The 56,073-nt window shown below is 68.0% G+C and carries 55 protein-coding genes, 2 tRNA genes and 1 rRNA gene (1 of these 58 only partly in view); 35 read left to right on the top strand and 23 right to left on the bottom strand.

Translation table 11 applies throughout. The annotated features are described in order from the left end of the window. On the bottom strand, positions 1-565 hold the 5' portion of the coding sequence (locus AB0I19_RS10045; protein WP_357146853.1) for an NAD(P)H-binding protein. It extends 278 nt beyond the left edge of the window; 565 of the gene's 843 nt are visible here — the first part of the coding sequence; it begins with the start codon at positions 563-565; its stop codon lies beyond the left edge, outside the window. Between the two features lie 81 nt (positions 566-646). Between AB0I19_RS10045 and AB0I19_RS10040 the strand changes: the two genes are divergently transcribed. Beyond that, entirely contained in the window at positions 647-1,597 is a 951-nt protein-coding gene (locus tag AB0I19_RS10040) for an AraC family transcriptional regulator (RefSeq protein ID WP_357146851.1), read from the top strand. Positions 1,598-1,620: 23 nt separating this feature from the next. Continuing rightward, entirely contained in the window at positions 1,621-2,037 is a 417-nt protein-coding gene (locus AB0I19_RS10035) for a thioesterase family protein (RefSeq protein ID WP_357146848.1), read from the top strand. A 5-nt stretch (positions 2,038-2,042) separates the two neighbouring features. Here AB0I19_RS10035 and AB0I19_RS10030 read toward each other — a convergent pair whose 3' ends face one another. The 5 genes from AB0I19_RS10030 to pdhA form a co-directional block, all read right to left on the bottom strand. After that, positions 2,043-2,846, bottom strand: coding sequence for an SDR family oxidoreductase (locus AB0I19_RS10030; protein WP_357146845.1), 804 nt, complete (start codon positions 2,844-2,846; stop codon positions 2,043-2,045). A 51-nt stretch (positions 2,847-2,897) separates the two neighbouring features. Further along, the gene (locus tag AB0I19_RS10025) at positions 2,898-4,256 is read right to left on the bottom strand and encodes a nucleobase:cation symporter-2 family protein (RefSeq protein WP_357146842.1); all 1,359 of its coding nucleotides are present in this window, start codon (positions 4,254-4,256) and stop codon (positions 2,898-2,900) included. A gap of 107 nt (positions 4,257-4,363) precedes the next feature. Beyond that, positions 4,364-5,692, bottom strand: a complete 1,329-nt coding sequence (locus AB0I19_RS10020) for a dihydrolipoamide acetyltransferase family protein (protein ID WP_357146839.1) — start codon at positions 5,690-5,692, stop codon at positions 4,364-4,366. Next, a complete protein-coding gene (locus AB0I19_RS10015; RefSeq protein WP_357146836.1) occupies positions 5,689-6,663 on the bottom strand; it encodes an alpha-ketoacid dehydrogenase subunit beta in 975 nt (324 codons plus the stop codon). Before AB0I19_RS10015 ends, AB0I19_RS10020 begins: the two co-directional genes overlap by 4 nt. After that, positions 6,660-7,742 (bottom strand): pyruvate dehydrogenase (acetyl-transferring) E1 component subunit alpha, encoded by a 1,083-nt coding sequence (gene pdhA / locus AB0I19_RS10010; protein ID WP_357146833.1) that lies wholly within the window; start codon positions 7,740-7,742, stop codon positions 6,660-6,662. The genes AB0I19_RS10015 and pdhA overlap by 4 nt, the downstream gene beginning before the upstream one ends. Positions 7,743-7,913: 171 nt before the next feature. Here pdhA and AB0I19_RS10005 point away from each other — a divergent pair, with 171 nt between their 5' ends. Further along, positions 7,914-8,405 carry an Lrp/AsnC family transcriptional regulator gene (locus AB0I19_RS10005; protein WP_067641500.1) on the top strand — a complete coding sequence of 164 codons (492 nt, stop codon included), beginning with the start codon at positions 7,914-7,916 and terminating at the stop codon, positions 8,403-8,405. Between the two features lie 105 nt (positions 8,406-8,510). Here AB0I19_RS10005 and AB0I19_RS10000 read toward each other — a convergent pair whose 3' ends face one another. Then, entirely contained in the window at positions 8,511-9,716 is a 1,206-nt protein-coding gene (locus AB0I19_RS10000) for a benzoate/H(+) symporter BenE family transporter (RefSeq protein ID WP_357146830.1), read from the bottom strand. A gap of 264 nt (positions 9,717-9,980) precedes the next feature. Between AB0I19_RS10000 and AB0I19_RS09995 the strand changes: the two genes are divergently transcribed. Continuing rightward, on the top strand, positions 9,981-10,787 hold the full coding sequence (locus AB0I19_RS09995; protein WP_357147711.1) for a sulfurtransferase: 807 nt from the start codon (positions 9,981-9,983) through the stop codon (positions 10,785-10,787). A gap of 12 nt (positions 10,788-10,799) precedes the next feature. Here AB0I19_RS09995 and AB0I19_RS09990 read toward each other — a convergent pair whose 3' ends face one another. Together AB0I19_RS09990 and AB0I19_RS09985 are read right to left on the bottom strand one after the other, a co-directional pair. Continuing rightward, complete coding sequence (locus tag AB0I19_RS09990; RefSeq protein WP_357146827.1) at positions 10,800-11,483, bottom strand: HNH endonuclease family protein; 684 nt, start codon at positions 11,481-11,483, stop codon at positions 10,800-10,802. 50 nt (positions 11,484-11,533) lie between these two features. Continuing rightward, a complete protein-coding gene (locus AB0I19_RS09985; RefSeq protein ID WP_067490527.1) occupies positions 11,534-11,896 on the bottom strand; it encodes a hypothetical protein in 363 nt (120 codons plus the stop codon). A 187-nt stretch (positions 11,897-12,083) separates the two neighbouring features. On the opposite strand from AB0I19_RS09985, the gene AB0I19_RS09980 reads away from it, so the two are divergent. Both AB0I19_RS09980 and AB0I19_RS09975 read left to right on the top strand, forming a co-directional pair. Continuing rightward, complete coding sequence (locus AB0I19_RS09980) at positions 12,084-14,888, top strand: DEAD/DEAH box helicase (protein WP_357146824.1); 2,805 nt, start codon at positions 12,084-12,086, stop codon at positions 14,886-14,888. After that, entirely contained in the window at positions 14,888-15,637 is a 750-nt protein-coding gene (locus AB0I19_RS09975; RefSeq protein ID WP_357146822.1) for an SWIM zinc finger family protein, read from the top strand. Before AB0I19_RS09980 ends, AB0I19_RS09975 begins: the two co-directional genes overlap by 1 nt. Before the next feature lie 45 nt (positions 15,638-15,682). On the opposite strand, the gene AB0I19_RS09970 is transcribed toward AB0I19_RS09975, so the two are convergent. From AB0I19_RS09970 to icmF, 3 genes are all read right to left on the bottom strand, one after another. Then, positions 15,683-16,090 (bottom strand): DUF3224 domain-containing protein, encoded by a 408-nt coding sequence (locus tag AB0I19_RS09970; protein ID WP_357146819.1) that lies wholly within the window; start codon positions 16,088-16,090, stop codon positions 15,683-15,685. Between the two features lie 35 nt (positions 16,091-16,125). Next, positions 16,126-17,190 (bottom strand): amidohydrolase family protein, encoded by a 1,065-nt coding sequence (locus tag AB0I19_RS09965; RefSeq protein ID WP_357146817.1) that lies wholly within the window; start codon positions 17,188-17,190, stop codon positions 16,126-16,128. A 77-nt stretch (positions 17,191-17,267) separates the two neighbouring features. Next, on the bottom strand, positions 17,268-20,498 hold the full coding sequence (gene icmF / locus AB0I19_RS09960; protein WP_357146814.1) for a fused isobutyryl-CoA mutase/GTPase IcmF: 3,231 nt from the start codon (positions 20,496-20,498) through the stop codon (positions 17,268-17,270). Positions 20,499-20,598: 100 nt separating this feature from the next. Here icmF and AB0I19_RS09955 point away from each other — a divergent pair, with 100 nt between their 5' ends. Further along, on the top strand, positions 20,599-21,558 hold the full coding sequence (locus tag AB0I19_RS09955) for a DUF2157 domain-containing protein (protein ID WP_357146811.1): 960 nt from the start codon (positions 20,599-20,601) through the stop codon (positions 21,556-21,558). Position 21,559: 1 nt separating this feature from the next. On the opposite strand, the gene AB0I19_RS09950 is transcribed toward AB0I19_RS09955, so the two are convergent. Further along, entirely contained in the window at positions 21,560-21,928 is a 369-nt protein-coding gene (locus AB0I19_RS09950; protein ID WP_357146809.1) for a MerR family transcriptional regulator, read from the bottom strand. Between the two features lie 85 nt (positions 21,929-22,013). Between AB0I19_RS09950 and AB0I19_RS09945 the strand changes: the two genes are divergently transcribed. Further along, positions 22,014-22,757, top strand: coding sequence for an SDR family oxidoreductase (locus AB0I19_RS09945; RefSeq protein ID WP_357146806.1), 744 nt, complete (start codon positions 22,014-22,016; stop codon positions 22,755-22,757). Here the strand turns inward: AB0I19_RS09945 and AB0I19_RS09940 are convergent. Both AB0I19_RS09940 and AB0I19_RS09935 read right to left on the bottom strand, forming a co-directional pair. Next, the gene (locus AB0I19_RS09940; protein ID WP_357146803.1) at positions 22,754-23,107 is read right to left on the bottom strand and encodes a hypothetical protein; all 354 of its coding nucleotides are present in this window, start codon (positions 23,105-23,107) and stop codon (positions 22,754-22,756) included. The genes AB0I19_RS09945 and AB0I19_RS09940 overlap by 4 nt on opposite strands. Then, on the bottom strand, positions 22,996-23,550 hold the full coding sequence (locus AB0I19_RS09935) for an NAD(P)H-dependent oxidoreductase (protein ID WP_357146800.1): 555 nt from the start codon (positions 23,548-23,550) through the stop codon (positions 22,996-22,998). Before AB0I19_RS09935 ends, AB0I19_RS09940 begins: the two co-directional genes overlap by 112 nt. Before the next feature lie 101 nt (positions 23,551-23,651). Here AB0I19_RS09935 and AB0I19_RS09930 point away from each other — a divergent pair, with 101 nt between their 5' ends. After that, on the top strand, positions 23,652-24,611 hold the full coding sequence (locus AB0I19_RS09930; protein ID WP_357146797.1) for a helix-turn-helix domain-containing protein: 960 nt from the start codon (positions 23,652-23,654) through the stop codon (positions 24,609-24,611). Here the strand turns inward: AB0I19_RS09930 and AB0I19_RS09925 are convergent, their stop codons facing one another. Beyond that, a complete protein-coding gene (locus tag AB0I19_RS09925; protein ID WP_357146794.1) occupies positions 24,612-25,157 on the bottom strand; it encodes a hypothetical protein in 546 nt (181 codons plus the stop codon). A gap of 94 nt (positions 25,158-25,251) precedes the next feature. On the opposite strand from AB0I19_RS09925, the gene AB0I19_RS09920 reads away from it, so the two are divergent. Both AB0I19_RS09920 and AB0I19_RS09915 read left to right on the top strand, forming a co-directional pair. Beyond that, positions 25,252-26,322, top strand: coding sequence for an enoyl-CoA hydratase/isomerase family protein (locus AB0I19_RS09920; protein ID WP_357146792.1), 1,071 nt, complete (start codon positions 25,252-25,254; stop codon positions 26,320-26,322). A 36-nt stretch (positions 26,323-26,358) separates the two neighbouring features. Beyond that, positions 26,359-27,153 carry an enoyl-CoA hydratase gene (locus tag AB0I19_RS09915; protein WP_067490487.1) on the top strand — a complete coding sequence of 265 codons (795 nt, stop codon included), beginning with the start codon at positions 26,359-26,361 and terminating at the stop codon, positions 27,151-27,153. Here the strand turns inward: AB0I19_RS09915 and AB0I19_RS09910 are convergent, their stop codons facing one another. From AB0I19_RS09910 to AB0I19_RS09880, 7 genes are all read right to left on the bottom strand, one after another. Beyond that, the gene (locus AB0I19_RS09910) at positions 27,154-28,191 is read right to left on the bottom strand and encodes a hypothetical protein (protein ID WP_357146789.1); all 1,038 of its coding nucleotides are present in this window, start codon (positions 28,189-28,191) and stop codon (positions 27,154-27,156) included. Positions 28,192-28,259: 68 nt separating this feature from the next. Then, positions 28,260-28,799: a MarR family transcriptional regulator gene (locus AB0I19_RS09905; protein WP_357146787.1), complete on the bottom strand. Its 540-nt coding sequence runs from the start codon at positions 28,797-28,799 to the stop codon at positions 28,260-28,262. A gap of 40 nt (positions 28,800-28,839) precedes the next feature. Beyond that, positions 28,840-28,911, bottom strand: a tRNA-Cys gene (locus AB0I19_RS09900). A 65-nt stretch (positions 28,912-28,976) separates the two neighbouring features. Beyond that, positions 28,977-29,582 carry a hypothetical protein gene (locus AB0I19_RS09895; RefSeq protein WP_357146785.1) on the bottom strand — a complete coding sequence of 202 codons (606 nt, stop codon included), beginning with the start codon at positions 29,580-29,582 and terminating at the stop codon, positions 28,977-28,979. A 122-nt stretch (positions 29,583-29,704) separates the two neighbouring features. Beyond that, positions 29,705-29,777, bottom strand: a tRNA-Arg gene (locus AB0I19_RS09890). A gap of 114 nt (positions 29,778-29,891) precedes the next feature. Then, positions 29,892-30,581 carry a DUF305 domain-containing protein gene (locus AB0I19_RS09885; RefSeq protein WP_357146782.1) on the bottom strand — a complete coding sequence of 230 codons (690 nt, stop codon included), beginning with the start codon at positions 30,579-30,581 and terminating at the stop codon, positions 29,892-29,894. Further along, a complete protein-coding gene (locus tag AB0I19_RS09880) occupies positions 30,581-31,459 on the bottom strand; it encodes a DUF3105 domain-containing protein (protein WP_357146780.1) in 879 nt (292 codons plus the stop codon). The genes AB0I19_RS09885 and AB0I19_RS09880 overlap by 1 nt, the downstream gene beginning before the upstream one ends. A gap of 89 nt (positions 31,460-31,548) precedes the next feature. Here AB0I19_RS09880 and argS point away from each other — a divergent pair, with 89 nt between their 5' ends. The 24 genes from argS to AB0I19_RS09760 form a co-directional block, all read left to right on the top strand. Then, positions 31,549-33,210, top strand: a complete 1,662-nt coding sequence (argS, locus tag AB0I19_RS09875) for an arginine--tRNA ligase (protein WP_357146777.1) — start codon at positions 31,549-31,551, stop codon at positions 33,208-33,210. 31 nt (positions 33,211-33,241) lie between these two features. Then, positions 33,242-34,663 carry a diaminopimelate decarboxylase gene (gene lysA / locus AB0I19_RS09870; protein ID WP_357146774.1) on the top strand — a complete coding sequence of 474 codons (1,422 nt, stop codon included), beginning with the start codon at positions 33,242-33,244 and terminating at the stop codon, positions 34,661-34,663. After that, positions 34,660-35,994 carry a homoserine dehydrogenase gene (locus AB0I19_RS09865; RefSeq protein WP_067641542.1) on the top strand — a complete coding sequence of 445 codons (1,335 nt, stop codon included), beginning with the start codon at positions 34,660-34,662 and terminating at the stop codon, positions 35,992-35,994. Before lysA ends, AB0I19_RS09865 begins: the two co-directional genes overlap by 4 nt. Beyond that, entirely contained in the window at positions 35,991-37,085 is a 1,095-nt protein-coding gene (gene thrC, locus AB0I19_RS09860; protein ID WP_357146771.1) for a threonine synthase, read from the top strand. The genes AB0I19_RS09865 and thrC overlap by 4 nt, the downstream gene beginning before the upstream one ends. A gap of 25 nt (positions 37,086-37,110) precedes the next feature. Beyond that, the gene (gene thrB / locus AB0I19_RS09855; protein ID WP_357147708.1) at positions 37,111-38,034 is read left to right on the top strand and encodes a homoserine kinase; all 924 of its coding nucleotides are present in this window, start codon (positions 37,111-37,113) and stop codon (positions 38,032-38,034) included. Positions 38,035-38,391: 357 nt separating this feature from the next. Beyond that, on the top strand, positions 38,392-40,392 hold the full coding sequence (gene rho, locus AB0I19_RS09850) for a transcription termination factor Rho (RefSeq protein ID WP_357146769.1): 2,001 nt from the start codon (positions 38,392-38,394) through the stop codon (positions 40,390-40,392). Between the two features lie 208 nt (positions 40,393-40,600). Then, positions 40,601-40,834 (top strand): 50S ribosomal protein L31, encoded by a 234-nt coding sequence (gene rpmE / locus AB0I19_RS09845; protein WP_067490466.1) that lies wholly within the window; start codon positions 40,601-40,603, stop codon positions 40,832-40,834. A 95-nt stretch (positions 40,835-40,929) separates the two neighbouring features. Further along, on the top strand, positions 40,930-42,000 hold the full coding sequence (prfA, locus tag AB0I19_RS09840; RefSeq protein WP_181697479.1) for a peptide chain release factor 1: 1,071 nt from the start codon (positions 40,930-40,932) through the stop codon (positions 41,998-42,000). 135 nt (positions 42,001-42,135) lie between these two features. Further along, on the top strand, positions 42,136-43,029 hold the full coding sequence (gene prmC / locus AB0I19_RS09835) for a peptide chain release factor N(5)-glutamine methyltransferase (protein WP_357146766.1): 894 nt from the start codon (positions 42,136-42,138) through the stop codon (positions 43,027-43,029). A 169-nt stretch (positions 43,030-43,198) separates the two neighbouring features. After that, positions 43,199-43,864, top strand: a complete 666-nt coding sequence (locus AB0I19_RS09830) for an L-threonylcarbamoyladenylate synthase (RefSeq protein WP_357146763.1) — start codon at positions 43,199-43,201, stop codon at positions 43,862-43,864. A 13-nt stretch (positions 43,865-43,877) separates the two neighbouring features. Beyond that, on the top strand, positions 43,878-45,008 hold the full coding sequence (locus tag AB0I19_RS09825; protein WP_067641551.1) for an MraY family glycosyltransferase: 1,131 nt from the start codon (positions 43,878-43,880) through the stop codon (positions 45,006-45,008). A 19-nt stretch (positions 45,009-45,027) separates the two neighbouring features. After that, positions 45,028-45,495 carry a hypothetical protein gene (locus AB0I19_RS09820; protein WP_174550346.1) on the top strand — a complete coding sequence of 156 codons (468 nt, stop codon included), beginning with the start codon at positions 45,028-45,030 and terminating at the stop codon, positions 45,493-45,495. 308 nt (positions 45,496-45,803) lie between these two features. After that, positions 45,804-46,637, top strand: a complete 834-nt coding sequence (atpB, locus tag AB0I19_RS09815; RefSeq protein ID WP_225282119.1) for a F0F1 ATP synthase subunit A — start codon at positions 45,804-45,806, stop codon at positions 46,635-46,637. A gap of 82 nt (positions 46,638-46,719) precedes the next feature. Next, positions 46,720-46,968 (top strand): ATP synthase F0 subunit C, encoded by a 249-nt coding sequence (locus tag AB0I19_RS09810; protein WP_357146760.1) that lies wholly within the window; start codon positions 46,720-46,722, stop codon positions 46,966-46,968. A gap of 5 nt (positions 46,969-46,973) precedes the next feature. After that, positions 46,974-47,531: a F0F1 ATP synthase subunit B gene (locus tag AB0I19_RS09805; RefSeq protein ID WP_067490448.1), complete on the top strand. Its 558-nt coding sequence runs from the start codon at positions 46,974-46,976 to the stop codon at positions 47,529-47,531. Between the two features lie 19 nt (positions 47,532-47,550). Then, positions 47,551-48,363 carry a F0F1 ATP synthase subunit delta gene (locus tag AB0I19_RS09800; RefSeq protein ID WP_357146758.1) on the top strand — a complete coding sequence of 271 codons (813 nt, stop codon included), beginning with the start codon at positions 47,551-47,553 and terminating at the stop codon, positions 48,361-48,363. 69 nt (positions 48,364-48,432) lie between these two features. Beyond that, positions 48,433-50,073 carry a F0F1 ATP synthase subunit alpha gene (atpA, locus tag AB0I19_RS09795; RefSeq protein WP_357146755.1) on the top strand — a complete coding sequence of 547 codons (1,641 nt, stop codon included), beginning with the start codon at positions 48,433-48,435 and terminating at the stop codon, positions 50,071-50,073. A gap of 59 nt (positions 50,074-50,132) precedes the next feature. Further along, positions 50,133-51,101 (top strand): F0F1 ATP synthase subunit gamma, encoded by a 969-nt coding sequence (locus AB0I19_RS09790; protein WP_357146752.1) that lies wholly within the window; start codon positions 50,133-50,135, stop codon positions 51,099-51,101. Positions 51,102-51,125: 24 nt separating this feature from the next. Beyond that, positions 51,126-52,574, top strand: a complete 1,449-nt coding sequence (gene atpD, locus AB0I19_RS09785) for a F0F1 ATP synthase subunit beta (RefSeq protein WP_067490436.1) — start codon at positions 51,126-51,128, stop codon at positions 52,572-52,574. A gap of 6 nt (positions 52,575-52,580) precedes the next feature. Further along, complete coding sequence (locus AB0I19_RS09780; protein ID WP_067490434.1) at positions 52,581-52,973, top strand: F0F1 ATP synthase subunit epsilon; 393 nt, start codon at positions 52,581-52,583, stop codon at positions 52,971-52,973. 177 nt (positions 52,974-53,150) lie between these two features. Continuing rightward, positions 53,151-53,573, top strand: coding sequence for a DUF2550 domain-containing protein (locus AB0I19_RS09775; protein WP_357146750.1), 423 nt, complete (start codon positions 53,151-53,153; stop codon positions 53,571-53,573). 1 nt (position 53,574) lies between these two features. Beyond that, positions 53,575-54,171, top strand: coding sequence for a cob(I)yrinic acid a,c-diamide adenosyltransferase (locus tag AB0I19_RS09770; protein ID WP_357146747.1), 597 nt, complete (start codon positions 53,575-53,577; stop codon positions 54,169-54,171). A 96-nt stretch (positions 54,172-54,267) separates the two neighbouring features. After that, complete coding sequence (gene murA / locus AB0I19_RS09765) at positions 54,268-55,548, top strand: UDP-N-acetylglucosamine 1-carboxyvinyltransferase (protein WP_067490426.1); 1,281 nt, start codon at positions 54,268-54,270, stop codon at positions 55,546-55,548. A gap of 436 nt (positions 55,549-55,984) precedes the next feature. Next, positions 55,985-56,073 (top strand): 16S ribosomal RNA (locus AB0I19_RS09760); the annotation flags it as partial.

Raw genomic sequence — 56,073 nt, 5'->3', positions numbered from 1 at the left:
CCCGGGGTCCGGTGAGTTCGTAGACCTCGCCAGCGTGGCGCGCATCGGTGAGGGCGGCGACGGCCACCTCGGCGATGTCGTCGGCGTGCACGAACGGCTCGGGCACATCGCCGTTGGGCAGTGCGACCACACCGGCGAGGACATCGCCGACGAAGGCGCTCTCACTGAAGTTCTGGGCGAAGAAGCTGCAGCGCACCACGGTCCAGGCCAGCCCGGACTCACGAACTGCCGCTTCGCATTCCAGGGCTTCGGGCTCGCCGCGGCCGGACAGCAACACCACCGAGCCGACGCCGGCCGCGCGGGCGGCGGCGGTGAACGCGCGGATGGTGTCCGGTGCACCGGGGACGGCCAGGTCTGGCTGGAAGGCGAGGTAGATCGCGGTGACCCCGGCCAGCGCGGGGCCCCAGGTGTCGCGGTCGGTCCAGTCGAAGGGGATCGCGGCGGTGCGCGAACCGCGTCGCACCGGGTGACCCGCCGCGTCCAGGAGGGCGGCGACGCGGCTGCCGGTCTTGCCGTTGGCGCCGGTGACGAGGAAAAGAGGCTGGTGAGCAGCGGTTTTTGTCATGAGATAAGTACACCGTCCACAGCTGTGCGTCACCATCGTCGGAACGCTCGCCGACATGCGCGGTCGTCTACTGTGAAAGATGTGGATGCGTTAGCCGGTCTGCTCGAGGGCCCACGTGCACGCGGTGCGTTTCTCATGTGCTCGCTGCTCGACCCGCCGTGGTCGCTGCGGGTCCAGGATCAGGCGCCGTTGACGGTGCTCGCCATGATTCGCGGAAAGGGTTGGGTGAGTACCGAATCCGGTTCGCCGCAGCAGGTCGGCGCCGGTGATGTGGTGATCTTCCGTGGGCCGCAACCGTATACGGTGTCCGACGACCCGGCGACCGAGCCGCAGATCATCGTCCAGCCGGGGCAGGTGACGACTACGCCCGACGGTGAAATCCTCTGCGAGACATTGACTCTCGGCGTGCGGCAGTGGGGGACCGACCCCGACGGGGAGACGCTGATGGTCACCGGGACCTACGAGTCCGCCGGTGCCGTGAGCACCCGGTTGCTGCGCGCCCTGCCACAAGTCGCGGTCCTACCGCGTGGCGACCTCGATTCGCGGCTGCTCGACCTGCTCGTCGACGAGGCGACCAGAGACCGCCCCGCCCAGGGCGCCGTCCTCGACCGCCTCCTCGACCTGCTGCTCATCGCCGCCCTGCGGGCCTGGTTCGCCCGCGACGACGCGCCCGCCTGGTACCACGCCTACAGCGACCCGCTGGTCGGCAAGGCGCTGCGACTGTTGCAACACAACCCGGCGCACCCGTGGACCGTGATCGCGCTGGCCGACGCGGTCGGCATGTCGCGGGCCGCGCTGGCGCGCCGGTTCACCGAACTGGTCGGCGAACCGCCGATGACGTTCCTGACCGAATGGCGGTTGTCGCTGGCCGCCGACCTGCTCGCCGAGACCGATTCGACCGTGGAATCCATCGCCCGCCAGGTCGGCTACGGCAGTGCGTTCGCCCTGAGCACCGCCTTCAAACGGCACTTCGGGGTGAGTCCACGCGATCACCGGCAGGGTGCGGGAGCGGCTTTGTCGTCTTCGGCCTGAACCGGGACTGGCATCATGACGGCATGGATTACCCCGTGCTGTGGCCGATGCCGACCCGCTGGGCCGACAACGACCAGTACGGTCACGTCAACAACGTGACCTACTACTCCTACTTCGACACCGCGGTCAATGCCTGGCTCATGCGGGCCACCGGCACCGACATCACGGCGCTGCCCGCGCTCGGTGTGGTCGCCCAGACCTCGTGCCGGTTCCACGGCTCGGTCAGCTTCCCCGACCAGCTCCAGGTGGGTTTGCGCATCTCCCGGCTCGGCAAGTCGAGCATCACCTACGACCTGGCGATCTTCCGGGAAACCGACGGAGGTCTCGAACTGGCGGCCACCGGCGATTTCGTGCACGTCTACGTGGACACCGAAACACGCAAGCCGGTGCCGATCCCCGAAGTGGTGCGTACGGCCGCGGCGGAACTCGTGACCGAGTAACAGCCCTATCCGCGCAACGCTTCCTGGAAACGGCGCATGCCCGCGATCCATCGGTCGTAGTCGGCGCCCTTGTTGCGATACATCTGCAGCACCTCGGGATGCGGCAGGATCAGGAAGTGTTCGGCGGCCATCGCCTCGATGACGGTGTCGGCGACCTCCTCGGCCGACAGCACCGCGCCCGCGGTCTTCACCGCCTTGATCGCGAAGGCCGCCGCGTCGGGGTTCTCCGGGATGAGGTCACCGCTGAGCAGCCGGGTGTCCACGCCCATCGGGCACAGGCAGCTCACGCGAACGCCCTTGTCGCCGTAGGTGATCGACAGCCACTCGGCGAACGCGACCGCCGCGTGCTTGGTCACCGAGTACGGTGCCGAACCCAGCTGGGTGAGCAGGCCCGCCGCCGACGCGGTGGAGACGAAATACCCTTCGCCTCGTTCGACCCAGCCCGGCACGAGCAGCTTCGCCGCCCGCACATGCGCCATCACATTCACATCGATCGCAGCGGCCCACTGGTCCTCGGTGCTGTCGAGGCCGGGTCCACCGCCGATTCCGGCATTCGCGAAATACATGTCCACCGGGCCGAATTCGCGTTCGGCGGTGGCGATGAGCTGCGCGACCACCTGTTCGTCGGCCACGTCACCACCGACTGCTGTCGCCTTGTCGCCGAGTTCGGCGGCCACCTTCGCCGCGCTGTCACCGTCGAGATCGGCGACGACGACCTGTGCGTCACCGGCGACGAGCCGGGCGGCGAGTGCGGCACCGATGCCCGCACCCGCGCCGGTGACGATCGCGACCTTGCCTGCTGTCTCCATGCTGGCACCCTAACGGCGGTGCCGCCGGTCCCGCATCGGATCGCGGACGGTTCAGGTGGCGGCCACCGGCTCGCGCACCGGTTCGACGGGTGCCTTCGCGGCGCGGGCGAGGGTGCCGAGGACGGTGTGGTTGAAGGCCAGGTTCAGCAGGAAGGCGGTGGCCGCGCCGAGGGTGACACCGCTGTCGAGCAGGATTTGCGCCGAGGTGGGGAACTTGTCGAACATGTCCTTGGTGAAGACCGGCAGCAGACCGATGCCGATGGCGGTGGCCGCGATGGTGGCGTTCACCCGGTCGGTGAGGTCGGCTTGCAGCAAGGTCCGCACACCGACCACGGCGACCGTCGCGAACAGGACCAGACCCACGCCGCCGACCACCGGTTTCGGGATCACCGCCACTACTTCACCGATGCGGGGGACGAGGCCGAGCAGCACCAGGATCGCCCCGCTCACCGCGGTCACGTACCGGCTGTAGATCCTTGTCGTCGAGACCGCGCCGACGTTCTGGTTGAAGATGGTGTCGATGAACGCGGTGAAGATGCCGCCGAGCACACCGGAGAGGCCGTCACCGACCAGGCCGCGCGCGAGATCGCCTCTGCCGAGCGGTTTTCCGGTGATCTCGCTGATCGCCAGCATGCTCGCGGTCGACTCGGCGAACACCACCGCCATCACGATGCTCATCGCCACCACGGCGGTCACCGGGAACTGCGGTGACCCGAAGTGGAAGGGTTGCGGAATGCCGATCCAGTCGGCGGCACCGACGCCCGCCGTCGAGATCAGCCCCATCGGCAGCGCGATCACGATGCCCGCGACCAGCGCGATGAGCACGCCGAGCTGCGACCACACGCCACGACCGAGACAGACGAACCCGACCGCGATCAGCACCACCACCGCCGCCAACCCGATAGTGGACGGCGATGCGAAGCTCGGCGCCTTCGGATCGTTCCCGATGATCAAGCCACCGGCCACCCCGATCAGTGACACACCCACCACGGTCAGCACCGTCCCGGTGACCAGCGGCGGAAAGAACCGAACCACCCGCGCGAACGGCCATGCCAACGCCACACCGACCACGCCACCGATCAGCATCGACCCGTACACCGCGTCGAGCCCGTACTCCTTCGCGATCAGAATCATCGGATTGAGCCCGACGAACGTGGCCCCACACACGATCGGCAGCCGCGCCCCGGCCAGCTTCCCGACGCCGAGACTCTGCACCAGCGTGATGATGCCCGCCACCAGCAGATCAGCACTGATCAACAACCCGATCGTCGCTCTGTCCAGCCCCGCCGCCGCCCCGAAGACCAGGGGCACGGTGATACATCCGGTGTACATGATCAGGACGTGCTGCAGGCCGAAGGCCAGTTGCCGACCCAACGGCAACCGGGCGTCGACAGGATGTGCCTCGCTCATACACAGGTTGTAGCCCCCGATTTTTACAGCGGAAGCGCACCGTGTTTCGCCTGCGTTGCGGGACTCGTATATTCCCCGATCCGGTCAGAAGGGGCGGTCTGGCCAGGTCAGACGCGGCTGAGGAGGGTTAGGGGGTCCTCGAGGAAGGTTGCGGTGGTGGCGAGGAAGCGGGCGCCCAGTTCACCGTCGATCATGCGGTGGTCGAAGCTGAGGCCGAGGGTGGTTGTCCAGCGGACGGCTAGTTCGTCGCGGAATACCCAGGGGCGCTTGCGGATCGAGCCGAGGCAGAGGATGGCGGCTTCGCCGGGGTTGACCAGGGGGACACCGGTGTCGACGCCGAAGACGCCGACATTGGTGATGGTGAAGGTGCCGCCGAGGAGGTCGGCGGGGGTGGCGTTGCCGGAGCGGGCGGTGTCGGCGGCCCAGCTGATCTCGCGGCACAGTTCGCGCAGGCTCAGGGTTTGCGCGTCTTTGAGGTTCGGGACGAGCAGCCCACGGTCGGAGGCGACCGCGATGCCCAGGTTCACGTAGTGCTTGGTGACGATCTGCTGATTCTGCTCGTCCCATGCGGCATTGATGCCGGGATGTTCGGCGATGGCGGCCAGGGCGGCGCGCGCGACCAAGGCCAGCGGGGTGAGCGTGAGTCCTTCGAACGACTTCGTGGTGCGCAGGTGGTCGAGCAGTTCCAGCGAGGCCGTGCAGTCGACGGTGACGAATGTGCTCGCCTGCGGAATGGTGCGGGCGCTGGCCAGCATCGCGGCGGCGGTGCGCTTGCGGATTCCGGTGACGGGCGTGCGTTCCTCGCGGGCCCTCGACTCGATGAGACCCGCGTCGTGCCCGTTCTGCTGGGCGACGGCGGCGAGCTCGGCACCGGGCTTGGCGCGCGGCCCGGTGACCGGCACGGCCGAGCGCACGTCCTCGACGGTGACCGCGCCTTCGGGTCCCGAACCCGCGACGTACCACAGGTCTATCCCGAGTTCCTTGGCCAGTTTCCGGGCCGCGGGCGTGGCGGCGGCCCGGTGCGTGCTCGGCGTAGTGGATGCCATCGACGGTGTCGGCTTGCGTCGTCGCGAGGTGGCTTCGGCCTCGGGCCCGTACCCGACCAGCACGTCCCTGCGGTCCTCGGCGGTGGGCGGGTCGGTGACCTCGAGATCGTTGCGCACCCGGATCAGCGGGGCGCCAACCGGCACCGTATCGCCGGGCGAGGCGAGCAATTCGACGACCGTCCCGGAGAACGGCGACGGCAGCGCGACCACCGCCTTGGCGGTCTCCACCTCGGCGATGGTCTGGTTCAGTTCCACCGTGTCGCCCACGTCGACGGCCCACGACACCAGGTCGCCGTCGGCGAGGCCCTCACCCAGGTCGGGGAGACGGAATTCCAGCACGTGTCCGTCGTCGCCAGCTGGTTGCGGCACGGGCGCACCTTTCGTCGTCATGCGGCTAGGCATCGGTCGACCGCGGCGAGGATGCGGTCGGGATCAGGCAGATGGTGCTTTTCGAGCTTAGCCGGGGGATAGGGGATGTCGTAGCCGCCAACGCGGAGCACGGGCGCCTCGAGGTGATAGAAGCAGCGCTCGGTGATCCGCGCCGCGATCTCGGCGCCGAGCCCGGCGAACACCGGCGCCTCGTGGACGATCACCAGCCGTCCGGTCTTGTCGACGGATTCGGCGATGGTGTCGACATCAAGTGGCGACAGGCTGCGCAGATCGATCACCTCGAGCGAGTTTCCTTCCTCACCAGCGATTTTCGCGGCGGTGAGCGCGGTGGCGACGGTGCCGCCGTAGGCGAGGACGGTGGCATCGGTGCCCTCGGTGAGCACACGCGCCTTGTGCAGCGGCAGGTCGGGTTCGCTGTGGAAGTCCACGTCCGCCTTGTCCCAGTACCGGCGCTTCGGCTCGAAGAAGACCACCGGATCGTCGAGCGAAATGGCCTGCCGGATCATGTGATACGCGTCGAAAGGCGTGCTCGGTGACACCACACGCAGACCGGCGGTATGCGCGAAATACACCTCCGGTGACTCCGAATGGTGTTCGACGGCACCGATACCGCCGCCGAACGGAATGCGGATCGTCAACGGCGCCTTCACCTTTCCGCCCGTCCGGTAGTGGATTTTGGCGACCTGGGACACGATCTGGTCGAACGCGGGGTAGACGAAACCGTCGAACTGGATCTCCACCACCGGCCGGTAGCCGCGCAAAGCCATACCGAAAGCCGTTCCCACGATGCCGGATTCGGCCAGGGGCGTATCGATGACGCGATTGTCGCCGAAATCCTTCTGGAGCGTGTCGGTCACCCGGAACACACCGCCCAGCTTGCCGATGTCCTCGCCGAGCAACACCACCTTCGGCTCGTCCTCCATGGCGCGGCGCAGACCGGTGTTGAGAGCGGCGGCGAAGGTGGTGATCATGACTGCGCTCCTTCGGCGAGGTAAGCCGAGAACTGGTGTGCCTCTTCGGTGATCAGTGGGTGCTCGGTCGCGTAGACGTGGTCGAACATGTGGAGTGGGTCGGGGTCGGGCATCTGCAGTGTCGCGGTGCGTACCCGGTCGGCGACCTCGTCGGCCGCGCGTGCGACCGAGCGGGCGAACTCGTCGTCGAGCAGGCCCTCGCGTTCGAGCAGCAGCCGCACCCGCTCGATCGGATCGCGCCGCTCCCAGTACTCGATATCGGCGGCGGTGCGGTACCTGCTCGGATCGTCGGCGGTGGTGTGCGGGCCCATCCGGTAGGTGATCGCCTCGATGAAGGTGGGGCCGCCGCCGCTGCGGGCGCGTTCGACCGCCTGGCGGGTGACGGCGAGCACGGCCAGCACATCGTTGCCGTCCACCTGCACACCGGGAATGCCGTACCCGTCGGCCCGGCGCACCAGCGGCACGTGACTCTGCACGGTGACCGGTTCGCTGATCGCCCACTGGTTGTTCTGGCAGAAGAACACCACCGGTGCGCTCCAGGTCGCGGCGAAGCCGAGCGCCTCGGCGATATCGCCCTGACTGGTCGCGCCGTCGCCGAAGTAGGTGATGGTGGCGATATCGGCGCCGTCGAGGTGGGCGGCGTAGGCGTAACCGGTGGCGTGCAGGCCCTGTGAGCCGACGACGATATTGGCGTTGGTCATGTTCACCGCGTCGGGATCCCAGCAGTGGTGGGCCACTCCGCGCCACAGCCGCGTCAGCTGCTCGGGCGGTACGCCACGGCAGTACGCCACCGCGGTCTCGCGGTACGAGCAGAAGATGTAGTCGTCGGGGTGCAGTGCGTGCACCGAACCGACCTGCGCCGCTTCCTGGCCGAGCATGGGAGGCCACAGGCCGAGCTGACCCTGGCGTTGCAGTGCGGTCGCCTCGAGATCGATCCGGCGGGTCACGACGAGGTCCCGGTAGAGGCCCCGCAATCGTTCGGCATCGATATCGGCGACCAGCGCGCCGTGTTCACGATCGAATACGCGACGTCCGTCCGGCTGGATCAACTGGACCGGGTAGGTCTGCTTCTCCGGCATCGAGATCGCCTCCTCTCCACCGCGCCTTGTGGGCCGATGCGGGTACGACTGATCGCTGAGTGCGATGTGTATCACACAGCATCCACGATACCGCCGCCTGCGCAAGTGAACGACACGTGACTGAGCAGAATGCACGTTGTGCTGGGGTGACGCGCTGTCATACTGCGTTGTATGACCAGTCGCGAACCCGCCGTGACCCTCGACGCGACCGACGCGCGATTGCTGCGCGAACTGATCGCCAGCCCCCGGGCCACCGGGGTGGAACTGGCCGCCCGCCTCGGGCTGTCACGCAATACGGTGCAGGCGCGACTCGCGCGTTGGGACAGCGGTGGGGTGCTCGGCAGTTTCGAGCGCCGCGTGGAACCGCGTGCTCTCGGCTATCCGCTGGCAGCCTTCGTCGCGGTGGTCGTCGACCAGCACCAGCTGGATGCGGTGGTCGACGAGCTAGCCGATGTTCCCGAGGTCACCGAGGTCTGCGGCATGACCGGCGAAACCGACCTCACCGTCCGCATCGTGGCCCGCGACGCCGACGACCTCTACCGCATCGCGGGCGCCATCCTGAAGATCCCCGGCGTCGAACGCACGAACATGGCGCTCGTCATGCGCGAACTCGTCGGACCACGCACCGCACCCCTCCTCGACCGCCTCGCCGACCCGGACTGAGATCGACCGAACCTTGTGGGTCAGGCCCCGGATTTCCTGACCCGGACTGACGGCTCGGCGGAGCGCGCGGGTCAGGCGGTGAGGTCCGGATCGACCTCAGCGCACCTACTTCTGAGCTGGGAGTATGCGGCGGACGATGAGGCCGGCGAGCAGCGCCCAGAAGGCGCCGCCGATCCCGAGCAGGGTGGTGCCGGAGGCGGCCACCAGGAAGGTGACCAGGCCGGGGAGACGGTCGCCCGGATCGGTGAGGGCGGCGGAGAGGGAAGCGGCGAGCGTGGCGAGCAGAGCCAGGCCCGCGACGGTTTCGAGGGTGCCCGCGGGGGCGGCGGCGATGAGAGTGACGAGGGCGGCGGATGCCAAGCCGAGGACCAGGTAGGAGGCGCCCGCGGTGGCCGCGGCGATCCAGCGGCGCTTCGGGTCCGGGCTCGCGCTCGGGGCGGCGGCTAGGGCGGCGCTGATGGCGGCGAGGTTGATGGCGTGACCGCCCGCAGGCGCGCCGAGGACGGTGCCGATGCCGGTGACGAGCATGGCAGGCCGCCACGGCACCTGGTAGTCGAAGGAGCGCATCACCGCCACACCGGGGATGTTCTGCGAGGCCATCGTCACGATGTAGAGCGGAACGGCGATACCGACGATCGCCTGCCAATGCCAGTGTGGCGCGGTCCATTCCAGTGCCGGAACCATGGCGGACAGGTCGAGGTGGCGGTCGGCGACCACGATGTCGATGCCGGTGCCGACGGCCGCCGTCGCGAAGGCCACGAGCACCGCCCACTTCGGTGCGTACCGTTGCAGAACCAGCCACACCACGATCACCGGAACCACCACGGCGGGCGAGGTACGCAGCGCCTGTACCGGAGCCAGGCACAGCGGAACGAGCACGCCGGCGAGCATGGCCTGGGCGATCGGCACGGGAATCGCCGCGACCAGGGAACCGAGACGCTGCCACAGGCCGGTGACGACGATCAGCACGCCCGTCACAGCGAACGCGGCGACAGCGCCCGGCCACCCACCGGCCACCAGACCGGTGCTCACCAGCAACGCGGCGCCGGGCGTCGACCAGGCAAGGGTGATCGGAATCCGGTACCGGAAACTCAGCAGCAGAATGCCGATGCCCTGCGTGAAACACAGCACGAGCAGCCCCGACGCGGCCTGCGCCGGGCTCGCCCCCACCGCCCGCAACCCGCTCAGCACCACCGCGAAGGAACTGGTGAACCCGACCAGCGCGGTCACCGCGCCCGCACCGAGCGGCTGACCTATCCCGGCCGGCTTCTCGGTGACATCGGCCGACGAACTGGTGGAGACCTGCGACATTCGGCAAATCCTGCCCGACGGGTCTGGGAGCGTCACCTGCCAGTGGCCCGAAACTGGCCTGATCCGCCCCGCGGTCCTGGACGCTTGATCACCACGCGCTGGTGGCGTGCAGCTCTCGGCCGTTGCCGCCACCGGAGCGTGGTGATCATCTGTCCAGCTTCCGTCTGGTGTGTGGGGGTGGCGTTTCGGGTGTGGGTGGTCGGGGAGTGCGTAGGGTGGCGGCGGGGGATGGACCGGGAGTGAGGAGTTGGCGTGGGTGCGGTGCTGATTTCGGCGGCCGAGCTTCGGGAGGAGCTGGCGGCGAACAAGATTCATCTGTTGGACGTGCGGTGGGCGCTCGGGGATCCGGACGGTCCGCAGCACTATCTCGACGGGCACATTCCCGGCGCGGTGTTCGTCGATCTGGAGACCGAACTGGCCGCCGCACCGTCGCCGGCCCGTGGCAGACACCCTTTGCCCGACCCCGGAACCTTCGAGAAATGCGCGCGCAGCTGGGGGCTCGGCGCCGATGAGCCCGTGGTCGTCTACGACGCGACCGGCAGCATGGCGGCGGCCCGCGCGTGGTGGCTGTTGCGCTGGGCCGGGGTCGACAATGTGCGCATTCTCGACGGTGGGCTGCCCGCCTGGACCGCGTCCGGCGGGGAACTCGCGACCGGCGCCGAACCCGACCCGACCCCCGGTGAACTGGTCGTTCGCCCCGGCGCGCTGCCAGTGATCGATGCGGACGGCGCCGCGAAATGGTCGGGTGTCTTGCTCGATGCCCGCGCGGGCGAACGTTTCCGAGGCGAGGTGGAACCGGTCGATCCGCAGGCCGGTCACATTCCCGGCGCTGTCAGCGCACCGACTGCTGAAAACCTCTACCCCACAGGTCATTTCCGCACCGCCGAGGAATTGCGCGAGCGCTTCGCCGAGTTCGGCGACGGGCCGGTCGCGGTCTACTGCGGCTCCGGCGTCACCGCTGCGCACGAAATCGCGGCCCTGGCCATCGCCGGGATCGACGCGGCCCTCTACCCGGGGTCCTGGTCGCAGTGGTCCAACGACCCGAAGCGTCCGGTGGCGACGGGCGCCTGACGACGAGGTCCATCAAGGGCATGTTCGGGCGACGTCGTGGAGGGCGGCGTTGTCGGTGGCGGTGATCGGTAAGTCGTAGGCCACGGCGACGGTGAGGTACTTCGCCGCATAGAAGCAGTGATTGGGCTTCGCGGGCGGCAGCCATTCGCCAGGCGTGTCGTCGCCCTTGGACTGATTAGTTGCCTTGCTGGTGGCCAGCAGATTGACCGAGAGGTCGTTGGCGAAGCGCAGACGGCGTTCCGATGGCCACGCGTGTGCGCCCATGTCCCAGGCGGCGGCGAGCGGATAGACGTGGTCGATCTGGATGTCGCCGCCGTCGGACTTGCGGAAAGCGATGTCGGTGCCGGTATAGGGGTCGGTGAGCACGCCCTCCACGACCACGCAGCGACCCCGGCGAACCACATCGCGTAGCTGGGCGGCCAGCACGTTGTTGCGGGTGTCGCAGCCGTCGTGACCGCCGGGCGCGTCGGTGTCGTCGGACCAGGCCGGACCGAACACACAACCCTGCCCGGCCTTGCAGCCGCGTTCGTATCCGCCGGGGTGCGGTCGCGCATCGATCACGCGCACCTGATCGAGCAGCGCGTTCACCTCTGCCCGCGTCGGACTACCCGGCGCGGGCGCGACCGGTTCGGGCGCAAGCACCCCGCAACCCGCGCACGCGAGCACCAGCACGACCAGCCACGCGAGTCTCCCCATGCACAGGTTGTAGCCGACCCCACCGACAACTTCGCCGACTTACCCGTGCGCTACAACCAGGCGCGCGCCAGGATGTCGTCGGCCGCGAGTTCGGCGGCATGTGGCGGGAACCGGGTGGCCGCGATCGAGGAGATGTGGGTGCCGTCGTGGCCGATCAACCACGAACCACCCCGGTCCTCGCACTCGGCGATCTTGGCGAACACGGTGAGCAGGAAGGTGATGGAATCGCGCGGGTCGGCCGTGTGGGCCAACCGCTGGGATTCACCGGGCCGGGACAGATCGATCCATACGCCGGACTGACCGTCCAGGCGCATGCCGACGATCTTCCCGGCATCGACGAACGTGAACTTGCGCCGCTCCCACGGGGTAGTGGGGGTGTAGCTCTGCTCGAGAACCTGGAGCAGAATCGTCATCGCTGCCCTCCGCACGCATTCAGGGGGTTCATCGGCCGAGCCGGTTCGTGGCCGGTTCGCCTGGGTGAGTATGCAGTTGTCGCCGGTGATCTTCCGGCCGTGACCAGGGAATATCCAAGTATGTTCCGTGGGAGCCCAGAAATCCAGAGCGATGGCGAAGCACGCGGTGTCGGTGGCTCCTGCTTGGATGGCAACCATGCTGCACGGTCTGTGGTCCCCCGGTTCGGGCCTGCTGCTGTGGCACGACGGGCAACCCGTTGCGGTGGGTTCGGTGCTCGGTGACATTCTCGAGCGCGCGCGGTTCCGGCACCGCGCCGAGGTGCTCGTCGTCGACGCGGCGGGCGCACCGGGTCGAGCGGAGGTCCGCGCGCACGCGCTCGCGCCGCCGACGGCCGCCGTCGTGCTGCGCAGCAGGCTGCCCCGCGAGCACATCTCCGGCGACCTGCGATTCCTCGCGCACGTCGCCCGTGGCATCGAGCGCTGGGTGCGGGCCGGTCGGGTGGTGCCGCAGGTGGATCGCGCCGACGGGCAGTGGTGGGTGCGGTGGCGGCTGGTCGGCGGGCAACGGCAGCGGGCGTGGCTCGCCGAGCTGGCCACGGCCATGCCCGCCGCGCTGCGGGTGGCCGGGTCGCCCGCCGGAGTGCTCGAGGACCTGGTCACCGAACTCACCGACCCGATCGCCCGCGAATACCTGAGTCACCGTTCGATGACGCACCCGCTGCTCGCGGCGCTGATGAGCGACACCCCGCTCGACGAGGGCTCCTACCGGCTGGCCGAAACACTGTCGCAGTGGCGCGAGGGCTACGCCGCCGACGAACCCGAGCTGGTCCTTCGCCTGTGCGAACCCGACGGCGAATTCGGCACCGACGACGACTCGGTGGCGCTGTGGCGGCTGCAGGTGTGCCTGCGTCCGGTCGACGACGCACCGAAACCTGTTGTCCTCGACGACGATCCGGTCCTGGTTCGAACCGCCGCCGAGAAGCTGGGCCAGGCTCGCAAGGCCTACCCGCGTCTGCGTGATCTGCCGACCGACCCGCGCGGCCTCGACCTCCTGCTGCCGACCCAGGTGGTCGCCGACCTGGTCGCCCACGGCGCGCACGCGCTGCAGGAGGCGGGGATTCGCCTGTTGTTGCCGCGCGCCTGGAACATCGCCGAACCGAGCATGCGCCTGCGGGTGAGCAGCCCGGCTGCCGCCGAATCCACCGTCGGTCTGAGCGGATTGCTCTCCTACCGTTGGGAATTGGCGCTCGGGGACATGGTGCTCACCCCGGCCGAGATGGAACGGCTGGTGCGCAGCAAATCCGATCTCGTCCAGCTGCGCGGCGAATGGGTGCAGGCCGACCATCGCGCGCTGGCGGCCGCCGCCCGGTACGTGGCGCTGCACGCCGACGACACCCCGATCACCCTGGCCGACATGATCGGCGAACTCGCGGCCGAACGGGTCGACAATGTGCCGGTCACCGAGGTCACCGCCGACGGCTGGGCGGCCGAACTGTTCACCGGACACGGCAACCCCGAGCCGGTTCCGGTGCCGATCGGCCTGAAAGCCCAGCTCCGCCCCTACCAGGAGCGCGGCCTGAGCTGGCTGGCCACCATGAGCCGGCTCGATTGCGGCGCGATCCTGGCCGACGACATGGGTCTCGGCAAGACCGTGCAGGTACTCGCGCTCCTGGTGCACGAACGCGAGGCCGTCGGTCCGGTAGGGCCGACGCTGCTGGTGTGCCCCATGTCGGTGGTCGGCAACTGGCAGCGCGAGACCGAACGTTTCGCACCGGACCTGCGTGTCCTCGTGCACCACGGCACCGATCGGCGCAAAGGCGCGGATTTCGCCGCCGCGGTCGCGGACGCGGATCTGGTCGTCACCACCTATGCCCTGCTCGCGCGCGATGCCACGTTGCTGAGCGAACAGCACTGGGAGCGGGTGGTTCTCGACGAGGCCCAGCACATCAAGAACGCGACCACCAGGCAGTCACGGGCCGCTCGCGCCTTGCGGGCCCGGCATCGGCTGGCGCTCACCGGAACTCCGGTGGAGAACCGGCTGGAAGAACTGCGTGCCCTGTTCGATTTCGCCATGCCCAAGCTGCTCGGCAGCCCGCAGTCCTTCCGCGCCCGCTTCGCGGTCCCCATCGAACGCGAACGCGACCAGCAGGCCATCGACCGGTTGCGGCTCATCACCGAACCGTTCGTGCTGCGCAGGCTCAAAACCGATCCGGCGGTCATCAGCGATCTGCCCGAGAAGCTCGAGATGACGGTGCGCGCCAATCTCACCGTCGAGCAGGCCGCGCTGTATCAGGCCGTGGTCGACGACATGCTGGAGAAGCTCAAAGATGCCAAGGGCATGGCGCGCAAGGGTGCGGTGCTCGGCGCGCTGACCAGGCTCAAGCAGGTCTGTAACCATCCCGCGCATTTCCTCGGCGACGCCTCGCCCATCATGCGCCGCGGCGGGCATCGCTCGGGCAAGCTCGCCCTGGTGGAGGACATCCTCGACGCCGTCCTCGCCGACGGCGAGAAGGCCCTGCTGTTCACCCAGTTCCGTGAGTTCGGCGACCTGATCCTGCCGTTCCTCACCGAACGGTTCGGGACACCCATCCCGTTCCTGCACGGTGGAGTGGCCAAGCAGCGTCGCGACGACATGGTCACCGGATTCCAAGCCGAGGGCGGCCCGCCGTTGATGCTGCTCTCGCTCAAAGCGGGCGGGACAGGGCTGAACCTGACCGCCGCCAATCACGTGATCCACCTGGACCGCTGGTGGAACCCGGCCGTGGAGAACCAGGCCACCGACCGCGCGTTCCGCATCGGCCAGCAGCGCGCGGTGCAGGTGCGCAAACTCGTCTGCGTCGACACCATCGAGGAGCGCATCGACGAAATGATCAGCGGCAAAAAGGCGTTGGCCGACCTGGCCGTCGGGGCGGGGGAGAACTGGATCACCGAACTCGGCACCGACGAGTTGCGTGAACTGTTCACCCTCGGGGCCGAGGCGGTGGGTGACTGATGGCCGATTTCAGTCAGTTCGGTCCGCGCAAACCGGTGCGTGGCGGTGCGCAGGCGCGCGGCGGTTTCGGTCGCACCTGGTGGGGAAAGTCGCTGCTCGAGGCGGTGGAGAGGGTGGCCGACGCGGGCAGGCTCTCGCGCGGGCGCACCTACGCGCGGGTCGGGCAGGTGGTGAACTATCGCGTGGAGCGCGGTGCGGTCACCGCCGAGGTGCAGGGCAGCCAGCCGAGCCCGTTCACCTCCGTGTTGTCGGTGCGACCGCTGCGCGAGGAGGAGATCGAGCTGTTGCTGGCCGAGATCCGCGAAGCGCCCGGGATGCTCGCCGAAATCGCTTCGGGCGCACTACCACCCGCGCTCGGACCGCACCTGCTGCCGACCACCGCCGCCGAACTGGACTTCTCCTGCACCTGCCCGGACATGGGCTGGCCGTGTAAGCATGTGGCCGCCGTCTGCTACCTGCTCGCCGAACGCCTCGACGAGCAGCCGGGCGAAATCCTCACCTTGCGCGGACTGGACCTCGACACCCTCATCGGAGGCGTCGAAAGATCAACCCGCACCACCGATTCCGACGATCCGTACGGTGACCACCTCACCCTCCCCGACCTGCCACGCATCGAATTCCACCCCGTCATCGAGGACCTCGACGCCATGGCCTTGCGCCGGGCCCTTCGCATGTCGGCCGAAGACGAGCAGACCGCCGCCACCGGCCTGCGCGAACTACGTTCCCTCTACGCCGAATTCGACAGCTGAGTTCAGCGGGTGCTACGGCGAGAGACGCGACCGGAACCACCGTCCTCAGGGCAGGTCGTACTCGAACCAGATGTGGTGGCCGCCGGTGGGGTCGACGTAGAGGGCGCCGGTGCCGGTGATGCCGGTGAGTTCGCCGGTGCCGCTACCGGGGACGATGTGGAAGAACTCGTCGGTCCGATCGGTGCCGCCGGTGGTGGCGGAATGGACGAAGTTGAACGCGCCGGACCTGCCAGCCAGGGTGCCCTCGAAGGACTCCATGGCGATGTAGGTGCCCGCACCCGTCGACATGTCGAATGCCGAGGTGAACAGCGTGGCCGAGGTGCCCGTGATATCGCCCGCGTAGACCTTGGTCATGTGGGCGATGCCGACCGGCAGGCCGGTGCTGATCGGCGGTTGCGGCCGCAGATCGGTCGGGTCGAAGGCGGTGAGTTCGAACGTGCCGGTCGTCTTCATTCCGTGATGCTAAACCGGGGCACTGACAAAACCCGTCATCCCAGGTCGATGCGGTAAACGCGAACCGCGTTACCGCCGAATATCTTCCGCAGGTCCTCGGTCGACGCACCGGCCTTGGTGAGTGCGGTCGCGACGGCGTCGACGGCCACGGGGAGGCTGGTGATCGGCTTGTCGACGGGGAAGTTCGAGCCCCAGATGAGCCGGTCGGGGCCGAACACCGACAGGGCGTGGGCGAGCATCGGACCCAACCGGTCGACGAGCACCGACACCTGGGTCGACAATCCGCGCGGCGGGACCGGGTGGCCGAGGACCGGCATCATCAGGCCGCTCACCTTGGCGACCACATTGGGCTGGGCGGCCAGATCGGTGATGTCGTCGCGCCAGCGGTCGAAGATGTCGCGACGCTCGCCCGCCGTCCTGCCGGTGTGTTTGCCGACCGGCCCGAAGACCCCTGCGGGGGTGGCGAGGTGGTCGAGGACGATCGTCACCTCGGGAAAGCGTTCGGCCAGCGCCGTCACCTCCGGCAGCTGACCCGAGTACAGCCAGGCGTCGAAACTGAGCCCGCGCTCGGCGAGCTGACCGAAACCGTCGAGGAAGGCGGGCGCGGTGAGCAGGCCGTCGTGCGCGGCGAACGACTTCACGCCCGCATCGGGATGGTGGGCCACGTTGGCCCGGATCCCGCGCAGCAGCGGCGAGGCCGACTGATGCGCGTCGAGCGTGGGGCCCAGATCAGCGGCGGCGGGATCGGCCGCACCGACGATCGCGGTGAGCGCGGGCGTATCGACCCCGAACGGCAGGCTGGCCACCCAGCGCGTCTCGTCGGGCGCCGAACCGGTCCACTCGGCCTCCACGTGCACGAGCCCGCGCACGCCGACCCCACCCTGGTCGGTGCGATAGTCGGCGGGCAGATACGGGCCGAGGTAGGCCGTGGGATCGCCGACGAACTGGAGGTCGCGGCGCGGGGTCAGTTTCGCGGCCAGGTCGACCGGCAGCGGCACATACCGCAGCAGCTTGGCGTGCTTGCTGAACAGCCGAGGTGTCGTATGCGGATCCCACTGGTGGATATGCGCATCGATGATGTCGAGCCCGGTCAGATCCATGTACGTCCCATCGCCGCGCCGGCATTGCTCCGGGAATTGTCACACGTCGGGTGCGGCGATGGTCGCATTCGGTCGCCTCAGACGGTCCGCCGATACTGTCCGCCGACGGCGAAGAAGGTATCGGTGACCTGCTGCAAAGTGCATACCCGTGCCGCATCCATCAGTACCTCGAAAATATTGCCGTCGGTGTGGGCGACCTCGGCCAGGCGGGTGAGCGCGCGATGTGATTCCTCGGCGTGCTCGGCGCGGAACTGTTGCACCCGCTCGAGCTGGGAGCGTTTCTCGTCCTCGGTGGCGCGGGCCAATTCCACCGTCGGCGCCGCGGCCTCGTTTTCGGGGCCGCGGAAGGTGTTCACCCCGATGATCGGCAGCGTTCCGTCGTGTTTGCGCTGCTCGTAGCGCATCGACTCGTCCTGGATGCGGCCGCGCTGGTAACCGGTCTCCATGGCGCCCAGCACGCCGCCGCGTTCACTGATCCGCTCGAATTCCAGCAGCACCGCCTCTTCGACCAGGTCGGTGAGCTCGTCGATGATGAAACTGCCCTGCAGCGGATTCTCGTTCACCGCCAGCCCCCATTCCTTGGCGATGATGAGCTGAATCGCCAGCGCCCGGCGCACCGATTCCTCGGTGGGTGTGGTGACGGCTTCGTCGAAAGCGTTGGTGTGCAGGCTGTTGCAATTGTCGTAGACCGCGATCAGCGCCTGCAGGGTGGTGCGGATGTCGTTGAACTGCATTTCCTGGGCGTGCAGCGAACGACCGGAGGTCTGGATGTGGTACTTCAGTTTCTGGGCGCGTTCCCCTGCGCCGTACCGGTCGCGCATGGCGACGGCCCAGATGCGCCGTGCCACCCGTCCGATGACCGAATACTCCGGGTCCATCCCGTTGGAGAAGAAGAACGACAGGTTCGGGGCGAATTCGTCGATCGCCAGTCCGCGCGCCAAATACGTTTCCACGTAGGTGAATCCGTTGGCCAGGGTGAAGGCGAGCTGGCTGATCGGATTGGCCCCGGCCTCGGCGATGTGATAGCCGGAGATGGAGACCGAATAGAAATTGCGCACATTGTTGCGGACGAACCACTCCTGCACATCGGCCATCATCCGCAGGCTGAACTCGGTGGAGAACAGGCAGGTGTTCTGGCCCTGGTCCTCCTTGAGGATGTCGGCCTGCACGGTGCCGCGCACGGTGGACAGCGTGCGCGCCCTGATCTCGGCGGCCTCCTGCTCCGTCGGCTCCCGGCCTTCGGATTCGGTGAAGCGTCGCACCGCCTGGTCGATCGCCGCGTTGAGGAAGAAGGCGAGGATCGTCGGGGCCGGGCCGTTGATGGTCATCGACACCGACGTCGTCGGTTCACACAGGTCGAAACCGTCGAACAGGGTGCGCATGTCGTCGATCGTCGCCACCGAGACACCCGAGGTGCCGACCTTGCCGTAGATATCGGGCCGTTGCGCCGGTTCGTGGCCGTAGAGGGTCACCGAGTCGAAGGCCGTCGAGAGGCGAGTGGCCTCGGTGTGGGCGCTGAGTGCTTTGAATCGCCGGTTCGTGCGCGCCGGATCGCCCTCGCCCGCGAACATGCGGGTGGGGTCCTCGTTGTCGCGCTTGAACGGGAAAACGCCCGCGGTGAAGGGGAATCGGCCCGGCAAGTTCTCCTCGCGCAGGAACCGCAACAGTTCTCCCGCGTCGGTGTAGCGGGGCAGCGCTACCCGGGGAACGCTTGTGCCGGAAAGCGATTCGCGTCGCAACGGGGTGCGGATCTCACGGTCGCGCACCCGCACCACCTGCTCCTCGCCCCGATAGCTCTCGGCCAGCGCGGGCCATTCGTCCAGCAGGGCCGCCGAGGCGGGCGACAGATCACCGGTGGCCGCCGCCAGCAGGTCGCCGACGGCAGTGTCGTCGGGCAGTTCCTCGTGTACCGCACGCAATCGTTGAACACGTTGCGCCGCAGTCACTTCCCGTGCCGTGTCCCGATGGTAGGCGCGCACGGTCTCGGCTATCTCGGCCAGGTAGCGCACCCGCGACGGCGGGATGAGTTGGGCGAACCTGGTCGACACCTTCGTCTCGACCCGGGGCAGCGCGCCCGGCTCCACAGTGAGGCCGTGCTCGGTCAGCCGGGTGAGCAGATGCTGGTAGAGCGCGGTGACACCGTCGTCGTCGAAGGTCGCGGCACTGGTGCCGAACACCGGCATATCGGCGGGGTCGGAACCGAATTCCGCACGGTTGCGGATCAATTGGCGCGCCACATCGCGCACCGCGTCGGCCGCGCCGCGGCGCTCGTACTTGTTCACCGCGACCACATCGGCGTAGTCGAGCATGTCGATCTTCTCGAGCTGGGAGGCGGCGCCGAACTCCGGCGTCATCACGTACAGCGCCACATCCACGTGGTCGACGATGCCCGCGTCACCCTGGCCGATGCCCGGCGTCTCGAGGATCACCAGGTCGAAGCCCGCTGCCCGGCACGCGGCGATCATGGTGTCGATGTCGTCGGGCAGTTCGTGATTGCCGCGCGTGGCCAGCGAACGGAAGTACACGTGTTCGCCGTCGAGGGCGTTCATGCGGATGCGGTCACCGAGCAGGGCGCCACCGGCGCGGCGCCGGGTCGGGTCGACGGCGAGCACCGCGACACGCAGCTTGTCCTGCTGGTCGGTGCGCAACCGGCGCACCAATTCGTCGGTGAGCGAGGACTTTCCGGAGCCACCGGTGCCGGTGATGCCGAGGACCGGCACTTCGCGCGCGTCCGCCGCGGCGAGGATCGCGGCGCGATCGGTGTCGGGCAGTGCGCCCTGCTGGAGACAAGTGATGGTGCGGGCCAAGGCGATTCGATCGCCGGTGTAGAGCGCGTTCAGATCGGGGGCGATGGCGGCTCGGTCCACATCGCACAGCCGGATGAGCTCGTTGATCATGCCGGGCAGTCCGAGGCGCTGGCCGTCCTCGGGGGAGAAGATGCGCACGCCGCTGCGGGCGAGGCGTTCGATCTCCTCGGGGACGATCACACCGCCACCGCCACCGAAGATGCGCACGTCGCCCGCCCCGGCCTCGCGCAGCGCCTCGGCCAGGTACTCGAAGAACTCGATGTGCCCGCCCTGATACGAGCTCACCGCGACACCCTGCACGTCCTCTTCGACCACCGCGTCTACGATCTCGCGCACCGACCGGTTGTGTCCGAGATGGATCACTTCCGCGCCTTGGGCCTGCAGGATGCGCCGCATGATGTTGATCGCCGCGTCGTGCCCGTCGAACAGGGCGGCCGAAGTCACGAACCGCACCGGATGGACAGGAACGTGCAATGAGGTGCTCATGACTTCCTCCGCCATTTTGTAGAACGCCCGATACTAGGACATCAAACTAATCCTACTGTGAACGGCGTCACGGCGAAAGGGGCCGGTTCGCGTACTCGGCCGACATACTCGACGGATGGGTCGCGAACATGGGGTGGGCGTGGCGTTGGAGCGGCTGGTCGCGGGTGGGGTCATCAGCGGTGACCAGCGTGACGCGGTGCTGCGAGCTGTCGAGGAGCAGGAGCGCGCGGGTCGCGCGCCGACCGGGCGGGTGCTCGCCGAGATCGTCGCCTACCTCGGTGCGGGGCTCGTCGCGGCGGGTCTCGGTCTGTTCCTCGACCGTGCGTGGGCCGATGTCGCCGACACCGGACGAGTGGTGTTGCTCGCCGTCGTCACCGGGTGTTCGCTCGGTGGCGCCGTGGTGCTTGCGGGTGGAAGGCCCGGCCTGTTCCGCCGTGTGCCCATCGCCACGGCCGTCCGAACCAGGCTCGCGTCGGCGTTGCTGGTGCTGGCGGCCATGGCGACCAGCGGCACGGTGGCGATCGCGTTCGGCGAGCGCGGTGGCGATGCCGAGATCGCGGCCCTGTGCGCGGGGCTGCTGGTGGCGACGCTCGGCTACCTGATGGTGCCGAGCCTGCTCGGGATGATCGCGATCGCCGGTTTCGGCGTGGCCACGATCGTCGAGCTCACCGACGGGACGCACCGCTGGCTGTGGCAGGGCATCGCGCTCATGGTCTTCGGGGCCGTCTGGTTCGGGCTCGCGTGGGCGCGGCTGCTCGTCCTCGACTGGGCCGGATTCCTGCTCGGTGGACTGATCGCGACAACAGGCGCGCAATCGGTGACCCTCGGCGAATCGCTTTGGCGCCCCATGCTCACCGGCTTCGTCGGCGTGATCTTTCTCGGGGCCTACCTGCTCCGGCGCGAACCGGTCCTCGTCCTCGGCGGTTCCGCGTGCATCGCGATCGGCGTCGGTCAGGTGGTCGCCGACAACACGTCAGGCGGCCCCGCCGTCGCCAGCGTCGTCCTGGCCGTCGGCGCGATCGTCCTCACCGGTGGCCTGATCGCCACCGTCGTCGGGCCGAGATGTCCCGGCTGATTCACCCCGCAAGCTGTTCGTGCGGCGCCTCTGCCAGGATCGATGCCAGGATCTCGGTCGCCGCCTCGCGTTCGGCGATGTCGCGCCGCATCCGGTCCAGTTCGGTGCGCAGGTCGTCGGCCATCTCCGGGCAGGTCGGCGCGAGATAGCTGCCTGCTTCGGTCATGCAGGGCAGCACCTCGACGATCACCCTGGTGGGCAACCCCGCGGACAGCAGAATGCGGATGCGCCGCACCGCCTCGACGGCGGATTCGTCGAATTCCCGGTAACCGCTGGGCTGTCGACGTGGGCGCAGCAAACCCTGTTCCTCGTAGTAGCGCAACGCGCGGGTGCTGAGTCCCGTTCTGTGTGCCAGCTCGCCGATCCGCATGTGATGCCCGCCTCACTGCCTTGACCTTCACGTCAACGTAAAACTTTACCGTCGTGGCATGACCGAAACAGCAGCTCCGAAAACATTGGCGGGCAAGACGGCCGTCGTCACCGGTGGCACCCATGGCATGGGCCTGGCTATCGTCGAGGCGCTCGTCGCGCGGGGCGCCGACGTCGTGCTCACCGGCCGCAGCGAGACCGGTATCGAGAAGGCGAGGGCGACAGTGAATTCCGCCACAGCCCATATCGTTCGATCCGATGCGACAGATCCCGACGACATCGATGAACTCGGCCGGATCGTCGAGGAACGCCTCGGCGGCATCGATTACCTCTTCGTCAACCACGGCATCGCGGAATTCAAAACCCTCCCGGAAGCAACTGTGGCGCACTGGGATCGCGTCTTCGACGTGAATGCCAAGGGCGCGTTCTTCACCACCCAACGGTTGGCGCCCCTGATTCGCGACCACGGTGCCATTGTGTACACGACGGTGTCCAACGACCGGATCTTCCCCGGGCTCAGCGCGTATTCGGCGGCGAAAGAAGCGGTGCGTGCGTTCTCGAAAGTTCTTGCCGCCGAGCTGCTTCCGCGTAGCATCCGGGTCAATGCGGTGGCTCCGGGCTTCATCCTCACGCCGAGCATGGGTGTCACCGAGCTGACCGAGGAGCAGCGCGCCGAGTTCATCCGCGACGGCGAGGCGACGACGCCGATGGCGCGTCCGGGCACGGTCGAGGAGGTGGCTGCCGCGGCGCTGTACCTGGCGGTGGACGCTACCTTCACCACGGGCACCGAACTCGTCGTCGATGGCGGCTTCGCCCAGGGGCTGGGCTAGGAAGCCGGTGCGGCCCAGCGGGATTCGCTGTCGAGACAGTGGATCCCGAGGCCGGACCCGCCCGGGTGCTCGGCCGGGCGCAGGTTCCAGTCGCCGTCGTAGTCGCCGCTGTCCTGGTGGCGGTAGGGGATGGGTGGTGTCGTCGGCAGGGCGAGCAGCCGGGTGCGCAGGTCGGCGGTGATGGCGGCGAAGTGTTCGTGGCTCACCCGGTTGGTGCCGGGGACGATCACCGGCTCGATCACCTCCATGCCGGTGTAGAAGAAGGTGCCGTGGAGCAGGGGGAAGAGGACCTCCGTGAGATCGCCGTGGATGCCGCGCGGTCCCAGCCCGGCATGGGCGCCGACCGACACCACCGCCGTGGCGCGCTTGCCTGCCAGGCCCCGTCACCGTAGCGGCGGGTGCGACCGGACTCGGGATCACGCACCCCGTACGCGTAACCCTGCACCAGCACGCGGTCGAGCCAGCCCTTCATGATCGCGGGCATCCCGTACCACCACAGCGGGAAATGCAGCACCACGGTGTCGGCCCAGGCCAGCTTGTCGTGCTCGGCGCGGATGTCGGCGGCCAGCCGCCCGGTACGCAGGGCCGCTTCGGATTCCTCGGCCACGTCCAGCCGCTCGACGCCGTCATACGCGAAGTCCCCGGCCGTCACCACGGGGTTCCAGTTCATGGCGTAGAGATCGGATTCGATCACCTCGTGCCCGGCCTCGCGCAGTGCGGCGATCCCGGCGGTGCGCAGCTGGGCGGTCAGCGATCGCGGTTCCGGATGGGCAAACACCCACAGCACTCGCATCGGTCGCAGTCCTTTCGGTAGCTCGTTCGTCCTTCTCAGGCTGCCGAGTCCGGCACACGCGCACCAGTGGCCGGAAAGCCGATATGTGAAAGGATCGGGCCATGGCTGTCCATCGGGTCGCGGTCCTGGCTCGCACCGGGGTGATGCCGATGGAGCTCGGCATCGTGCACCAGATCTTCGGCTCGGCCCGCTCCGCCGACGGCGAGCGCCTCTACGAGGTGCTGACCTGTGCGATCGAGCCGGGCCTCGTGCGCACGGACGCCGATTTCGCCGTCGCCGTCGAGCACGGCAGCGCGACGCTCGCCACCGCCGACACCATCGTCGTCCCGGCCTCGCACGAGCTCGACGAGATCAGCGCGCACGACCAGGTCACCGAGGAGCTGCGCCTGGCCCGTGCGGCGGGGCGCCGGATCGCGTCGATCTGCACGGGCGCCTTCGTACTAGCCCGCGCAGGCCTGCTCGACGGGCGCCGCGCGACGACCCACTGGCTGTCCGCCGACCGGCTCCGCGCGGCCTTCCCGGCAGTGCGTGTCGACGCCGCCGTGTTGTTCACCGAGGACGACGGCATCTTCACCGCGGCGGGCGAAGCGGCCGGCATCGACCTGTGCCTGCATCTGATCCGCACCGACCACGGTGCGGCCGTCGCCGGTGACGTCGCCAGGCGTACGGTCGTGCCGCCCTATCGCGAAGGCGGCCAGGCGCAGTTCATCGACCTACCGCTGCCGGCCGAGGACGAGTCGACGACCAGCCGCGCCCGGGCATGGGCACTGAACCACTTGGATCGGCCGCTCACCCTGCGCGTCCTCGCCGAGCGCGCCGCCATGAGTCCGCGGACTTTCACCCGCAGATTCCGGCGCGAGACCGGGATGTCGCCGGGAGCCTGGCTCGCCGGACAGCGGCTGATCAGGGCGAGGCAGTTGCTCGAGCAGACGACGCTCACTGTCGACCAGGTCGCCGAGCGGGCCGGGTTCGGCACCGGCGCCTCCCTGCGTCAGCACTTCGCGCGAGCACTGGGCACCAGCCCCTCGGCGTACCGGGCCACCTTCCACGGCGGCGGGTAGTCAGCGGATGAGCGTTGTCTGCTGGGCGCGGATGGTGCGGAAGAAGCGGGGGCCCACGTCGGGGCCGTAGTGGTTGTAGGCGTCGATGATCTCGGCCAGTTCGTCGGCGAGGGCGCGCAGGTCGCGGGTGGCGACGATGCGGTCGAACTCGTCGGATTCCCAGCCCCACTGCGGCGGGATGTCGTCGATCGTGACGACGATCTGGTCGGCGAAGGGTGTGCTCACCGCGACCGTGAGTTCGGCCGGCGCCGCGGCCAGTGGGCTGTGCACGATCACCTCACCGGGCGCACCGGGGGCGAAGGTGCGCGCGAAGGAGATGTCCTCGCGCACCGACTCCACGATGGCGGCCGTTGTCGCGTGCCTGCCCGGCCGGTGGTGCCGCTCACCGTAGACCCGGTCGGAAGGACGAGAAGCGTTGCCGCCACCGGTTTTTCGCAACAGCCGGTCGAGCATGCGCTGGGCGGTCGCGCGTTCGCCCGCACCGGTGTTCGCATGGTCGATCAGCGCGCGCAGCCGGGATATCCGTGCGAAGTTGTCGGTGCCCATGCGCCGATTCTGCCCCACGCACCGCCGTGGAATGGGTCACAACTCGCACCTCGCGGCTGCGGGTACTCGGACATCCGACTTTATGGTGACGGACATGGGTGAAGCCGAAGTGTTGTTCGAGGTCCGCGACCGGCTCGGTCTGATCACGCTGAACCGGCCGAGGGCCATCAACGCGCTCAACCACGCGATGAGCCTGGCCGTCACCGACGCCCTGCGTGCCTGGGCGACCGACCCGGCCGTCGACACCGTCGCCATCGTCGGTGCGGGCGAACGTGGCCTGTGCGCGGGCGGCGATATCGTCGCCATCCATCGCGACGCCAAGGTGATCAACGACGGCGGCCCCGGCGCGCCCGCCCCGCTCGACACCGGGGCGGCCGCGTTCTGGCGCGACGAATACCTGCTCAACGAGCTGATCGACAGCTACCCCAAGCCGTATGTGGCGATCATGGACGGCATCGTGATGGGCGGCGGCGTCGGCGTCTCGGCGCACGGCAGCCACCGCATCGTCACCGAACGCTCGCAGATCGGCATGCCGGAAGCGGGCATCGGTTTCGTGCCCGATGTCGGCGGCACCTACCTGCTCTCGCACACGCCCGGCGAGCTGGGCACCCACGTCGCCCTCACCACCGCGCGGATGGGCGCGGGTGACGCGATCGTCGCCGGTTTCGCCGACACCTTCGTGCCCTCGGCCGACCTGCCCGCGCTCCTGGACGCCCTGCGCACCACTCCCGCCGACGAGGCCATCGCCCGATTCGCCACGCCCGCACCGGAATCCGAACTGGCCGCCCACGCCGACTGGATCGATCGCTGCTACCGCGCCGACACGGTCGAGGAGATCATCGCGGCCCTGCGCGCGGCCGACCTCCCCGAGGCGACCAAGGCCGCCGAGGACATCCTCGCCAAGTCGCCGGTGGCGGTGAAGGCGACGCTGCGCGCCCTCCGCAACGCCCGCTCGCTCAGCCTGGCCGCGGCTCTCAATGTCGAATTCCGGATCACCGTGGCCGCGCTGAGCACCCACGACCTGGCCGAGGGCATCCGCGCCCAGGTGATCGACAAGGACCGCACGCCACGCTGGTCGCCCGCGACCCTCGCCGAGGTCACCGACGCCCACGTCGACGCCTACTTCGCCCCGCTCGGCGACCGCGAACTCGGTTTGCCCGTGTAGTCCGGTGGCGGCGCCGCTCGGTATCGTCTGCAGACCATGAGCGAGTTCGAGACGATTCTGTTGGAACGCAAGGGCGGCAGCGACGGCAAAGGCGGGGTCGGCTGGATCACGCTGAACCGTCCCAAGGCCCTCAACGCCCTCAACGCGCAGGTGCTCGCGGACATCACCGCCGCGCTCGACGAGCTCGAGCGCGACGATTCGATCGGCGCCGTCGTCCTCACCGGTTCGGAGAAGGCGTTCGCCGCCGGTGCCGACATCAAGGAGATGGCGACCAAGTCCTACATGGACATGTTCCTGGCCGACACCTTCGCCGGCTGGGACCGCCTGGCGAACTTCCGCAAGCCGACCATCGCCGCCGTCGCCGGTTACGCGCTCGGCGGTGGCTGTGAGGTGGCGATGATGTGCGACATCCTGATCGCGGCCGACACCGCCAAGTTCGGTCAGCCCGAGATCAAGCTCGGTGTCATCCCCGGCATGGGCGGTTCGCAGCGGCTCACCCGCGCGGTCGGCAAGGCCAAGGCGATGGACCTCATCCTCACCGGCCGCAACATGGGCGTCGAGGAGGCCGAGCGGGCCGGTGTCGTATCGCGCATCGTGCCCGCCGACCAGCTGCTCGATACCGCGCTCGAGGCGGCCCAGACCATCGCGAGCATGTCGCTGCCCGCGGCCATGCTCGCCAAGGCCGCGGTCAACCGGTCCTTCGAGACCAGCCTGGCCGAAGGCCTGCTGTTCGAGCGCCGGGCGTTCCACTCGCTGTTCGCGACCGACGATCAGAAGGAAGGCATGGCCGCCTTCACCGAGAAGCGGGCGCCGAACTTCACCAACAGCTAGTTATTTCGCGGGGAGCGAACCGTCGATGAACTGGGCGGGCGTTGGCGGGTTCTTCTCGTCCGCCCGGTCGTCGGTGCCGAGCAGCCCGGCGACCGCGCCGCCCAGGGTCGCGGTCACCGCGACGGCGGCGAGGAATTTGCGCCGACCGGGGCCGGACGGTGCGACCGGGTCGGCCGTCGCGCCCGCCCGCAACCGTGGCATGCGCAGGCGCGAGGGTTTCCGTGCGGCGAGCAGCACCGCGCCGCGTGCCGAAACATATTCCGGCTCAGGGTCGTACACGATCGGCAGGTCGACCAGCTGACCCACGGCGTGCCGCAGCGCCGGGTTGCGCACGCATCCACCCAGCAGGACGAGCGCACCGGGCCGTACGCCGGTGTCCTCGATCATCTTCCGCACGAACGATGCCGAATGATGCAGTCCCGCTTCGCACAAGGCGGCCAGATCGCTGCGGGTCACCACGGCGCGTTCGCCGGTGTCGGCGTCGGCGGCGGTGACAACCCTTGCGCGGCTGAGCATTTCGCGGTGAGTGCGGGTGGTGCGGCGGTCGGCCGCGACGCCGCCTCTGGCCAGTTGCCAGCGCAGCAGCGCGTCGTAGCCGTCGCCGCTGAGGACGGTGCTGCGCTGACTGGCGAGGATGGTGTCGGTGCGGCAGTCGGCGTGGGTGACGGTGAGGCCGGAACTGCCGAGGTCGTAGAGCATCACCGAATCGGTGTCGGGCAGCAGGCCGGTGAAACGCAGGTAGCGCAGCTGGGCGAGCGGTTCGTCGACGATGGTCACCGAGGGGCCCGCCGCCGCGCGGATGGCGTCGCCGTGCAGGTCGCTGCGGCAGGTGACGACGGTGGCGGTGACGCACTCGTCGCGGGCGATGGCCGCCACCCGCATCCGGCGGATCGCCGCGAGTACCGATTCCTCCACCGAGGCGCCCGCGCGGCGCGGGATGCGCACCCGATCGAGCGGCGGTAGATGCGGTTGGTCGGTGTGGTTGAGCACGGCACGGGCACCACCCGCGCCTGCCGACACCCCGAGGACCAGCACCATGCGCTACATGGTGGACCTTTTCGCGCTACCTGCCAAGCGAGTCGGCCCGCGATTCGCGGCTCTGTCCCTCAGGTCGCGTGGAATGCGAGGTTTGCCGTGTCGTCGAAATCCCCGGCGGCATGGCGGAACCGGGCGAGCAGCTCGAGCAGTTGTTTGCTCTCGCCCGGCGCCAGGCCAGGCTCGGCGAAAACCTGCGCGTTCAACGCCTCGGTCGCCTCGGCGACGGATTTCCTTCCGGCGGAGGTGATTTCGATAAGCGTGGCGCGGCGGTCGCTCGGATGTGGCACGCGCTCGACAAGTCCGGCCGCTTCCAGCCGGTCGACCGTATTGGTGACGCTGGTCGGGTGCACCTGCAGGCGCGCGCTGGCTTTGGCCATCGGGAGTGCGCCCGCGCGGCTGAAACTGAGCAGTTGCAGCAGTTCGTAGCGGGAGAAGGTGAGTCCCGAGGGTTTGAGGGCCTCGTCGACGCGGGCCATCACGATCTGCTGGGCCCGGACCAGGGAGGTGACGAGGGCCATGCCGTCGGCGACCGATCCCCAGCCGTGCTCGATCCACTGCCGGTGTGCCTCGGCGATCGGGTCTCGGGGTAGCGGTCCGGTTCGTGACATGTTTTCGATCATGTCACGAACCGGGCCGCGTTCCGTATAGAGCGAGCGGCGGGAATCGAACCCACGTGAACGGCTTTGCAGACCGTCGCCTAAACCTCTCAGCCACGCCCGCCTCGCCAATGATGATGCCGGTGCGCGGCGGGTGTGCCCAGGGTTGCGATCACGGTGATCGCAATGTCAGTGCTTGTTGGCCGGGGCCGAGCAGATCTTCCAGGTGCCGTCTTCTTTGGTGAGGTGTTCCTCGGTGCTGTCCTCGGTGTCGGGCTCCTCGCCTTCGACCGAGAGGGTCAGCTGACCGACAACGGTGGCTTCCGCGTCGTCGCCGGTGATGACGATGTCGCGCACGTCGTCGATGCGCACCGACACCGTCGCGGTGTCGAACTGTCTGCGCTGCTCCGGGGTGAGGTTCTCGATCTCGGCCCGATCGGCGGCGCACGCCAGTTCGGACGCGGCGATGAACCCGTCGGAATCGAGCGTGTCGTAGAAATCGCGAATCGCCACCTCGATCTTCTTGTCGTCCGAGGCCAGCGGCGTGCGTCCCTGCACGGTGAGCACCACCCCCGCCGCCAGAACCCCCAGCACGACCAGTGCCAGCACCCCCAGCCCGATGAACAACCCCGTGCGCTTCTTCTTCGGTGGCGGTCCCGCCTGTGCCCCGAATCCGCCGGGCGGCGGACCACCCGCCCCTGGATACCCCGCCTGCGGCTGCCCGGCTTGCGGTTGCCCCTGCTGAGGTTGCCCCGGCTGGGGCTGTTGTCCGAACCCGTCTGATGGATCAGTCATGCCCGCTCCTGCTGTCACCGGGGACAGGCCCCGAAACCTGTGGAACCGTGCGTACAACCAGATGAACAACTGCGACGAACGAACAAGGCCCCGACCGAACGGACGGGGCCTTGAACGCGATGTGCCCTCGGCAGGATTCGAACCTGCGGCCTTCTGCTCCGGAGGCAGACGCTCTATCCCCTGAGCTACGAGGGCGGGATAGATGCCGGTCGCCGGTGGGGCGATCGGGCAGCGACAGCGTATCGCATCGGGTGCGGTGCGCCAAAAACGGTGCCGGACCGGGGGGTTGATCTCGGTCCGGCACCGGGGTCAGCCGAGGGGGAGGGGGGTGGCGCCTCGGGTGGTGAGCATGGTGGTCATCAGGGTCGATTCGCCGGATTGGGTTTTCGACATGGTGGCCGCGAGGGAGCGGACCGCGGTGGTCGAGGCCTGTTCGGCGGCATAGTCGAGCATGGGGACGCCGCCCTGGTGGTGGCGCAACATCAGCTGCAGGAACAGGGTGTCCAGGGCGGGGCCGGTGGCTTGGCGCAGCGCGGTCATCTCCTCCTGCGAGGCCATGCCGGGCATCGCCGCTACGGGACCGCTGTGGGCGGCGGTGGTGGCCGCGCCGTGCCCGTGGCCACCGTTGCCCTCGCTCATCCAGCCCATGAATCCCTCGACGCTCTGGCTCGGGGCGTCCCACAGCTGCAACCAGCCCTGCATGCGGCCGATCTGGTTCGACTGGGTGGTCATGATGTCGTAGGCCAGGCGGCGCACGTCGTTGTCGGTGGAACCGATCAACGCGATGCCCGCCATGTCGACGGCCTGGGCGTGGTGCACCGACATGTCCTGGTTGAAACCGATGTCGACCGGTCCGGGCGCGGCCGACTCGGCCTTCTCCAGCGGCATCCGCAGCAGCACACCCGCTACGGCACCGAGCAGGAGCAGGCCGATCGCACCGAGGACCAGCACCGCACCGGCAGGGCGCCTGCCGGTGGGTTCGTCGGTGGTCTCACTCATCACTGACCGGCCGGTGCGCCCGGCATCGGGATGCCCGGCAGACCGGGGACACCCGAACCGAGTCCGCCGAGTTCGCTCGCGTCCTGGTTGGCGCCGGTGCCGTCCATCGGGATGGCGTCGGGGCCGTACGGCGAGGCGTCGAACGGCGGCGGGTTGTTGGCGTCGAAGATCGGGTTCGAGCAGCTGGCGCCGACCTCGGGGTGCGCGTACGGGTTGGTGCGCAGCGCGGAGATGAACTGCTTGATGCGCGCGTCCTCGGCCGAGTCCAGCTTCAGCTGGTGGCCCCACGACTGCAGCGCGATGGGGGTGTCGAGGGCCGGGTACGGCGACATCATCGTGTACGGCCGGTCCTTGACGAAGTTCGACAGCTTCTCCACCCCGGCCGCGTCGACCTTGTCGGGGTTGTAGGTGATCCACACCGCACCGTGCTCGAGCGAGTGGACCGCGTTCTCCATGCGGATCGGCTTGGCGTACACCGTGCCGGTGCAGTTGGCCCAGGCCACATCGTGCGGGCCACCGTAGGCGGGCGACTTGTCGTAGGCCACCCGCTGGGTCTCGCTGACGTGCAGCGCCGCCGGGTACTCCTGCTTCACGACGCCCTCGATCTTGGCCGCCGGGTCCTGGTTCTGCTCGCTGGGCGCCCATTCGGACAGGTCGGTCTGCGCTTCGCGGATCGCGGCCTGGTCCATGTACTTGGGCACGATGCTGTAGGCCAGCAGGCCGATCAGCGCGACGATGACCACGCCGCCGCCGAGCAGGCCCCAGGGCACTTCACGCTTCTTGTGCGGGAGTTTGCCCTTGCCCGGCTTGCGGGACGGAGACGACTTCCCCGCGGCCCGGACGGCCTTGGCTGATGTTGCGCTTGTCCTGCTCGGCATCGCTCGGTTAGCTCTTTCGACGTATGGATCGGTGCGTTCGTGGCGGGCGGTCGTGGTTGCGAGCCGCCCAGCCAATAGGATAGAGACTCGTGACTCCAGCTGACCTTGCAGATCTCCTTCGCACCACCGCGGCGAAGGTGCTTGTCGAACGTGGACTGGACTCGTCGGTCCTGCCCGAGCAGGTCACAGTGGAGCGTCCGCGCAACCCCGAACACGGCGACTATGCCACGAATGTGGCGATGCAGGTGGCCAAGCGGGTGGGAACGAATCCGCGTGAGCTGGCCGGCTGGCTGGCCGAGGCGCTGTCGGCCACCGAAGGTATCGAGGTCGCCGAAGTGGCGGGCCCCGGCTTCCTGAACATCCGTTTGGCCGCGTCGGCGCAGGGCGCGATCGTCACCCAGATCCTGACCGCGGCGGACAAGTACGGCACCGGGTCGGCGCTGACCGGCACCAAGATCAACCTGGAATTCGTCTCCGCCAACCCGACCGGTCCCGTCCACCTCGGTGGCACCCGCTGGGCCGCGGTCGGTGACGCGCTCGGCCGCATCCTGGCCGCCGAGGGCGCCGACGTGACCCGCGAGTACTACTTCAACGACAACGGCGCCCAGATCGACCGGTTCGCGAAGTCGCTGGTCGCCGCCGCGCTCGGCGAGCCGACCCCCGAGGACGGCTACGCGGGCGAGTACATCCAGGAGATCGCCGCGAGCATCGTCGCCGCGCATCCCGATGCGCTCACCCTGCCCGCCGACCAGCGTCACGAGCTGTTCCGGCGCGAGGGCGTGCAGCAGATGTTCGCCCAGATCAAGCAGGACCTGCACGATTTCGGCACCGACTTCGACGTGTACTTCAACGAGAGCGAACTGTTCGCCTCGGGCGCCGTCGAGCGTGCGGTCGAGCAGCTCAAGAACTCGGGCAACCTGTACGAGAAGGACGGCGCGTGGTGGATCGCCTCCACCGAGTTCGGTGACGACAAGGACCGGGTGGTCCTCAAGAGCGACGGCACCGCCGCCTACATCGCCGGCGACATCGCCTACTTCCAGAACAAGCGCTCGCGCGGCTTCGACCTGGCCATCTACATGCTCGGCGCCGACCACCACGGCTACATCGGCCGGTTGAAGGCCGCCGCGGCCGCCTTCGGCGACGACCCCGACACCGTCGAGGTACTGATCGGGCAGATGGTGAACCTGGTCCGCGACGGCCAGGCCGTGAAGATGAGCAAGCGCGCGGGCACCGTGGTGACGCTCAACGACCTGGTCGAGCAGATCGGTGTCGACGCGGCCCGCTACTCGCTGGTGCGGTCCTCGGTGAACTCGAGCATCGACATCGACCTGGACCTGTGGACCAAGGCCAGCAGCGAGAACCCGGTGTACTACGTGCAGTACGCGCACTCGCGCACCAACAGCATCATCGGCAATGCCGCCAAGTACCCCGAATTCGCCACTGTGACACCGGATTTCGCGCTGATGACGTCCGGCCGCGAAGGTGACCTGATCCGGACCCTCGGTGATTTCCCGCGCGTGGTCGCCACCGCCGCCGAGACCCGCGAACCGCACCGGATCGCCCGCTACCTCGAAGAACTGGCCGGGGTCTACCACCCGTTCCAGTCCGACGACGACATGCGCGTGCTGCCCAAGGGTGACGACGACGTCAGTCCGCTCAACGCCGCTCGCCTCGAACTGGTGAAGGCAACCCGTCAGGTGCTGGCCAACGGCCTGGCCCTGCTCGGCGTGAGCGCACCGGAGCGCATGTGAGCTCCGCAGACTTTTTCAGGAAGGACGCTCGATGAGTGCACACCCCGCCGGGCCTCGGCACGCCGAGATCCCGCACGCCCCGACGCTCGGCGAGCGGCCGACCGATCCGCGCGAGATGATCGACCTGCCCGAACACGTGTGGCCGCGCAACGCCTCGCGCGGTGACGACGGCGTGGTCCGGTTGGCGGGCATCCCCGTCACCGAGCTGGCCGCGCAGTACGGCACCCCGCTGTTCGTGATCGACGAGGACGACTTCCGTTCGCGCTGCCGCGACATGGTCGCCGCGTTCGGCACCGCCGCTCGCGTGCACTACGCGTCGAAGGCGTTCCTGTGCGGCGAGATCGCCCGCTGGATCCGCGACGAGGGCCTTTCCCTCGATGTGTGCTCCGGTGGAGAGCTGGCCATCGCGCTCAACGCGGGCTTCCCCGCGGAGCGAATCGCGTTGCACGGCAACAACAAGTCCGTCCCCGAGCTGGAGGCTGCCGTCGCGGCGGGCGTCGGCCACGTGGTCGTGGACTCGCTCTACGAGATCGAACGCCTGGAAGCCGTCGCCGGTGCGGCGGGCGTGGTGCAGGACGTGCTGGTCCGCGTGACCGTCGGCGTCGAAGCGCACACCCACGAGTACATCTCCACCGCCCACGAGGACCAGAAGTTCGGTTTCTCCATCGCGGGCGGCGACGCGATGGAAGCCCTGGCGCGCGTCTTCGAGGCCGACAACCTGCGCCTGGTCGGCCTGCACAGCCACATCGGTTCGCAGATCTTCGAGCTCGACGGCTTCGAGATCGCGGCCCGCCGCATGCTCGGCCTGCTGCGCGAGGCGATCGACAAGTTCGGTGTGGAACGCACCGCCCAGATCTCCACCCTCGACCTGGGTGGTGGCCTCGGCATCGCCTACCTGCCCAGCGACAACCCGCCCGAGCTCGACGAGTTCGCCGCCAAGCTGCGCGACCTGGTCGCCGCGGAGGCCGCCCGCGCGGGGCTGCCCGAGCCGATCATCGCGGTCGAGCCGGGCCGCGCGATCGCCGGACCGGGCACCGTCACCCTCTACGAGGTGGGCACCATCAAGGACGTCGAGCTCGACGGTGGCGCGCGTCGCCGGTACGTGAGCGTCGACGGCGGGATGAGCGACAATATCCGCCCCGCGCTCTACCAGGCCGATTACGATTGCCGTCTGGTCTCGCGGAGCTCCGACGCGCACGCCGTGGTCGCGCGCGTGGTCGGAAAGCATTGCGAGAGCGGCGATATCGTCATCCGCGACACGTGGATGCCCGCCGACGCCGGACCGGGCGACCTGGTCGCGGTCGCGGCAACGGGGGCGTACTGCTATTCGATGTCGAGTCGCTACAACCTGCTCACCCGGCCCGCCGTGGTCGCGGTGCGCGAGGGGGAGTCGCGACTGATTCTGCGCCGGGAAACGGTGGCGGACCTGCTCAGCCTGGAGGTAGAAGGATGAACGGCACCAACGACGCGGGGCGCCCGCTCGGCGTAGCCGTGCTCGGCATGGGCACCGTCGGCACCGAGGTGGTGCGCGTGCTGCGCGACCACGCCGACGACCTGCGCTCGCGAGTCGGCGCGCCGCTGGTGCTGCGCGGTGTCGCCGTGCGCGACCTGTCCAAGGACCGCGGGCTGCCCGCCGAGCTGCTCACCACCGACGCCGAGGCGCTGCTTGCCCGCGACGATGTGGACCTGGTGGTCGAGGTCATGGGCGGTATCGACCCGGCCCGCAAGCTCATCGGCGACGCCCTCGCCGCGGGCAAGTCCGTTGTCACCGCCAACAAGGCGCTGCTGGCCGACTACACCGGCGAGCTGGCCGCCGCCGCCGAGAGCAGCCGCGCCGACCTGTACTTCGAGGCCGCGGTCGCCGGCGCGATCCCGGTGGTGCGTCCGCTGATCCAGTCGCTCTCGGGTGACCGGGTGAACAAGGTCGTCGGCATCGTGAACGGCACGACCAACTTCATCCTCTCCGCGATGGACGAGACCGGCGCCGCCTACGACGACGTCCTCGCCGAGGCCACCGACCTGGGTTACGCCGAGGCCGACCCCACCGCCGACGTGGAGGGCTACGACGCCGCCGCCAAGGCCGCGATCCTGGCTTCGCTGGCGTTCCACACCCGCGTCACCGCCGCCGACGTGTACCGCGAGGGCATCTCCAAGATCACCGCCGAAGACCTCGAGACCGCCTCGGCAGTCGGCTGCACGGTGAAGCTGCTCGCCATCTGCGAGCGCGTCCCCGGTGAGCCGAGCGCGGCCGAAGGCGGCAAGGACCGCGTCTCCGTGCGCGTGTACCCGGCGCTCATCCCGCGCAAGCACCCCCTCGCCTCGGTCAACGGCGCGTTCAACGCCGTGGTCGTGGAGGCCGACAACGCCGGTCGCCTGATGTTCTACGGGCAGGGCGCGGGCGGCGCGCCGACCGCCTCGGCGGTGCTGGGCGACCTGGTGATGGCGGCCCGCAACAAGTTCTACGGTGGTCGCGCACCGGGCGAATCGGTTTATGCTGAGCTGCCGATCGCGCCGATCGGTGACACCCCCACCCGCTACCACGTGAACCTGCAGGTGGAGGACCGTCCCGGCGTGCTCGCCGCAGTCGCCGACACCTTCGCCCAGCACGGGGTGAGCATCTCCACCGTGCGTCAGCAGGGTCACGGCGACGGCGCCCGGCTCGTGGTCGTCACCCACCATGCGGTGGAGTCGTCGCTGGCCGATACTGTCGCGGTACTGGCGGAAATGGATTCCGTCACCGCTGTGACCAGCGTTCTCAGACTGGAAGGCACCGAAGAATCATGAGCTCCACTGGCATCGCCCCCCAGACCGGCGTGCATTCGCGCTGGCCCGGTCTGATCGCTGCCTACCGCGACCGCCTCGCCGGTGCCGCCGATTTGGAGCCGGTGACCCTGTTCGAGGGCGGTACTCCGCTGGTCCCCGCCACGCACCTGTCCGAACTCACCGGGTGCGAGGTGTACCTGAAGGTCGAGGGCGCCAACCCCACGGGTTCGTTCAAGGACCGCGGCATGACCATGGCCATGACCGACGCCAAGTACCGCGGTCAGAAGGCCGTGCTGTGCGCGTCGACCGGCAACACCTCGGCCTCGGCCGCCGCCTACGCCACCCGCGCGGGCATGGAATGCGCCGTGCTGATCCCGCAGGGCAAGATCGCGATGGGCAAGCTGGCCCAGGCCGTGATGCTCGGCGCCAAGATCATCCAGGTCGAGGGCAACTTCGACGACTGCCTCGAGCTGGCTCGCAAGGTGACCGCCGAATTCCCGCAGGTCGGACTGGTCAACTCGGTGAACCCGGCCCGCATCGAGGGGCAGAAGACCGCCTCCTTCGAAATCTGCGATGTGCTCGGCAAGGCGCCCGACGTGCACGTGCTGCCCGTCGGCAACGCGGGCAACATCACCGCCTACTGGCGCGGATACCGCGAATACCACGCCGACGGCATCACCTCGGTGCTGCCGCGCATGCTCGGCGTGCAGGCCGCCGGTGCCGCGCCGCTGGTCAACGGTGCTCCGGTGAAGGATCCCGAGACCGTCGCCACCGCGATCCGCATCGGCGCACCGGCCTCGTGGAACGGTGCGATGGAGGCCAAGGAGCAGTCCGGTGGCGCCTTCCGCGCCGCCACCGACGAGGAGATCCTCGCCGCCTACCGTCTCGTCGCCGCGACCGAGGGCGTGTTCGTCGAGCCCGCGTCGGCCGCGAGCGTGGCCGGTCTGCTCGCCGCGCGCAAGGAGGGCTGGCTGGATTCGGGCCTGACCGTCGTGTGCACCGTCACCGGCAACGGCCTCAAGGACCCCGACAACGCGCTGGCCGGAATGCCCGAGGTCAAGCCGATCGCGGTGGACCCGGTCGCTATCGCCCGCGAACTCGAGCTGGCCTGAGTTGACCGCACGTGAGCCGACGCTGATGACAGCGACCTTGCCCGCCGGTCTCGAAGTGACCGTGCGCGTTCCGGCCTCCACCGCCAACCTCGGACCCGGATTCGATTGTCTCGGAATGGCATTGGGCATCTACGACGAAATCGTCGTGCGCACCACCGAATCCGGTCTCGCGATCCGGGTCGAGGGTGAGGGCGCCGACGACGTGCCGTGGGGACCGACCCATCTGGTCGTCCGCGCCATCGAGCGCGGCCTCGAATCGCTCGGCGTCTGGGCCGACGGCCTCGATGTCGTGTGCCGCAACGTGATTCCGCATTCACGCGGACTCGGTTCCAGCGCGTCGGCCGTGGTCGGTGGCCTGGCCGCCGGTGCCGGGCTGGCCGCCAAGTTCGACCAGGCACTTCGCCTCGACGGTGACCGGCTGGTTCAGCTGGCCTCGGAGTTCGAGGGTCACCCCGACAACGCCGCCGCCAGCGTGCTCGGCGGTGTCGTCGTCTCGTGGACCGAGACCGACGCCGAGGCCCGCGCCTACCGGGCTGTACGCCTGGATCCCGCGCGGGCGCTGCGTCCGGTGGTGCTGATTCCGCAGGAGCGTTCGTCCACGGCGCACACGCGCGGGCTGCTGCCCGAGCAGGTGCCCCACGGCGACGCGGCGTTCAACGTGAGCCGCGCGGCCCTGGCCGTCGTCGCGCTGACCGAGCGTCCCGACCTGCTGATGCCGGCCACCGCCGACCGGTTGCACCAGACCCAGCGTGCCCCCGCGCTACCGCTCACCACCGCCTGGATCGAGCGGCTACGTGACGCCGGAATCGCCGCGACGGTCTCGGGTGCGGGCCCGACCATCCTCGCGCTTACGACCATGGAATTCCCCGCTGACCTGCGCGAACTGGCCGAGAAAGACGGTTTGCGCGTGGTCGAGCCAGGTATCGCCGACGGGGTGTCGATCGACTGACGGCGTGCCTGCCTTGCCGTTGTTCGTGATAGGCGGCTATTCTGGGGTGGTCCGTACATCGTGCGCATCAGACGCCGGTGCTTCATCAGGGCAATCGCTCCCCTTACCACTTTCTTCTGGTGGCGAAGCCTCCGGTCCGGCGGGGCGGGTAGTACGGCACACGCGTCCTGTGGGACGCATAATCCGAGCTCGGCATATGTTGCCGGGTCTGCGGAACGAACCCTCGACTCAGCACACGGCATTCGAGGGAAGGAAAGGATTTCCGTGACAGAAACGGACCTGCTCGCGACACCCGGGGTGGATACCGACCCGACGAATTCGGGCGGCCGCGAAAGTGAATCCGGACAGATTTCGAAAATGAGCGAACACACCGACGTCGCACGATCGGGGCTGACTGGAATGCTGTTGCCGCAGTTGCGTGCGCTCGCTGGGGAACTCGGTATCCGAGGCACCTCCGGTATGCGCAAGGGCGATCTCATCGCCGCAATCAAAGAAAACCAGGCCGGAGCGCCTGCCAAGGGTGCCAAGCCTGCCGAAGCCGCCGCCGTGACGGCCGACGCGCCTGCCGCCGCCGAGGCCCCCGCCAAGCGGGAGCGCCCGGCCAAGGCCGAGAAGCCCGCCGCCGAATCCAAGGCGGCAGAGGCGAAGACGGCCGAGGTGAAGCCGGTCGAGACCAAGGCCGCCGAGACCAAGCAGGCCGAGACCGAGACCGCCGCGACCAAGCCGGTCGAGGCCAAGACCGAAGCCCCCGCCGAGGTGGGCGAGGAGTCCGGTCGCGAGAGCGGTCAGCGTGGCCGTGGCAGGCAGCGTCGCGGTCGTGACCAGGCCCGTTCCGGTGGCGGCGAGAACGCCCCCGCCGAGAATCGCACCGAGACTCGCACCGAGGAGCCCAAGCAGGCCGAGGGTGGCGAGCAGGGCGAGCGTCGTCGCGAGCGCAACGACCGCAATGCCGGCGGCGAGCGCAATGCCGGTGGCGAGCGTAATCAGAACGACCGCAACCAGAACGAGCGCGGCGAGCGCAACCAGAACCAGAACGGGAACGCGGGCGGCAATCGTGGCCCGCGCGACGACCGTGATCGTGGTGGCGACGACGAGGAAGGCGGCCGCGGTCGCCGGGGCCGTCGGTTCCGTGAGCGTCGTCGTGGGCGTGACCGCGACGGTGGCACCGGTTCCGGTGGCGGCGAGGCCCGCGACTTCGAGATCCGCGAGGACGACGTCCTGCAGCCCGTCGCGGGCATCCTCGACGTGCTCGACAACTACGCCTTCGTGCGGACCTCCGGCTACCTGGCCGGACCCAACGACGTGTACGTGTCGATGAACCTGGTCCGCAAGAACGGTCTGCGCCGCGGTGACGCCATCACCGGTGCGGTCCGCGCGCCGCGCGACGGCGAGCAGAGCAACCAGCGTCAGAAGTTCGACCCGCTGGTGCGCCTGGACACCGTCAACGGTGGCGAGGTGGAGGCGGCCAAGCGTCGTCCCGACTTCCAGAAGCTCACCCCGCTGTACCCGAACCAGCGACTGCGCCTCGAGACCACGCCCAACAAGCTGAGCACCCGCGTGATCGACCTGATCATGCCGATCGGCAAGGGCCAGCGCGCGCTGATCGTCTCCCCGCCCAAGGCCGGTAAGACGACCGTGGTGCAGGACATCGCCAACGCGATCGCGACCAACAACCCCGAGTGCTACCTCATGGTCGTGCTGGTCGACGAGCGCCCCGAAGAGGTCACCGACATGCAGCGTTCGGTGAAGGGTGAGGTCATCGCCTCCACCTTCGACCGGCCGCCGGCCGACCACACCTCCGTCGCCGAGCTCGCCATCGAGCGGGCCAAGCGACTGGTGGAGATGGGCAAAGACGTTGTGGTGCTGCTCGACTCGATCACCCGATTGGGCCGCGCGTACAACAACTCCTCGCCCGCCTCGGGCCGCATCCTCTCCGGTGGTGTCGACTCGACCGCGCTGTACCCGCCCAAGCGGTTCCTCGGCGCGGCCCGCAACATCGAGAACGGCGGCTCGCTCACGATCATCGCCACGGCGCTGGTCGAGACCGGTTCCACCGGCGACACGGTGATCTTCGAGGAGTTCAAGGGCACGGGTAACGCCGAGCTCAAGCTCGACCGCAAGATCGCCGAGCGCCGCGTGTTCCCGGCGGTCGACGTGAACCTGTCGAGTACCCGCAAGGACGAACTGCTGATGTCCCCGGACGAGGCCGCGGTGCTGCACAAGCTGCGCCGGGTGCTCTCGGGCCTGGATTCGCATCAGGCGATCGACCTGCTCATCGACCGGTTGAAGAAGTCGAAGAACAACCTCGAGTTCCTGATGTCGGTCTCCAAGACCGCACCGGGCGCACTCGACGAGTGACAGAACGAAAGGGCTCCGCTTCGGCGGGGCCCTTTCGGTTTGCCGGGAACATTCGAAGGGTAGGGGGTGTTATCGGTAGGGCGGCCGGGTCTGGCATACTGGACCGCTGTGTGTCTGCGAGTTCGCAGACATCCCGCCTAGTCGGTTCCGGTTCACGTACTCCACTCCATGGGGCTACGACCCGGCGACCATTATCGAGAGGACGCCCATGAAGGCAGGAATCCACCCCACGTATGTCGACACCACCGTCGTGTGTGGTTGCGGCAACACCTTCCAGACTCGCTCCACCAAGGAGTCCGGCCAGATCACGGTCGAGGTCTGCTCGCAGTGCCACCCGTTCTACACGGGCAAGCAGAAGATCCTCGACACCGGCGGCCGCGTGGCTCGCTTCGAGGCTCGCTACGGCAAGCGCGCAGGCAAGAAGGCCGACGCCGAAAGCTAGTTGCCTCCCCCGACGCCCGGTTCTGCACTTCGCAGGCCGGGCGTCGGTGGTTTCTCTACCCGAGCCGTCGCCCCGCACACCGAAGGAATCCTCCCGTGACGCAACCGTCCGCCATCGACGACATCCTGGCCGAGTACCAGGGCCTGGAGACGCAGCTGGCCGATCCGTCGCTGCACAACGACGCGGGCGCGGCACGCCGGGTTGGTAAGCGGTTCGCCGAGCTGGCGCCGGTGATGAGCACCTACCGCAAGCTCGAAGCGGTGCGCGACGACCTCGAGGCCGCCCGTGAGCTGGCCGCCGACGACGCCACCTTCGCCGCCGAGGTGCCCGGGCTGGAAGCCCAGCTGGCCGAACTCGAGCAGGCCCTTGCCGATCTGCTCGCCCCACGCGACCCGCACGACGGCGACGACGTGGTGCTCGAGGTGAAGTCCGGCGAGGGTGGCGAGGAGTCGGCGCTGTTCGCCGCCGACCTGGCGCGCATGTACATCCGCTACGCCGAACGGCACGGCTGGAAGGTGGAGACGCTCGACGTCACCTACTCCGACCTGGGCGGATACAAGGACGCGACGCTGTCGATCAAGAGCAAGGACGCCGCGCGCGACGGTGTGTGGTCGCGCTTCAAGTTCGAGGGCGGCGTGCACCGCGTGCAGCGCGTGCCGGTGACCGAGTCGCAGGGCCGCATCCACACCTCGGCCGCGGGCGTGCTGATCTACCCGGAGCCCGACGAGGTCGAGCAGGTGCAGATCGACGAGACCGACCTGCGCATCGACGTGTACCGGTCCTCCGGCAAGGGCGGTCAGGGCGTGAACACCACCGACTCCGCCGTCCGCATCACCCACCTGCCCTCGGGCATCGTGGTGACCTGCCAGAACGAACGCTCCCAGTTGCAGAACAAGGCCCGTGCCATGCAGGTCCTCGCCGCCCGGTTGCAGGCGCTGGCCGAAGAGCAGGCCGAGCAGGAGGCGGCGGCCGGTCGCGCCAGCCAGATCCGCACCGTCGACCGCTCCGAGCGCATCCGCACCTACAACTTCCCCGAGAACCGGATCGCCGATCACCGCATCGGGTTCAAGGCGCACAACCTCGACGCCGTCCTCGACGGTGACATGGACGCGCTGCTCGACGCGCTCGGCAAAGCCGAACGCGAGGCCCGGATGGCTGCCGAGTAAGAGCATGGACCGCCACGAGCCGGTTGATTCGCCGCGCACCGGAGTACGAACAACGGGTTCGCGACCGGCGTGGGAAGCAGTAGTTCGGGCACTGTCGGTCGTGCGCGACGACCGCGGGCGAATGCGGAGGTTGCTGTGAACGTGTCCGAGGCTGGGCGAATTCCGTTGCGCCCCTTGATTGTTGCCGCAGCGGGGCGGTTGGCCGAGGCGGGTGTCGGTTCGCCGATGTTCGATGCCGAGGTGCTGGCCGCCCACGCGCTCGACGTGGATCGCATGCGGTTGGCGCTGATCCCGATGATCGACGCCGAGACCGCAGCCCGCATCGACCACGCAATCGACCAGCGTGCCGCGCGAATCCCGTTGCAGCACTTGACCGGAACTGCGCCCCTCGGTGCGGTCGACCTCGCCGTCGGCCCCGGTGTGTTCGTGCCGCGGCCCGAAACCGAGTTGCTGCTCGCCTGGGCGCTCGGCTACCTCGAGTTGCGGCCCCTCGCGCACGCACCGATCGTCGTCGACCTGTGCACCGGCTCCGGCGCGCTGGCACTGGCCATCGCGCATGCCCGCCCGGACGCCGACGTGCACGCCGTCGAACTCGATCCCGACGCGTTGCGCTGGGCCCGCCGCAACGCCGACATGCGCATCGCCGCGGGCGACACCCCCATCACCCTGTACTCCGGTGACGTCACCGACCCGTTCGTGGTCGAACACCTCACCGCCCGCGCCGACCTGGTCGTCGCCAACCCGCCCTACATCCCCCAGGACGCGGTCCTCGACCCCGAGGTCGCCGACCACGACCCCCACCGCGCCCTCTTCGGCGGTCCCGACGGTCTCGACGTCATCCGGGGCATGGTGCCGACGATCGCCCGCCTCCTGCGCCCCGGCGGCGCCACCGCCGTCGAACACGACGACACCAACGGCGGGGGAGTAGCGGCGCTGCTGTCGGCCGCCGACCTCACCGACGTCGCCGAACACACCGACCTGTCCGAAAAGCCCCGATTCGTCACTGCCCACCGGCCCTCGAACGGCTGAACCGCCGGAGACGGGAGCGCGGCGATTCCGTCGCCGCTCCACCGGGCAATCATGTGGCTAACCGCCTGATGTGCGCCCAAAAGTCCCTCGGAACCGGCCCCTCGCACCGGGGGCTACACTCTTGCCCGCAGCTAAAGACCGGGAAAGTACGCGGAGGAGGCGGACAGCTTTGAGTACTGTCTACGACTGTGCCGATGAGGCGTCTCGAGACGCGGGGATCACCGCGGCCACCAGTGCGCTGAAGTCGGGTCGCCTCGTCGTGATGCCCACCGACACCCTCTACGGCATCGCCGCCGACGCATTCGATTCGTCCGCCGTCGCCGACCTGCTCGCCGCCAAGCGGCGCGGTCGCGATATGCCGGTCCCGGTGCTCGTCGGCTCCTGGCACACCATCGACGGACTCGTGTTCTCGGTGCGCCCGCAGGCACGTGACCTGATCCGTGCCTTCTGGCCCGGTGCACTGAGCCTCGTTGTGCAGGCGGCACCTTCGCTGGCCTGGGATCTCGGTGACACGCGCGGCACCGTGATGTTGCGGATGCCGCTGCACCCGGTGGCGCTGGAACTGCTGCGCGCGGTCGGCCCGCTCGCGGTGTCGAGTGCCAATGTGTCGGGTCAGCCGCCCGCCACCACCGTCGAACAGGCTCGTGAACAACTCGGCTCGCTGGCGAGCGTGTACCTCGACGGCGGCCCGGCCGAGCACGCCGTCGCCTCCACGATCGTCGACCTCACCGCGGACCAACCTCGGGTGTTGCGGGAGGGTGCGGTGCCGGTGGCCGATATCGCCGAGGTGCTCGGGATGGCGCCCGAGGCCCTGACCAGCTCCACCAACCGGTGATCGCCCGCCTGCGATGAGCTCAGTCGTTCCCCTGCGTGAGCTCCTGCTCGTGCTGCTCGTCTCGGCGACGGTGACCTTCCTGGCCACCGGCGGTGTCCGGGTGCTCGCCATCGGTTTCGGCGCCGTGGCGATTCCGCGTGAACGCGATGTGCACGTCAAACCGATTCCCCGGATGGGCGGCGTCGGTATGTATGTCGGCGTCGTGGCCGCGATCTTGTTCGCACATCAATTGCCCGCGCTGCGCCGCGGCTTCGATTACGCGCCCGATATTCCCGCCGTACTCGTCGCCGCGACGATCATCGTGCTCGTCGGCATAGTCGACGACCGCTGGGGACTGGACGCGCTGACCAAATTCGCCGGACAGGTCACCGCGGCAGGCGTGATGGCCGTGATGGGCCTGAGCTGGTACGTGATCTACGACCCGTTCAACGACACCACCGTGGTGCTCGACGCACTGCAGGGCGGTCTGGTGACGGTCGGCATCACGGTCACGCTCGTCAACGCGATGAACTTCGTCGACGGATTGGACGGCCTGGCCGCCGGCCTCGGTTTGATCTGCGCGGTGGCTGTTTTCGCGTTCTCCGTGGGTTTGCTCTACGACCAGGGCGGCTCGGTCGACACGTATCCGCCCGCTTTGCTGGCCGCCGCGCTGGCCGGCGCGTGCCTCGGATTTCTGCCGCACAATTTCTCCCCGGCCCGAATCTTCATGGGCGATACCGGGTCGATGATGATCGGTTTGATGCTGGCAGCTGTTTCCACCGGTGCGTCGGGCCGAATTCCGCTGCAGGGCTATGGCCCGCGCGACATTGTGGGTTTGCTCTCGCCGCTGTTGCTGGTGGGCGCGGTGATGTTCATTCCGGTGCTCGATCTGTTGCTGGCGATCGTGCGCCGTGTGCGCGCGGGCGTGAGTTTTTCCACACCGGACAAAATGCATCTGCATCACCGACTGTTGCAGATCGGGCATTCCCAGCGCCGCGTGGTGTTGCTCATCTATTTATGGGTCGGCGTGCTCGCCTTCGGCGCGGTAGGAACTTCGCTGATGGACCGGCGGCTGGTGGTGTTGCTGGTGGCGGGCGGATTGGTGTTCGCGCTGGTGGTGACGGTGATCCCCTCGATGCGCCGCACGGAGTCGGCCCAGCATTGACTTCGGCCCGCAAGGTAAAGTGCGGGCCGTGAGCTTTACACCCGAAACCGTGCCAGGCCCCGACGCCCCGCTGCGCGCCGCGCTGCGCTACGGACTGATCGGCCTCGGCGTGCTCGTGGTCGCGTCGGTGGTGATCGCCTCCCTCCTCGCCGGGATGCCCGGTTTGTGGGGTGCGCTGCTCGGCGCCGCGATCGGTGGCGGATTCATCCTCACCACCGTGGTGTCGGTGCTGTTCGGCGCGAAGCTGCCGCCGCAGATGGCGGGCATGGTCCTGCTGGTCAGCTGGGTCGCCAAGTTGCTGGTGGTGCTGATCGTCGTCGGTGTGCTCAACCAGTTCGACTTCTACAGCAGGCCCGCGCTGTTCTTCACCGTGGTAGGAGCCTTGCTGATCGTGCTCGGTGCCGAAACCTACGGCGTTGTGCGACACAAGGTCCCGTACGTCACGACACGCGCGGGAGACAGCGAAACGGCTTCCGAGCAGGAATAATCCCACCCAGCTACGCACTGTCGTAGATAGCTTGGTAAAGTGTTGGTAAGCAAGCACCCAAGCTAGGGGCGCGGTCCGGGGATTCGGGCTATGCCTCGGGTTACCAAGGGGGGATCACCGAGATCCCACCCGGGGCCGCTATGCTTACTGCCGATCCGGGTGGAATGTGCCCGGTTGAAGCATGTCGACGATGTCGCCGACGCCCGTACAGAAGCTAATACAGGTATCCCTCGTATCAGCGGCTGTCGAATTTCGAGCCGACAAAAGTCGACCCCCATTGATCGTCAATGTCCGATCGAACCGCGGGAATGACAGTCGTACCCGCGGCCCGAACACGGGAGAGAACGCTGAGCGTCATCACTTTGGCGGCGGGCGAGTTCCACGCGCCATCGCTGTCCGACTTCTTCCCTCCAGCGGTGCTGTTCGAGGGTACGCCGTTCGAACTCGATCGCCTGATGCTGGTCCGGCTGTTGATGACCGCCGTTCTGGTGGCCGTCTTCGTGCTGGCTTTCCGCTCGCCGAAGATCGTGCCGCGCGGCCTGCAGAATGTGATGGAAGCCGGTGTGGTTTTCGTCAAGGAGCAGATCGCCGACGAGGTACTCGGCAAAGAATCCGGCAAGAAGTTCCTCCCGCTGCTCGCGACGATCTTCTTCACGGTTCTCTTTCTGAACTTCTCCGGTGTGATTCCCGGGTTGAACATCTCGTCGAACGCGCGCATCGGCATGCCGCTGGTCCTCGCCGCGATCGTCTACATCGTCTACAACTACGTGGGCATCAGGAAGTACGGGTTCTTCTCCTACATCCGCCACAGCATCGTCGTCCCCGACGTGCCGATCGCGCTGCACGTGCTGCTGATTCCGATCGAGTTCATCTCGACCTTCATCCTGCGCCCGTTCACGCTGACCGTCCGTCTCATGGCCAACATGCTGGCCGGCCACATCATGCTGGTGCTGTTCTTCAGCGCCACCTGGTTCTTCCTGTTCGACGCGACCGCGTGGATGAAGGTCTTCTCGCCCTTCTCACTGCTGGCTGCCATCGGCTTCACTCTGTTCGAGCTGCTGGTCATCTTCCTGCAGGCCTACGTCTTCGCGCTGCTGGCCGCCGTGTACATCGGGCAGTCGCAGCACGCCGCCGACCACTAGACCCGACCGAACCACCTACATACCGCCAAACCTGCTGCACACGCCGACCGGCGGGTGAGCAACAGAAAGGGAAAGAAGACTCATGAGCCTCGCTTACCTGGCCCAGGAAGCCGCGAACACCGAAAGCACCTTCAAGGGCTTCGGCGCCCTCGGCTACGGCCTCGCTGCGATCGGCCCCGGCATCGGCGTCGGCATCGTCGTCGGTAAGGCCATCGAAGGCATCGCGCGTCAGCCCGAGCTGTCCGGCCAGATCCGCACCACCATGTTCCTCGGCATCGCGTTCACCGAAGCCCTGGCGCTGATCGGCCTCGTCGCCGGCTTCATCTTCTGATTCCGATGCGCGAAATCATGATGCTCGCCGCCGAAGGGGGAGAGGATGTGAATCCTCTCGTCCCCGCAACGTACGACATCGTCTGGTCGATCGTCTGTGTCATCGTCATCGGTCTGTTGTTCTGGAAGTACGTGATCCCACGTGTGACCAAGACCCTCGAAGAGCGCACGGACAAGATCGAAGGCGGTATCGCCAGGGCCGAAGCAGCCCAGGCGGAGGCACAGCAGACGCTGCAGCAGTACCAGCAGCAGCTGGCCGACGCCCGGCTCGAGGCCGCACGTATCCGTGAGGATGCGCGCACCCAGGGGCAGCAGATCCTCGCGCAGATGCGCCAGGACGCCCAGGCCGAAAGCGACCGCATCGTCGCCGCCGGTCACTCCCAGCTGGAAGCCCAGCGCCAGCAGATCCTGACGGAGCTGCGTTCCGAGGTCGGCCGTACGGCCGTCGAGCTGGCCGAGAAGATCATCGGTCAGTCGGTTTCGGACGAAGCCAAGCAGGCGGCGTCGATCGACAAGTTCCTCAAGGAACTCGACGACACCGACGCCATCGGGGTCGGAAGGTAGCGACGCGAAAGTGAGAAGCATGTACGCAGCGAGCCGCGAGGCCAGTGCCCGGTCTCGCGAGGCGCTTCGGGCCGCGTTGACCGGAAGCGAAACTGTTGCGGCCACAACGGGGTCGGAACTGTTCGCCGTTGTCGCCGTGCTGGACGACCAGCGTTCGCTGCGTGTGGCGCTCGCGGACTCCTCGGTGCCGGGTTCGGCGCGCGCTGAACTCAGTGAGCGGATCTTCGGCGGCAAGGTCAGCGCTGCCACGCAGGCAGTGCTGACCACCGCGGTGGCGCAGAACTGGTCACGCACCCGCGACCTGGTCGACACCCTGGAGCTGCTCGGGCAGGAGGCTCTGCTCGAGTCCGCCGCCGACGGCGGTCGGCTCGACGCGGTGGAAGACGAGCTGTTCCGGCTCGGCCGGATCATCGCCGACAACCCGCAGCTGGAGCAGGCACTGTCCGATCACGGCAAGCCCGCCTCGGCGCGGCGTGAGCTGATCGAGCGGCTGCTCAACGGCAAGGCCGAGCCGGTCACCGTTGCGCTGGCCGAGCAGGCCGTCGTCCGGCTGCGGACCAACAACATCGGCGTCGCCTTCGACGCCCTGTCCGATCTGGCGGCGGCCCGTCGTGACCAGATCGTCGCCCATGTGCACGCCGCGGTCACGCTGACCGATCAGCAGAAGGAGAAGCTGGCGGCTTCCCTGCAGCGGATCTACGGCAAGGCGGTCACCGTGCACGTGCAGGTCGACCCGACGCTGCTGAGCGGCGTCGTCGTGCGCGTCGGAGACGACGTCATCGACGGCAGCGCCACCGGCCGACTGGAGAAGCTGCGCCGCGCGATGTCCTGACCAGGACGCCACCTTCGCAGTTCTTCTTCAACCCCCGACATTCGAGACCACAGCGAGAGCAGGAACAACATGGCGGAGCTGACGATCTCCTCCGACGAGATCCGTAGCGCGATCGAGAGCTACACCCAGAGCTACACCCCGGAAACCTCCATCGAAGAAGTCGGCCTCGTGACCGACACCGGCGACGGCATCGCGCACGTCAGCGGCCTGCCGTCGGCGATGGCCAACGAGCTGCTCGAGTTCCCGGGCGGCGTCCTCGGCGTCGCGCTGAACCTCGAGGACACCGAGATCGGTGCCGTCATCCTCGGCGAGTACGCCTCGCTCGAGGAGGGCCAGCAGGTCCGCCGCACCGGCGACGTGCTGTCGGTTCCCGTCGGTGACAAGTTTCTCGGTCGCGTCGTCAACCCGCTCGGCCAGCCGATCGACGGCCTGGGCGAGATCGAAGCCGACGACCGCCGCGTGCTGGAGCTGCAGGCCGCGACCGTGCTGGAGCGTCAGCCGGTCGAGGAGCCGCTGGCCACCGGTATCACCGCGATCGACGCGCTGACCGCCATCGGCCGCGGCCAGCGTCAGCTGATCATCGGCGACCGCAAGACCGGCAAGACCGCCGTCGCCGTCGACGCGATCCTGAACCAGAAGGCGAACTGGGAGTCGGGCGACCCGACCAAGCAGGTCCGCTGCATCTACGTCGCGATCGGCCAGAAGGGCTCCACCATCGCGGGCGTCAAGACCGCGCTCGAGGAGCACGGCGCGATGGATTACACCACCATCGTCGCCGCCCCCGCGTCGGACTCCGCCGGCTTCAAGTGGCTGGCCCCCTACACCGGTTCGGCCATCGGCCAGCACTGGATGTACCAGGGCAAGCACGTCCTCATCGTGTTCGACGACCTGACCAAGCAGGCCGAGGCCTACCGCGCCATCTCGCTGCTGCTGCGTCGTCCGCCGGGCCGCGAGGCGTACCCCGGTGACGTCTTCTACCTGCACTCCCGTCTGCTGGAGCGTTGCGCGAAGCTGTCCGACGAGATGGGTGGCGGCTCGATGACCGGTCTGCCGATCATCGAGACCAAGGCCAACGACGTCTCGGCGTTCATCCCGACCAACGTCATCTCCATCACCGACGGCCAGGTCTTCCTCGAGTCCGACCTGTTCAACAAGGGTGTCCGCCCGGCGATCAACGTCGGTACCTCGGTCTCCCGTGTCGGTGGCGCCGCCCAGACCAAGGCCATGAAGAAGGTCGCCGGTTCGCTGCGTCTGGAAATGGCCCAGTACCGCGAGCTGGAGGCGTTCTCCGCCTTCGCCTCCGACCTGGACGCCGCTTCGCTGGCACAGCTCGAGCGTGGTGCCCGCTGGGTGGAGCTGCTCAAGCAGAACCAGTACTCCCCGGTCGCCGTCGAGGATCAGGTCGTCTCGATCTACCTGGTCGACGCCGGCTACTACGACTCGGTTCCGGTCGCCGACGTGCGTCGCTTCACCACCGAGCTGCTCGAGCACCTGCACAGCGTGACCCAGTCGTCGTTCGACGCGCTCGAGGGTGGCCGCAAGCCGCTCGACGGCGAGGCCGCCGAGGCGATCAAGTCCGAGACCGACAAGTTCAAGCAGGGCTTCCTTGCTTCGGACGGCAGCCGCGTCGTGAACGAGGCCGCCGCGGGCGATCTGGACCACGAAGAGGTCGAGTCGCTGTCGGTCACCCGCAAGCACGTCGACAAGTAAGCCGGGTCAGCACTGATGTCGGCAACTATCGATACGGCGAATGAAGGGAGTGAATCGTAGTGGCAAGTTTGCGCGAATTGCGCTCCCGCATTCGTGGTGTGAATTCGATCAAGAAGATCACCAAGGCTCAGGAACTGATCGCGACCTCGCGAATTTCCAAGGCCCAGGCCAGGGTCGCGGCCGCCAAGCCGTACGCCGAGGAGATCACCAAGGTCCTCGGTGAGCTGGCCAGCGCCTCGAAGAACCTGTCGCACCCGCTGCTGACCGAGCGCGCCAACGCTCGGCGGGCCGCTGTCCTGGTGATCACCAGTGACAGCGGTATGTGTGGTGGCTACAACTCCAACGTGCTCAAGCGCGCCGAGGAGCTCATGACCACCCTGCGTGGCGAGGGCAAGGAACCGGTGCTGTACGTGATGGGCAACAAGGGCCTCACGTACTACAAGTTCCGCAACCGCCCGTTCCAGGCGTCGTGGACCGGTTTCTCGCAGCAGCCGAAGTACACCGATGCGTCGGCCGCCTGCCAGCACCTGGTCGAGGCCTTCATGGCCGGCTCCGACGGTGAGGTTCCGACGCTCAGCGGCGGGACCATGGCGGGTGTCGACGAGCTGCACATCGTGTACACCAAGTTCGTCTCGATGCTGACCCAGACCCCGGAGGTGCGCCGCTTGGCGCCGATCCAGGTCAGCTTCGTCGACGAGAACTACGAGCTCGGCGACGACATCATGTCGGACTCGCCGAACGTGGTTGTGTCGGCGCAGTACGAGTTCGAGCCGGACGCCGACGTGCTGCTGGGTGCTCTGCTGCCCAAGTACGTCAACACGCGAATCTACGCATCGTTGCTCGAGGCAGCGGCATCCGAGTCCGCGGCTCGGCGCACCGCAATGAAGGCGGCGACCGACAACGCCAACGAGCTGGCCAGTGTGCTCCAGCGCGAGGCGAACTCGGTGCGTCAGGCCCAGATCACGCAGGAAATCAGCGAAATCGTCGGCGGCGTGAACGCGCTGGCGTCGAGCTCGGACCGCGACTAGAAGCGCAGGAAGAGAACCAATCTAATGACCGCAGCTGTCACTCAGGACAACGCGAAGAAGGCGGGCGAAACCGCCGGCCGCGTCGTCCGTGTCATCGGCCCCGTCGTGGACGTCGAGTTCCCGCGTGGCGCCATTCCCGAGCTGTTCAACGCTCTGAACACCGACATCAAGCTCGCGTCGGTGGCCAAGACCCTGACCCTCGAGGTCGCCCAGCACCTCGGCGACAACATCGTGCGCACCATCTCGATGCAGCCGACCGACGGCCTGGTCCGTGGCGCGAGCGTCACCGACTCGGGCAAGCCGATCTCGGTGCCCGTCGGCGACATCGTCAAGGGCCACGTGTTCAACGCCCTCGGCGACTGCCTCGACTCGCCCGGCCTCGGCCGCGACGGCGAGCAGTGGGGCATCCACCGCAAGCCCCCGAGCTTCGATCAGCTCGAGGGTAAGACCGAGATGCTCGAGACCGGTGTGAAGGTCATCGACCTGCTCACCCCGTACGTCAAGGGCGGCAAGATCGGTCTGTTCGGTGGTGCCGGTGTCGGCAAGACCGTTCTGATTCAGGAGATGATCACCCGTATCGCTCGCGAGTTCTCCGGCACCTCGGTGTTCGCGGGTGTCGGTGAGCGTACCCGTGAGGGCACCGACCTCCACCTGGAAATGGAAGAGATGGGCGTCCTCCAGGACACCGCCCTCGTCTTCGGCCAGATGGACGAGCCGCCGGGCACGCGTATGCGCGTGGCCCTGTCCGCGCTGACCATGGCGGAGTACTTCCGCGATGTCCAGCACCAGGACGTGCTGCTCTTCATCGACAACATCTTCCGTTTCACCCAGGCCGGTTCCGAGGTCTCGACCCTGCTGGGTCGTATGCCTTCGGCCGTGGGTTACCAGCCGACGCTGGCGGACGAGATGGGTGAGCTCCAGGAGCGCATCACCTCGACCCGTGGTCGCTCGATCACCTCGCTGCAGGCGATCTACGTCCCCGCCGACGACTACACCGACCCGGCGCCGGCGACCACCTTCGCCCACCTCGATGCGACGACCGAGCTCTCCCGCCCGATCTCGCAGAAGGGCATCTACCCGGCCGTCGACCCGCTGACCTCGACCTCTCGTATCCTCGAGGCTTCGATCGTCGGCGAGCGCCACTTCCGGGTCGCCAACGAGGTCAAGCGGATCCTGCAGAAGTACAAGGAGCTGCAGGACATCATCGCCATCCTCGGTATGGACGAGCTCTCCGAAGAGGACAAGGTCCTCGTCGGCCGCGCCCGTCGTCTGGAGAAGTTCCTCGGCCAGAACTTCATCGTGGCCGAGAAGTTCACCGGTCAGCCGGGTTCGGTCGTGCCGCTGGAGCAGACCATCGACGACTTCGACCGGGTCTGCAAGGGCGAGTTCGACCACTTCCCGGAGCAGGCGTTCAACTCCTGCGGTGGACTCGACGACGTCGAGGCCGCTGCGAAGAAGATCGCCGGAAAGTAGTCCACGATGGCAGAGTCCACTTCCAGGACGATGACGGTCGATCTCGTGGCTGTCGAACGTAAGCTCTGGTCCGGCCAGGCTTCGTTCGTCAGCGCGCAGACCACCGAGGGGCAGATCGGCATCATGGCGGGCCATGAGCCGCTGCTCGGTCAGCTCGTCGAGGGCGGCACGGTGACCATCGTGCCGACCGAGGGCGAGCGGATCGTCGCCGCGGTGCACGGCGGCTTCTTCTCGGTGACCGCCGATACCGTTCGCGTGCTGGCCGAATCAGCCGATCTCGCGGGCGAGGTCGATGTCGACGCGGCACGCAAGGTGCTCGCCGACGCGGATGCCGACGAGGCGCAGCTGCGCGCGGCGCAGGGTCAGGTCCGGGCCGTCGAGGCGACCACCGCGTCCTGATCGCTTCACAACACCAACACTGCCGGCGGTGAACTCCCAGAGTTCACCGCCGGCAGTGTTATATCCGGAGGATGACGGATCCGGGCGGAACCGTTTCGGGCGGCCGTGATTGAATATGACAGGGGTGTCCACGGCACCCCGAGTGGAGCGAAAGGGCGTACGGCATTGCAAACCGGGATGGTTCTCCTGATCATTCTGGTGCTGACGCTCGTGTTCATCGCAGGCGCTTCCACCTATCGGCTGGTCATGCTGCGCCGTGGTGGGACGGCCGCGCTGCTGCGGGTACTGCCCGCGCGCGGCGGCCAGGGCTGGCGGCACGGCCTCATCCGCTACGACGAGGACCGGCTCGTCTTCTTCAAACTCACCAGCCTCAAATTCGGCCCGGACAGCACGATTCACCGTCAGGGCCTCGAAATCGTCGAACGCAGGCATCCCCAGGGCGACGAGTTCGACATCATGACCGACGACATCGTCGTGGTAGCCGTCACCGACCCGCACGCCAACTTCGAATTGGCACTCGACCGCGGATCGATGGCGGCTTTTCTGTCGTGGATGGAGTCGCGGCCGTCGGACCGTGCCAAGCGAAAGGGCCCGATCTGAGATGCCGGACGACTCGCAGCCACGATCTTCGGTCCACCTCACCCGGATCTACACCCGGACCGGTGACGACGGAACTACGGGTCTGAGCGATTTTTCCCGGGTCGCCAAGACCGACGCGCGCCTGGTCGCCTACGCCGATTGCGACGAGGCCAATGCCGCGCTCGGTGTCGCGGTTGCCCTCGGTACGCCGGCGCCCGAGATCCTGTCGGTGCTGCGCCGGATCCAGAACGACCTTTTCGACGCGGGCGCGGATCTGTCGACCCCGATCGTGGCCGACCCCAAGTACCCGCCGCTGCGCATCACCCAGTCCTATATCGACCGGCTCGAGGGGTGGTGCGACGAGTTCAACGAGTCTCTCGCGCCCCTCAATTCGTTCATCCTGCCCGGCGGCACGCCGTTGGCCGCGCTGTTGCACACCGCACGTACGGTTGCCCGCCGCGCCGAACGATCGGCCTGGGCCGCGGTCGCCGCGTACCCCGACGACACGAGCGTGCTGCCCGCGAAATACCTCAATCGCCTGTCGGACCTGCTGTTCATCCTCAGCCGCTACACCAATCCCGAGGGTGACGTGCTGTGGCAACCGGGCGGCGGACGCTAGCGCGAAAGCGGCTCGGCGGCCACGAGTTCCGGCCCGATCGAGCCGGTTTGGTGACAGGGGGGCGTGTCGTGGCGCATCGGTCGATAAGCTGGCGGGGTGAGCGAACGGTTTCTGGTCTCCGGCGGTAATCAGCTCGTCGGCGAGGTCGCGGTCGGCGGCGCGAAGAACAGCGTGCTGAAGCTGATGGCCGCGTCGTTGCTGGCCGAAGGCACAACCACCATCACCAACTGCCCCGACATCCTCGATGTCCCGCTGATGGCGGAGGTGCTGCGCGGCCTCGGCTGTGATGTGACCATCTCCGACGACGAGAGCGGTGACCGATCGGTCGTGACGATCGTGACCCCGGCGGAGCCCAAGTACCACGCGGACTTCCCGGCGGTCACCCAGTTCCGCGCCTCGGTGTGTGTGCTCGGTCCGTTGATGGCCCGGTGTAAGCGCGCGGTCGTTGCCCTGCCCGGTGGTGACGCGATCGGCTCGCGTCCGCTCGACATGCACCAGGCCGGTCTGCGCCTGCTGGGCGCGACCAGCGAGATCGAGCACGGATGCGTGGTCGCCAAGGCCGAGGAGCTGCAGGGCGCGCGGATCCGGCTCGACTTCCCGTCGGTGGGCGCCACCGAGAACATCCTGATGGCGGCGGTGCTCGCCGAGGGCGAGACGGTCATCGACAACGCCGCACGCGAGCCCGACATCGTCGACCTGTGCACCATGCTCACGCAGATGGGTGCACGGATCGACGGTGCCGGTTCCTCGGTGCTCACCGTGCAGGGCGTCAAGAGCCTCCGTCCCACCACGCACCGGGTGATCGGCGACCGCATCGTCGCCGCCACCTGGGGGATCGCGGCCGCGATGACCACCGGTGATGTGCGCGTCACCGGGGTGAACCCGAAGCACCTGGCCCTGGTGCTGGACAAGCTGCGTTCCGCCGGTGCGCGAATCTCCTACGAGCCCAACGGTTTCCGGGTGGTGCAGCCGGAGCGTCCGCGTGCGGTGAACTTCGCGACGCTCCCGTTCCCGGGTTTCCCCACGGACCTGCAGCCGATGGCCATCGGCCTGGCCGCCATCGCCGACGGCACCTCGATGATCACCGAGAACGTCTTCGAGGCCCGTTTCCGTTTCGTGGAGGAGATGATCCGCCTCGGCGCCGACGCCCGCACCGACGGTCACCACGCCGTGGTCCGCGGCATCCCGCGCCTGTCCAGCGCCCCGGTGTGGTCTTCCGACATCCGTGCCGGAGCCGGCCTGGTGCTGGCCGGTCTGGTCGCCGACGGCGTCACCGAAGTGCACGACGTGTTCCACATCGACCGCGGTTACCCCAAGTTCGTCGAGCAGATGCAAGCCCTCGGTGGACAGGTCGAGCGCGTCGGTACGCCGAAATAGCCTGCTGACCAGCCGATTTGACTTCGTGTTTGGCGGCACGTAACTTAGTTCGAGTCAGAGCGACACGGACACCGACTCAGCCCCCGCTGAGACACGAGGTAGGACGATGAGCGCCTGACTGATTGCGTGTTCAGGGCTTGACCGGATTTGCGTCCGGCGGGTTGCTTGGACTACAGTACGAACCCTTGCCTCACGGAAACCTCGACTGATCGTCGGGTCGGATGTGTGTGCGTGTGTTCTTTGAGAACTCAATAGTGTGTCGATGAATGTCAGTGCCAATATTGTATTGGTTCCAGCCTTCGCGTACCCCCCGGTCGTGGGAGGTTGGACATTTTTGAACAACAGCGAATCTTATTTTGCTGGTGTTCGCTTTGCTAGATTTTTCGGACTCTAGTTAGATATTTCTGATTCACCCTTCGGGGTGTTTCGTGAGTCTTCAACGGAGAGTTTGATTCTGGCTCAGGACGAACGCTAGCGGCGTGCTTAACACATGCAAGTCGAGCGGTAAGGCCCTTCGGGGTACAC

This window comes from Nocardia sp. NPDC050413 (genome assembly GCF_040655475.1).
Lineage (GTDB): Bacteria > Actinomycetota > Actinomycetes > Mycobacteriales > Mycobacteriaceae > Nocardia > Nocardia coubleae.
This window is presented reverse-complemented; position numbering and strand designations above follow the sequence as displayed.

What these genes read in the sequence shown, in the direction of transcription:
- AB0I19_RS10035 (WP_357146848.1), top strand. Translation starts at nt 1,621, where the DNA reads ATGGATTACCCCGTGCTGTGGCCGATGCCGACCCGCTGGGCCGACAAC.
- AB0I19_RS10030 (WP_357146845.1), bottom strand. Translation starts at nt 2,846, where the DNA reads ATGGAGACAGCAGGCAAGGTCGCGATCGTCACCGGCGCGGGTGCGGGC.
- AB0I19_RS10025 (WP_357146842.1), bottom strand. Translation starts at nt 4,256, where the DNA reads ATGAGCGAGGCACATCCTGTCGACGCCCGGTTGCCGTTGGGTCGGCAA.
- AB0I19_RS10020 (WP_357146839.1), bottom strand. Translation starts at nt 5,692, where the DNA reads ATGACGACGAAAGGTGCGCCCGTGCCGCAACCAGCTGGCGACGACGGA.
- AB0I19_RS10015 (WP_357146836.1), bottom strand. Translation starts at nt 6,663, where the DNA reads ATGATCACCACCTTCGCCGCCGCTCTCAACACCGGTCTGCGCCGCGCC.
- pdhA (WP_357146833.1), bottom strand. Translation starts at nt 7,742, where the DNA reads ATGCCGGAGAAGCAGACCTACCCGGTCCAGTTGATCCAGCCGGACGGA.
- AB0I19_RS10005 (WP_067641500.1), top strand. Translation starts at nt 7,914, where the DNA reads ATGACCAGTCGCGAACCCGCCGTGACCCTCGACGCGACCGACGCGCGA.
- AB0I19_RS10000 (WP_357146830.1), bottom strand. Translation starts at nt 9,716, where the DNA reads ATGTCGCAGGTCTCCACCAGTTCGTCGGCCGATGTCACCGAGAAGCCG.
- AB0I19_RS09990 (WP_357146827.1), bottom strand. Translation starts at nt 11,483, where the DNA reads ATGGGGAGACTCGCGTGGCTGGTCGTGCTGGTGCTCGCGTGCGCGGGT.
- AB0I19_RS09985 (WP_067490527.1), bottom strand. Translation starts at nt 11,896, where the DNA reads ATGACGATTCTGCTCCAGGTTCTCGAGCAGAGCTACACCCCCACTACC.
- AB0I19_RS09980 (WP_357146824.1), top strand. Translation starts at nt 12,084, where the DNA reads ATGGCAACCATGCTGCACGGTCTGTGGTCCCCCGGTTCGGGCCTGCTG.
- AB0I19_RS09975 (WP_357146822.1), top strand. Translation starts at nt 14,888, where the DNA reads ATGGCCGATTTCAGTCAGTTCGGTCCGCGCAAACCGGTGCGTGGCGGT.
- AB0I19_RS09970 (WP_357146819.1), bottom strand. Translation starts at nt 16,090, where the DNA reads ATGAAGACGACCGGCACGTTCGAACTCACCGCCTTCGACCCGACCGAT.
- AB0I19_RS09965 (WP_357146817.1), bottom strand. Translation starts at nt 17,190, where the DNA reads ATGGATCTGACCGGGCTCGACATCATCGATGCGCATATCCACCAGTGG.
- icmF (WP_357146814.1), bottom strand. Translation starts at nt 20,498, where the DNA reads ATGGCGGAGGAAGTCATGAGCACCTCATTGCACGTTCCTGTCCATCCG.
- AB0I19_RS09955 (WP_357146811.1), top strand. Translation starts at nt 20,599, where the DNA reads ATGGGTCGCGAACATGGGGTGGGCGTGGCGTTGGAGCGGCTGGTCGCG.
- AB0I19_RS09950 (WP_357146809.1), bottom strand. Translation starts at nt 21,928, where the DNA reads ATGCGGATCGGCGAGCTGGCACACAGAACGGGACTCAGCACCCGCGCG.
- AB0I19_RS09935 (WP_357146800.1), bottom strand. Translation starts at nt 23,550, where the DNA reads ATGCGAGTGCTGTGGGTGTTTGCCCATCCGGAACCGCGATCGCTGACC.
- AB0I19_RS09930 (WP_357146797.1), top strand. Translation starts at nt 23,652, where the DNA reads ATGGCTGTCCATCGGGTCGCGGTCCTGGCTCGCACCGGGGTGATGCCG.
- AB0I19_RS09925 (WP_357146794.1), bottom strand. Translation starts at nt 25,157, where the DNA reads ATGGGCACCGACAACTTCGCACGGATATCCCGGCTGCGCGCGCTGATC.
- AB0I19_RS09920 (WP_357146792.1), top strand. Translation starts at nt 25,252, where the DNA reads ATGGGTGAAGCCGAAGTGTTGTTCGAGGTCCGCGACCGGCTCGGTCTG.
- AB0I19_RS09915 (WP_067490487.1), top strand. Translation starts at nt 26,359, where the DNA reads ATGAGCGAGTTCGAGACGATTCTGTTGGAACGCAAGGGCGGCAGCGAC.
- AB0I19_RS09910 (WP_357146789.1), bottom strand. Translation starts at nt 28,191, where the DNA reads ATGGTGCTGGTCCTCGGGGTGTCGGCAGGCGCGGGTGGTGCCCGTGCC.
- AB0I19_RS09905 (WP_357146787.1), bottom strand. Translation starts at nt 28,799, where the DNA reads ATGTCACGAACCGGACCGCTACCCCGAGACCCGATCGCCGAGGCACAC.
- AB0I19_RS09895 (WP_357146785.1), bottom strand. Translation starts at nt 29,582, where the DNA reads ATGACTGATCCATCAGACGGGTTCGGACAACAGCCCCAGCCGGGGCAA.
- AB0I19_RS09885 (WP_357146782.1), bottom strand. Translation starts at nt 30,581, where the DNA reads ATGAGTGAGACCACCGACGAACCCACCGGCAGGCGCCCTGCCGGTGCG.
- AB0I19_RS09880 (WP_357146780.1), bottom strand. Translation starts at nt 31,459, where the DNA reads ATGCCGAGCAGGACAAGCGCAACATCAGCCAAGGCCGTCCGGGCCGCG.
- lysA (WP_357146774.1), top strand. Translation starts at nt 33,242, where the DNA reads ATGAGTGCACACCCCGCCGGGCCTCGGCACGCCGAGATCCCGCACGCC.
- AB0I19_RS09865 (WP_067641542.1), top strand. Translation starts at nt 34,660, where the DNA reads ATGAACGGCACCAACGACGCGGGGCGCCCGCTCGGCGTAGCCGTGCTC.
- thrC (WP_357146771.1), top strand. Translation starts at nt 35,991, where the DNA reads ATGAGCTCCACTGGCATCGCCCCCCAGACCGGCGTGCATTCGCGCTGG.
- thrB (WP_357147708.1), top strand. Translation starts at nt 37,111, where the DNA reads ATGACAGCGACCTTGCCCGCCGGTCTCGAAGTGACCGTGCGCGTTCCG.
- rho (WP_357146769.1), top strand. Translation starts at nt 38,392, where the DNA reads ATGAGCGAACACACCGACGTCGCACGATCGGGGCTGACTGGAATGCTG.
- rpmE (WP_067490466.1), top strand. Translation starts at nt 40,601, where the DNA reads ATGAAGGCAGGAATCCACCCCACGTATGTCGACACCACCGTCGTGTGT.
- AB0I19_RS09825 (WP_067641551.1), top strand. Translation starts at nt 43,878, where the DNA reads ATGAGCTCAGTCGTTCCCCTGCGTGAGCTCCTGCTCGTGCTGCTCGTC.
- atpB (WP_225282119.1), top strand. Translation starts at nt 45,804, where the DNA reads ATGACAGTCGTACCCGCGGCCCGAACACGGGAGAGAACGCTGAGCGTC.
- AB0I19_RS09810 (WP_357146760.1), top strand. Translation starts at nt 46,720, where the DNA reads ATGAGCCTCGCTTACCTGGCCCAGGAAGCCGCGAACACCGAAAGCACC.
- AB0I19_RS09805 (WP_067490448.1), top strand. Translation starts at nt 46,974, where the DNA reads ATGCGCGAAATCATGATGCTCGCCGCCGAAGGGGGAGAGGATGTGAAT.
- AB0I19_RS09800 (WP_357146758.1), top strand. Translation starts at nt 47,551, where the DNA reads ATGTACGCAGCGAGCCGCGAGGCCAGTGCCCGGTCTCGCGAGGCGCTT.
- atpA (WP_357146755.1), top strand. Translation starts at nt 48,433, where the DNA reads ATGGCGGAGCTGACGATCTCCTCCGACGAGATCCGTAGCGCGATCGAG.
- atpD (WP_067490436.1), top strand. Translation starts at nt 51,126, where the DNA reads ATGACCGCAGCTGTCACTCAGGACAACGCGAAGAAGGCGGGCGAAACC.
- AB0I19_RS09780 (WP_067490434.1), top strand. Translation starts at nt 52,581, where the DNA reads ATGGCAGAGTCCACTTCCAGGACGATGACGGTCGATCTCGTGGCTGTC.
- AB0I19_RS09775 (WP_357146750.1), top strand. Translation starts at nt 53,151, where the DNA reads ATGGTTCTCCTGATCATTCTGGTGCTGACGCTCGTGTTCATCGCAGGC.
- AB0I19_RS09770 (WP_357146747.1), top strand. Translation starts at nt 53,575, where the DNA reads ATGCCGGACGACTCGCAGCCACGATCTTCGGTCCACCTCACCCGGATC.